Below are 57671 nucleotides of genomic sequence, written 5' to 3' on the forward strand. Positions count from 1 at the left end.
CTGTCAAGTGCTTTCCTTGACAACCTATCCTACATCTAAGATAATACCGGTGGCAAACAAGGAAATGATAGAATCCTATGGGCACTGGTAACCTGTTTTTTCAACATTAAACAGCGAAGAGCCTTTATTTTATTTATTGTGAGTGATTATAATGCACATTATCTTGATAATATGCTCTATATTTCTGATCAGTTTAATGAATTTATTGATCTTGTTGAGATGGAAAGCATTGAAGTTCAAATTATTCAAGTCAAAACAGACTTTCCAAAAGAATTAAAATAATAAACATATATTAGAAGATATAGCAAAATGTGAGCAAAGAATTGAAATAGGGGATTATTCAGGTGCACTAACTTCTGCGAGGTCATTAATAGAAGGGGTGTTTAAAGAAATAATAAAGATCTTCAAAAACCATTAAGAGAAGTAATAAGCGGTCTCATTAAGGTTGTTCATGGATTAAATGAAATAAGAAATATAAGTGGTGATATGCATGCAAGAAAAATTTCACCAAGTTTACACCATGCTTTACTTGTAGTAAATTCGGCAAAAACAGTAGCAAACTTTTTATTTCATACTTATGAGTACCAAAGAAAGTTAGGTAAAATTAAAATATCAACTTAAGCATTTAAAATTTTGGATACGTTTGTAAGTAACAGTACTTAATATTAATAGATTTGTAAGCTCAATATTTAGTGAGTATGAACGTTTAATGTTAATTATCAATAAGTATTTATGTGAAATTGGAGGATGTGTTTTTAAATGAGTATTTTTTTAAAATCATATAATCTTGTAAGTGACGCACCAAAACCTATTTCCTGGGAGGATTATGAAAGAAAAGTATTAGAAGATTATAATATACTACTCGAAAAGAAACGAGATGATGAAAAAATTTTTCAAGATTTTTTTGAAAAGAATCCAGCAATGCTACCAGGAGCATTCGGTTTTTTTGGAGAATCTGGTCACGCTCCATATAACAACGCATTAATTACACAGCCAGTTTTACAAGGATTAACTACAAAGATCCCTGATTTTTTATGGTTTGCTTCTGATAGTCTGAACATATATCCAGTTTTTATTGAAATTGAAGCTCCGGGTAAAAAATGGTTTAATAAAGATGGTACTCAAACTGCTAAGTTTACTCAAGCTCAAAATCAAATACAAGAGTGGAAAATATGGTTTTCAAACCCTACACATCAATCTCTCTTTTTTGAATACTATGATATTGATAAGTATCTTATAGAGGGTAAATCAATTAAACCTTTCTATGTTTTAATATATGGTTTGAGGGAGGAATTTGAAGATAATCCTTACTTAAATCAAAAAAGAGCTCAATTAAATAAACATGATGAGATATATATGACTTTTAATCGTCTCAAACCTAATATAAAAGGGAGAGATATAATTACCTGTCATGTGAAAAATCGTAATTATTATGCAAAGTATGTTTCACCTACTTTCAGACTTGGACCAGTATTTGCGGAGCAACTAAGTAGAATTAAGAAAAAAGAATACGCTATTTTAAATACTGATTTAACAGATGAGAGGAAGGAATTTCTGATCTCCAGACTGAAATATTGGGAGGATTTCGGTAAGAAGGAGAGAAAAGGATTAATCAATACAGGTGACTGGGAATAAGTTGATTTTATTTAATTAAGTAAATTCTAATGAGTTATCTCGAAAAGCTCTTATAGAAATCAAAAATGCTGATTTGAAGAAATTATAAATTTTTTCTTTTAAAAAACATTATAATATAAATACTCTGTAAACACAAACGAACTTTTATACTAATATTATTTTTTACACATATTTTACACAAGGTCATTTTAAAACCTTGTAAATTCAATTGTTTATTCCCATATCCCCACGTCCTCCTGGAACGTCACTTTGTAAATAGAATATAAACTATGCCAAACACGTCAAATCTCTATATTAAGCGTTTTGACGTGTTTTTCATTCTTGGTATTTAGAATAATGTAAAAGTCAGCATGGCATGATTTAATTACTTTTTTACATTATAAATACTTATGACTGTTAAGAAGTGGGCATTCCACTCCCGATGTCCTTATCAAAACCAATGTTTAGTATTTATATATTCCAAAGTCATTTACTAGAAAAATGTAAAAAAATCAATTTTTGAGCGTCAAACTCTGAAGTTTCGCGTTTAAATAGCTATTTCGATCAAAAAAATTCATATGATCATCAATTTTTGGCTGTTTTACAATTTAAAAAACAGAGGATATTCTTTTTGTAAAAAGTAAGAGGGGAATGTAAGATGAGTATACGTTGCAGAGTTTGTCGTGTTGAATTAAAAGATGAAGATATTGTTGTGCTAGATGATTTTAATATTTTAAGGCACAAACGCTGTTATGACTTTGAATATTACGACCATTTAGTTGATTCGGTAGGGAGACTTGAAGATTTACAGGGAAAATTACCTAGATTTATGTTAGAGGTTTATAAAGAAGTATTAGCTATTGGTGACCCTAAGAATAGGTTACCAGAAGAAATCCCTGACGAAGAAGTATATGCTTCTTTGGCGTTTTTGGGAAATTAGATCATGCATCAACAGTTGTTTTATGGACTATATAAACAGCAGCCTTGGACGAGTAAAACGTCCCGGACTGCTGTTTTGAGATGGAAAAAGAAAAGTTATATTTTATTTGGGTTGATATGAACAGTCCATGCAACAACATTGAAGGAAAAAAGTCTCTCGCAGTTGAGAGACTTCGTTTATTTTTTCTTCCGAACGGGTAGCCAAATTTCACTATAGGCATCATCTTTTTTATTTTTATCCATGGTCGTAAATGAAAATCTTGGCGCTTGGATAACTTCGTAATCTGAGGCAGGAAGCCATTCTGCATATGTTTTTGCCCAAGTTTCTTGTAATGTTGATGGAAAGGGTCCTTCATTTGGAAAGATGGCCCATGTGCCTGCTTCTACCCGTACTTTATCTAATTGATCACTGATTTCCTCGTTTCTCGTTAAAACACCGATCATATGGGTTAAATAGCCTTCTTCTTTTAAGAAATTTTCGTCAGCATCATAAGAAGCATTCACGATTTGTTTTGGTTCGATATTTTGTAGCGCATGCATTGCTTTTCTTTGTTCTTCCGTTATGCTTTGGGCAAGCTTTACAATTTCGTTGTTAACACCTTCAAATTGTATCGGTACACGTTTACTTACACCAACAATATAAAAAGCTGGCATTTCTTTCATTCTCACTTCCATAGCCGTTCCTCCTTTTACAGTAATGATGAATGAAAGTTTTGGAAAGGATTTACTTATTCGTTTTTTAATTACGTCCGATGGTAAATAGCCACTCCATTTCTTAAATGCCCGTGTAAAGCCGTCTACGGATTGATAACCATATTTGAAAGCGACGTCGGTTACCTTTTCTCCATTCAATAAATCTTTATTGGCTTCCGATAGCTTTCTGTTTTTTACATACTCACTCAGTGTCATTCCAGAAAGATGAAAAAATACGGTTCTAAAGTGATAATCAGAAACACCGGCATAATCTGCAATGCTTTCAAGAGACAGATCATCGGTTAAATGGGCTTCAATATATTCGATTACTTGATTTAACTCTTTTAACAATGTATCCCTCCTTTCATGAATTCATCATAACAAAGCCAATTGACCAATACTCGACATTCTAATAGAAAAAATATCGTATGAATATCCTATAGTATCGCCCAAACGTGTAAATCATTACACGCTCATGTGTGGAGTGCATAGGAATACTGTAATAAAGCGGAATTGGAAGAGGATAGAAAATATACAGACTGTATCGTATAAGGAAATGATATTTTGATTGAAAATAATGGAAAAGTCATGTTATAGTTTTGTCAAAAATATTCGGAATATAATTATTTATAATAATTGTTAAAAATGTAGTTGCTTGGAAACCGATAAACTGCAAGATTCGTAGGTTTGCGGCTTTTTGCTGGCTAGAGAGGGCGCTTGGTTTCGTCATATTCTCATCCTGTTTATGTTCTACATATTGTCGGCCTTGTGCTCTCATTAGCTTTTACATAGGTGAATCAAATGAATCCGAAGGAGAGGATAACGATAATGTCACGCTTTGAACGCTATTTCTTAATGAATAAAGATGATGTAATCGAATATGTAAAAGAAAAGACGAATCTCTTTTCCAAAGATAGTGTGTTAACATGTGAAGAAATTGGTGATGGTAATCTGAACTATGTTTATAGGGTATCAGAGGCGAAAACCAATACATCCATAATTGTAAAGCATGCCGGAGATGTGGCCCGTATTTCAGATGATATTGTGGTCTCTACGAATCGCATCAACATTGAAGCGAACATTCTTCAACTACAGGCTCAATATGCACCTTCACTGGTACCAAAAGTATATGTACACGATGACATCATGAACTGTTTTATCATGGAAGATCTATCGGATCATGAAATTATGCGGGATGCCCTGTTATCCTATAAGATTTTCCCTAAATTTGCTGATGATATCACGACGTTTTTAGTCAATACATTACTTCCGACCACTGATGTTGTGATGGATCATAAAGAAAAGAAAAAACTGCTAAAGAAATATATTAATCCTGATTTGTGTGAGATTACTGAAGATCTAGTATACACAGAACCCTACAATGATATAAATAATCGAAATATTTTATTTGAACCGAATAAAGAATGGATTATTAAAGAGATTTACAATGATGACAAATTAAGATTAGAAGTGGCGAAGCTAAAATTTGATTTCATGACCCATGCACAAGCATTAATCCATGGTGATCTCCACACGGGTTCTATTTTTATTAAAGAAGATTCAACAAAAGTCATTGACGCAGAATTCGCCTTCTACGGTCCGATCGGTTACGATGTGGGGAATGTCATCGCCAATCTCGTTTTTGCATATGTCAATGGCGTCACATTCCACAAAACTGAATTTGTCAACTGGTTGGAACAAACCATTAAAGATGTTCTGGATCTGTTTATTGAAAAATTTAGCAAATCTTGGGATGAATATGTCACTGACATAATGGCAAAGGAACCTGGTTTTAAACAATGGTATATTGATCAAATTTTAGAAAGTACTGCTGGTGTCACAGGACTTGAATTGACACGTCGAATTATCGGATTAGCCAAAGTAAAAGATATTACTTCAATATCCGATCCGAATGATAGAGTAAGAGCGGAAAGAATCTGTCTAACATTAGCCAAAAAACTGATAAAAAATAGAGATACGTTTAAGAAGGGTGAGCATTATTTAGAAGAGTTGTTCCATGCATTAAATGCACAAACTTATAAGGGGTGACCTTTACTATGGAGACAGAACTGAAACCAATAGAATGGAAAAATCATAAATTAGTATTATTAGATCAGACGCGCTTACCGAATGAAATGGTTTATGAAGAGTTTGAAACAGCAGAATCCATTTGGGATGCGATTAAAGTCATGAAAGTAAGAGGAGCACCGGCAATCGGGGTTACGGCCGCATATGGATTATATTTGGGGATTCGTGATGCTACTGAAAACTCCTTTGAAGATTTTTGGAAAGAATTAAAGAAAGTTTCTGATTTTCTAGCAAGCTCACGACCAACTGCCGTAAATTTATTTTGGGCATTAGAAAGAATGGAAAAAACGGCAATCGCTAACAATCATTTAGACGTGTCTGAACTCAAAAATGTGTTGTTAAAAGAAGCTATAAAGATTCATAAAGAAGACGAAATAACGAATCGAAAAATAGGGGAAAATGCATTGACGTTATTACACGACGGGATAGGCATTCTAACCCATTGTAACGCTGGAGCTCTTGCTACGACAAAATATGGTACCGCAACAGCACCTATGTATCTAGCCAAAGAAAAGGGATGGAATTTTAAAGTATATGCAGATGAAACACGTCCGAGATTACAAGGTTCAGCTTTAACAGCACTAGAACTACAGTTAGCAGGGATTGATGTAACGATTATAACTGATAATATGGCGGCGACAGTTATGTCACAGAGGAAAGTAAATGCTGTTATTGTTGGAGCCGACCGAATCGCTGCCAATGGTGATGTAGCCAACAAGATCGGGACCTTGGGTCTATCCATTCTAGCAAACTATTATAATATTCCATTTTATGTAGCAGCTCCTACATCAACCATTGATATGAAGACCAAAACGGGAAAAGATATTCCAATTGAAGAAAGGGACCCGGAGGAAGTCATAAATCGATTTGGTCAATACACGGCTTTAAAGAATAGTAAAGTATATAACCCAGCATTTGATGTTACACCACATGAAAATGTGACAGCCATTATAACGGAAAAAGGGATTATAAGAGAGCCTTATGAGAAAAACTTAAAGGATTTATTTGAGGAAAGTAAGATCGGTTAGAGTTCAAATGTTAAATATTAAGTCGAAATGCAACAATTATGAAATGACAAGTTAGAAGACAAAAAAGTTGAACTTTACTAGAATTCACGAAAGAAAAAGGTGAGGAACTTTGCTGTTAGAAAAAGAGAGAAAAGAAGTAGTTCGTTATTGTCAAAAAATGGTGACAAATGGTTTGACAAAAGGCACGGGTGGAAATATTAGTATCTTTAATCGCAAACAGGGATTAGTTGCTATCAGTCCTAGTGGATTAGATTATGATCGTATGCAACCAGAGGATGTGGTTGTTTTAGATTTAAAACATAATTTGGTAGAGGGCACACGAAAGCCATCAACGGAATTGGCCATGCATACGATTTTTTATAAAAATAGAGAAGATATAAATGCAGTCATTCACACCCATTCCACATTTGCTAAAACCCTTTCCGCGCTAAGAATGGATTTACCAGCGGTTTCCTATTTAGTCGCTTGTGCAGGATATGATGTGAAATGTGCTGAATATGCAAGTTTTGGAACAGAAGAACTTGCATTCAATGCCTATCAAGCTATGAAGTATAGAAAGGCTGTGTTATTGGCAAACCATGGTTTGTTAGCTGGCGCTAAAGATATTAAGAATGCGTACAATATTGCAGAACAAATTGAATTATGTTGTGAAATATACTATCGAGCAAAATCCATTGGAGAACCCGTATTACTAGATCAACAAGAAATGGAACGAATGATGGAAAAATTTGAGACCTATGGTAAACAATAAAACTGTTTGCCATCACTTGAACCCCGTCAGATCCTGTTTGTTTAAAATGCATCTTGTTTAAGTGATTTCAGATGACTTTAGTGACGTCTGAAAGATTCATTTGAAACGGGTAGATAGCCGATAAAGGACAAAAAACACGTTAAAACGCGAATATGGCTAGCGCTTTGACGTGTTTTTTTGTAGAGAAAATTCGAAGATTTAACCTATTCACTTTTTGTCGGGTGCGAGACCTTTCATCAACATTTCGGTCCATTCTTCTGTGTAGGGGGCTATTTTTTCGTATATTTGTGGGTTCGACATTCCTTCCACAATGGTCCGAAAATACAGCATTAAAAATTCATCGGAATATTTTAAATCGACTTTTCCTTCTTTTTTTCCTCGATGGAATAAGTCCAATAAAATGCTTTGATTTTCTATGGAAAGTTTTTTTGCCATTAAAGAAAGACCGTCATCTTCTTTTTCTGTAATATACTTCATCATCCCGACATAGATCGTGTACCCCATATCATGAAAATATTTGATTTTATTTTGACTCAGTTCGATTAATGTTTCTTCAAAAGGTTTGTTTTTTGCCAAGATGGCTTTTGCCGATTCAATCATTTCCTCGAAAAAGCTTTGATAGACTTCACGAATTAAGTTGTCTTTATTGCCAAAATATTTAAAAATTGTCGTTTTGGCAACGTTGGCCTGTTTGGCAATTTCCTCCATGGTGATATTTTTTTCGTCCCCTTTGGCTTTCAACAGTTGGAGCGTGGCTTGTATGATTTGCTTTTTCTTTGCTTCTGTTCTTTTTTGGAATCCGTTCAAATGAAATCACTACCTCCAAAATAAATTTCCGACTAATTTCGTGTTTTTTTACTATTATATATAAACTTTTGCATACTATCCAAGTGAGAAAAGTTTATTTTTTCAATTGACAGTTCGAATGATATCCGATATTATGAACTAAAATTATATTTTTGGTTTTTAATTTTATAACATAATAATAAATGTGTACTAAAAATTGTTTGTTAGTTTATTGTTTAAGTTGAATGGAAAATTTATTCCATAAGGGAGTGTATGATGGATGGAAAAAGTGATTGAATTAAAGGGGTTGCAAAAAAGGTTTGGTAAGTTCCAAGCGCTTCACAATGTGTCGTTTTCCGTTCATGCAGGTGAAGTTGTCGGTTTTATCGGCCCGAATGGTGCAGGTAAATCTACAACAATACGAATCTTATTAGGAATTATTAAACGAGATGCCGGCATTGCTAGAATTTTTGGAAAAGATGTTTGGAAAGAAAGCTTTGACATTCACAAACGAATTTCCTATGTACCTGGGGATGTCTCTTTATGGGGGAATTTAACAGGTGGAGAAATTATTGACTTGTTTTTGAAACTACATGGGGGTGGAAGTCAACAAAAGCGGGATTCCTTAATCCAGCGGTTTGAGCTAGACCCTAAGAAAAAAGCGAAAACGTACTCGAAAGGAAATCGTCAAAAGGTCGCCTTAATTGCTGCTTTATCAGTGGATTCGGACTTATACATTTTTGATGAACCGACATCGGGATTAGATCCATTGATGGAAGCCATTTTCCAAGAAGAAGTTGAAAAACTGAAGAAAGAGGGAAAAGCGATATTATTATCCTCCCACATTTTAAGTGAAGTGGAACGACTAGCGGATAAGGTTGTAATCATTCGTCAAGGGAAAGTGGTTGAATCTGGAACGCTTGAGGAATTGCGCCATTTAACACGTACAACGGTAACCATCGAAACGGAAAAAGACATTGCGGAATTGAAAAATGTTGTCGGCATCTTTGATTTTCAACAAAAGAATCATCAAGCGACCTTCTCTATAGATACACGATACTTGAATGAGATTTTACTAGCTGCAACTAAATTAGGTGTGAAAAAGTTTGAAGCCGTGCCACCGACGTTAGAAGATTTGTTTATGCGTCATTATGAAAACTAAGGAGAAACGGAGGAAGGGATGATGAAGGAAAAATTTGCCCGCTGGGAAATCCTCTTTGCCCAATATATTAAACGAGATTGGAAGAAAATCCTCTTTTGGGTTTTCGGTGTTGGCTTATTTTCAGCAGGCTTTGTTCCGGCATTTGAAGAAATAGCAAAAGGGCAAGGGGCAGCAGGGTTATATGAGACATTAAAAAATCCGGCCATGATTGCCATTGTAGGTCCAACCCCGATTGATTCCGCAACGGAGTATACGTTAGGTGCAATGTACACACATGAAATGTTGTTGTTTTGTGGTTTACTTGCCATGGTTGTGTCTGTTTTGCATGTGATCAGTCATACTCGAAAAGAAGAGGATCTTGGTTTGACCGAACTTGTCCGTTCGTTTCATATTGGTCGCCAAGCAAACGCTGCGGCGACAATGGTTGAAACCATCTTAATTCATATCATTCTAGCTCTTTTTACTAGTGGCGTATTAATGAGTTTTGAAGCTGAGACGATTACGGTTGAAGGTTCCTTACTGTTTGGCGCTTCGATCGGTGTTGCAGGAATTATCGGGGCAGGACTGGCATTATTTTTTGCTCAAATTATGCCAACGTCGACAAGTGCAACTGGTTCAACTTTAGGCTTAATAGGCGTACTATATATCATTCGTGCAGGAACCGATACGTCCAATGTTGATTTATCGATGTTCAATCCGTTAGGTTGGTTTTATTTAACGTATCCCTATACGAATAATGATTGGGTTCCATTGTTATTTGCTTTCCTTTTTGTCGTCATAATTACCATAGTCGCTTTCATCCTTGAAGGCTTACGCGATATGGGGGCAGGTTATCTTCCTGAGCGAAAGGGAAGAGCCTATGCCAAAAAGTCATTATTATCCGTCCGCGGTTTATTATTTAAGTTGAATAAAGGTGTCGTGATTGGCTGGATGATGACGTTTATATTTATCGGTGCTTCCTATGGTGCAATCTATGGAGATATGCAGACGTTTATCGAAAGTAATGAAATTATGAAACAAATGTTTAGCCATGCAAGCATTTCCATTGAAGAGTCCTTTACCGGAACGATTATGCTCGTAATGATCGTGTTAATTTCAATTGTACCGATTCTTATTGTGAATAAACTGTTTGCGGAAGAAAGACGAATGCGCTTGAGTCAGCTATTTTCGACGAAGGTGACGCGCAGCCAACTTTATTGGCATTGTATGGGAATTGCGATATTTACTAGTGTCGTAGGAATATTCATCTCTGCAAGTACTCTTGGTGGAACAGCGCTTTCGGTCATGGAGACACCAACCACAATGGAGTTTAATGATTTCCTTGCTGCTGGTTTTAATTACTTACCATCGGTTTTATTTATCATTGGCTTAGCCGCACTAGCCCTCGGATGGATGCCAAATTTAGGGAAAGTCGTTTATATTTATTTAGCGTACTGTTTTACGGTCAACTACTTTGGTGCCATCGTTGATATACCGGAATGGGTTTCGAATATAGCGGTTCTAAGTTGGCTTCCGCAGTTACCGTTGGAAGAATTTGATGCATTAACATTTCTTACCATCACTGTTATCAGTATCATGTTAATGGTACTCGGATATGTTGGATACAGAAAACGTGATATGATGGAAGGGGTTTAATGGTTTGGATCCGATTGTTAGGTGGGCATTATTGCCCACCTTTTTTATATTATAAGAAAACGGACGTTAGAAAAGTAATTGACAAGTTTTTTACGAATAAATTGAACTCCTCAGGCATCAATGGCAGGGAAAAAGTCAATCCGCTTTATGGTAAATAATCATCCGCGAAAAGTAACACAATTTATAAATCATGAATGAAAAATAAAAAGTGAGAAATAATAGGACGTGTGTAAAATATGGAAAATCAGCAAAAGGAGATTGAAAAAATGGCCAATGTTAAACTAGCTGTTATTTTTTACAGTATGAGTGGGACGAATTTTCAATTAGCGAAATGGGCGGAAGAAGGAGCAAAAGAAATGGGCGCTGAGGTGAAGGTATTAAAAGTAGAGGAATTAGCGCCTGAATCGGTCATCCAGGGAAATGAAGCATGGAAAGCAACGGTGGAAAAAACAAAAGATGTCCCAGTTGCAACATCGGATGACATTGAATGGGCTGATGCTATTATCTTTAGTGTTCCAACTCGATTTGGGAATATGCCATCACAGATGAAACAATTTCTTGATATTCAAGGTGGACTCTGGGCCAATGGGAAAACCGTAAACAAAGTAGTCAGTGCAATGACTTCTGCACAAAATCCGCATGGTGGTCAGGAAGCAACACTTTTATCATTATATACTTCTATGATGCATTGGGGTGCCATCATTGTACCGCCTGGTTATACAGATCCCGTTATCTTTGGTGCAGGGGGCAACCCTTATGGGACAAGTGTAACCGTAGATCAAAATGGAAAAATGATCGGAGATGTAGAAGCCGCGGTCAAACATCAGGCCAAACGTACAGTGACCGTTGCAGAATGGGTCAAGAAGGGGAAACAATAATAAAAAAAGAGGCTAATCGATCTTGTCGATTAGCCTTTTTGCTATATTGATTGGACTAATTGAATGACTTCTTTTTTCTTGGATATCCAACAAGAATAGCACAAATACCGCTAATTCCAATAAGGATTGGATAGAAAGCGTATTGTAGGATGCTGACTGGCGATATTCCGGCAATGCTTGCTGCAACAAGTAATTGGGCGCCATATGGAAGCAGGCCTTGAATGGAACAGGAAAAAATGTCTAATAGGCTTGCTGTTTTCCTTGGTTCTATGCCATATTGTTCGGCAATCTTTTTTGCCAGTGGACCGGTAATTAAAATCGCAATCGTATTATTTGCCGTTGATAAATCGGTTACGCCAACAAGACCGGCAATACTAAATTCGACACCCTTTTTCGACTTAATTTTTCTTGTGGCCAGTTGAAGGAGAAAGTCGATGCCTCCATTAAATTTAATAACTTCCACCATTCCAGCAATTAGTATTGCGAGGAAGGCCATTTCATACATTCCTGCCATTCCTTCGCCAATCGTTTCTATAAGATTCATGATATGGTAACTACCATCTGCTAGGCCAACAGCTCCAGCGAGAACAATCCCTAATGCTAAAACTAAGAAAACATTGATTCCAATTAACGCTAAAACAATAACTAAAATATAAGGAACAATTTTGATCCAACTATAGCTTAAATGTTCCACTTGTGCGGTTTCACCTAGTGTAATCCATCCCAAAATTATACTCGTGACAATAGCTGCCGGCAGCACGATCCAAAAATTGACCTTAAATTTATCTTTCATTTCGGCACCCTGTGATCGTACAGCAGTTATTGTTGTATCTGAAATAAAGGATAAATTATCGCCAAACATGGCCCCGCCAATAATCGCTCCCATCACTAAAGCTACAGCAAAATCGGTTTGCTCACTTATCCCAACTCCAATGGGCGCCAGTGCAACAATCGTACCTACCGATGTTCCCATGGATAAAGAGATAAAACAAGCAATGATGAACAAGCCTACAATCAACAAGTTTTGCGGAACAAACGATAAAGCTAGGTTAACAGCAGAGTCTACGGCTCCCATGCCTTTTGCTACCGATGAAAAGGCTCCGGCCAATAGAAAAATGACCACCATCAACATGACATTTGAATTTCCTGCTCCTTGGCAAAAAATTTCTACCTTTTTTGCAAAAGGTTCTTTTCGATTCATTGCTATGGCCACAGCGCTTGAAATGGCGATGGCTACAATAACAGGGAAAATGTAAAAATCACCTGTAATAACCCCAGCACCAATAAATAAAACTAAAAACACAACAAATGGGATTAACGCCCAAGGATTTCCTTTTTTCATCGTACAACCTCCACAATTCAAATGGGGCACTTCGCCCATAATTACAAAAAGACCTCTTCTTGAAACAACAAGAAGAGGCCTTATATTTGTATCTATAAAACACCCTTCTTATCTTTCAAGTACAACTTGCTGGATTTGGCACAGCAACTTAGTTCCTAAGTTCCGCTGCCGAGATTTCATAGGGCCAGTCCCTCCATCTCTCTTGATAAGAAGAAAAAACTTTATTTTTTTATCACAATAAATAATAGATTACATGATTTTTATTTCTTTATCAATAATCGATGAATGGAAATTTTTTCTTTTGATGTCGAAGGTTGTTTATAAAGCTTGTAAATCATATGAAAAATGCAATGATTACTTTCTGGAAATCATAATACAGCTCCACAAAAGCGTTGATCTGTATTAGGTTAACATCACTTATTGATTCGATCTTCCTCACTTAAACCACTTACTTTGAAAACCTTCTGTTTGTTATCATATTTAGCAAGGAAGTTAAGATTTCGAGCGCTTTACAGATTTAGGAAATCTAGCCATGAATAATGTTTCAATAAAGCACCTTTTAATACATGTCGGAATTGGAAAGGTAGGCATAAAAAAAGTACCGTTCGCCATGATTCAAATCCACCTAAATAAAAATGTAACCTACAAAAGCAATATAGGTTACATTTTTATAATGACAGAAAGGTTCCTGAGCGTTATAACGGCTTTTTAAAAACATAACTAACTTTATCGTAGTTCATTTTCTTTTCATAAAAGCGATGGGCGTCTGCTCGTTGTAATCCTGATGAAAGAGCGACGGTGTCATAGCCATTTTCCTTTGACCAATGGTGTACATAATTTAAAAGTATTTTCCCATATCCTTTTGAACGACTGTTTGCATCGGTAACTAAATCACATACCCATATGAATCTTCCATAATATAAAGTAATCATTGGCATAAAACCTGTTACGGCTACCATTTTTTCGTTATCATATAAGGCTACTAGTCTATAATTCTCCTTTTCTGTTGCTTCTTGAACTAAAGTTAAATATTCCTCCTCACTTAAATGGGTCCGTAATTGTTTCATTATTGGATAGGCTTTTTTCCAATCTTGCTCGCTTGTAAGCTCTTGAATATCAATCGATTTTTCATTTGTCATTTCCTTTCATCCCCTTCTTTTTGACTTACACACCATTATAATTGAATCAGAACGAAATTTAATATAAATTTATAATTTTTTAAAAATATTAATAGAAATGCTAGTACAAAAGGAAAAAGGTTGGAAAATCCACCTTTCACCTTTGGATTGTTCCACATAGTCCCATATTGTTCGAAAAGGAAATATGTGTTAAAATAAAAACGTCCAATTTGATAAATAAATGTATAATTGTATACCATGTCCCGGTAGCTCAGCTGGATAGAGCACGCTCGAGTAAGCATCTTCGAATCAACAACAGCGTACCAATCGAACGGCATCTTGAATAAGCTTACTGAGATTGGGACGACCCAAAAAATATTGGATTAGAGTAGTAAAACAAATGAATAATTGTAATACCATGTCCCGGTAGCTCAGCTGGATAGAGCACGCTCGAGTAAGCATCTTCGAATCAACATCAGCGTACCAATCGAACGGCATCTTGAATAAGCTTACTGAGATTGGGACGACCAAAAAATTGAATTAGAGTAGTGAATAAATGTATAATTGTAATACCATGTCCCGGTAGCTCAGCTGGATAGAGCGACAGCCTCCTAAGCTGTAGGTCATGAGTTCGAATCTCGTCCGGGACGCTAGAACCCCCCTTATCCTTGTATAAGGGGCTTTTTATTTTGTTGAGTGGGGTAGATCCAACGGCGTGAATCCCAAATTCTTTTGAATTTCCACGATATCCATGTTAAACTGTCCAAAGAAAATATAGCAAAGCGTGGGATTTTTATGGAAAAAGATCCGAAAGCAAATGATAACGTCATTCCTTTTCCCCAATTAGAACTACGTTTACTTAATAAAGGACGACTTTGCCTTGAAGAAGGTAATGTGAAAGAAGCCATCGAATATTTAGAAGAAGCGAAACGGATCGATGACGAAAACCCTGAAATTTTATTTACTTTAACAATCGCTTATGTGCAACAAGGGAATTTTTCGAATGCCAAACTGATTTTAGAAGAAATGATGCGTTTTGGCATCGGGGACTACTTTGAAGTTGTCGAACTCTATGTCACTGTACTTTTTCAATTACATGAGTATAAAAAAATCAACACATTGTTAACAATGCTATTAGATGAAGAGCAAATCCCAGAACATAAACTTGATCAATATAGAGAACTACTGCAGTTAAGTCAAAAATTAGCGGATGAACAGAAGAAAAAAACGAATCGAGATCCAAAAGAGCTATTTAAAGGTGATTTTCAAAAGGTACTTCAAAATATTTTGGAGCTTGATTTAGAAGATGTTCACACATTTATCCATGAAATCGAAAGTTTTCTACGAGATGATTCAAAGGATGCCTTTGTTAAAACAATGATCATCAACGCATTAAAGGAAAAGGGATTTGAACGGAAAATACAAGTTCGGAAATTTAATAAATCGATCACATTAAATCCGTCTTCTTACTTTTCTGTTCAAGATGTACCGTTTTCCCGTGAAGTTAAACAGTATATTGAAAAAGCACTTCGTGATGATAATCCAAGTTTATTGGAAAATGCACTGACTTTATGTGAAAATTTCTTTTTTGCAATTTATCCGCTTGAAAAGGAAATGACCAACCCACTTCAATGGGCAATCGCAATTCTTGCTATAACAGCCTCTTATTTTGACCAAAATTTGGAAGAAATGGCGTTTATCAAGACGAATGCTGCGCATATTTCTGAAGCGGAAGTTGAAGAAGCGAAAGCCTTTGTGTTGCATGTTGAAGAACACTTTATGAAATAATCTGTAACTAGAATATAATGAAAAAATAATGTATGTTATAAATGTTTGGATATAGGATTTTCACTTAGATGTGTTGAAACATCTTAAACCTATGATATAATGATAGGGTTAGAATTTCTGTTCTTTTTTACATGCCTTGTGACCATTTTTTATGTACGATAGTTCTGTTTACTATTTTTTTGGACTTATTCTTACATATCGTCGCACAAGGTGTCATTACAAGAACAATATATAATATTGATAAATAGATGTTGGAGGGAAAACAGGTATGTCTGCAAAATTTGAAAAACTAGAAGGCAACCAAGGGAAATTAACTGTCGAAGTTGATGCAGAGACATTTAACAAAGCCCTTGATCAAGCTTTCAAAAAAGTAGTAAAACAAGTAAATGTTCCAGGATTCCGAAAAGGGAGAGTTCCACGTCCAATTTTCGAACAACGTTTTGGTGTTGAAGCATTATACCAAGATGCTTTAGACATCGTTTTACCTGAAGCATATACAAAAGCTGTTGAAGAAACTTCCATCGAACCAGTTTCACAACCTGAAATTGATATTGAACAAATTGGTAAAAATGAAGCTTTAATCTTTACAGCTGAAGTAACACTTAAACCTGAAGTGAAACTTGGCGAATATAAAGGTTTAGAAGTTGAAAAAGTAGACACAGAAGTAACAGATGAAGACGTTGAAAATGAACTTAAAGAACTTCAAAAACGTCATGCAGAATTAGTTGTTAAAGAAGATGAAGCAGCAGCTGAAGGCGATACAGTTGTAATCGACTTTGAAGGTTTCGTTGATGGCGAAGCGTTCGAAGGTGGAAAAGCTGAAAACCACTCCCTTGAATTAGGCTCTGGTTCATTCATTCCTGGATTTGAAGAACAACTAATTGGTGTTAAAGCTGGTGAAGAAAAAGAAGTTAACGTAACGTTCCCAGAAGAATACCATGCTGAAGAATTAGCTGGCAAAGATGCTGTTTTCAAAGTAAAAGTTCATGAAGTAAAAAGTTTAGAATTACCTGAACTTGATGACGAATTCGCAGTAGACGTTGATGATGAAGTAGAAACATTAGATGCTCTTCGTGAAAAAATTAAAAATCGTCTAAAAGAATCAAAAGAACACGAAGCAAAACATACAATTGAAAATGCGGTAATCGAACAAGCTGCTGAAAATGCAGAAATTGATGTACCAGAAGTTATGATTGAAAATGAAATTGATCGCATGATGAAAGAATTTGAACAAAGATTACAAGCACAAGGTCTAAACCTTGATCTTTACAAACAGTTCTCTGGTCAAGACGAAAGTGAACTAAAAGAACAAATGAAAGCAGATGCTGAAAAACGTGTTCGAGTAAGTCTAACTTTAGAAGCGATTGCGAAAGCTGAAAATATCGAAGTTACTGATGAAGAAGTTGAAAAAGAATTAGAAAAAATGTCTGAAACTTACAATCTTCCAGTAGATCAAATTAAACAAATTCTAGGTTCTACAGATTCAATTAAGGAAGACTTAAAATTAAACAAAGCAGTTGAATTACTTGTCGAAAACAGAAAAGAAGTAGAACCTAAAGAAGAAGTAACGGAAGAAGCTTAATAATAAACGTAAACGCAATTCAAACTTCGTTTTATGAACATGACAAACAAGGCGCGACATTTTTAGTTTCGTGCCTTGTTTTATCACATTAAGCACAATTTAAAATGTTGATTGATGTCCCTTTTAATATTTGACGAGCAAGTTGAATAGAATGAATTGCCACACAACTCACTTTCACATATAATAGTCATTAATTTAACTGTTTCATCGTTCACCTAGTTTTTACCTAATATGATTAAGAATCGTTTGTACAAACTATACATAATCAATCATAATCATTTTGTTTCCTATTTTTGAAAACAATATGATACAATCCATATACATATAATTGATTAAAGAATACCGAAGAAGAACGTATTGAATGAGCTTGCGTTTTATGAATAGTTTAAAGGGGTGAGCTGTATGTTTAAGTTCAATGAAGAAAAAGATTCATTAAAGTGTTCCTTTTGTGGGAAAACACAAGATCAAGTGCGGAAATTAGTTGCTGGTCCAGGCGTTTATATATGTGATGAATGTATTGAACTTTGTACAGAAATTGTGGAAGAAGAGCTTGGTAATGAAGAAGAAGTGGAATTTAAAGATGTTCCAAAACCAATTGAAATTCGTAAAATTTTAGATGAATATGTTATTGGTCAAGATGATGCAAAGAAAACATTAGCGGTAGCGGTTTATAACCATTACAAACGAATCAATACGAAAAGCAAAGTTGATGATGTTGAATTACAAAAAAGTAATATCAGTTTAATCGGTCCAACAGGTAGCGGTAAAACGTTACTTGCTCAAACATTAGCTCGTATTTTAAACGTTCCTTTTGCTATTGCTGATGCCACTTCATTAACAGAAGCGGGATATGTCGGTGAAGACGTTGAAAATATTTTGCTTAAATTAATTCAAGCAGCTGACTATGATGTAGAACGTGCTGAAAAAGGGATTATTTATATTGATGAGATTGACAAAATTGCACGTAAATCCGAGAATCCTTCCATTACAAGGGATGTTAGCGGTGAAGGTGTGCAACAAGCATTATTGAAAATTTTAGAAGGTACTGTAGCAAGTGTACCACCTCAAGGTGGCCGTAAGCACCCACATCAAGAATTTATCCAAATTGATACAACGAATATTTTATTTATTGTGGGTGGAGCCTTCGACGGTATTGAACAAATCATTAAACGTCGTCTTGGTAAAAAAGTGATTGGTTTTGGTTCTGAATCATCTGTCGTCGATGAAAAAGAAGACTTGTTATCAAAGGTATTGCCTGAAGACTTATTATCCTTCGGGTTAATTCCAGAATTTATCGGACGTATTCCGGTAATTGCGACATTAGAAAAATTAGATGAAGAAGCATTGATTCAAATTTTAACAAAACCAAAAAATGCCCTTGTGAAACAATATCAAAAATTATTACAATTAGATGATGTTGAGCTTGAATTTGAAGAGGAAGCTTTAAGAGAAATTGCGAAAAAGGCCATCGAGAGAAAAACAGGTGCACGTGGTTTACGTTCCATTGTCGAATCCATTATGTTAGAAGTTATGTTTGAATTGCCTTCTCGTGAAGATGTTGTAAAATGTATTATTACGAAAGAATCGGTTACTGAAAACAAACGTCCAGTATTAATATTAAAAGACGGATCCGTTGCAAAAGAGGAGAAAACCTCGGCTTAATATTTGAATATAGGAGCAAACAGTGTAACGCTGTTTGCTTTTTTACTGTGCTGTAATTTTACAGGCTGATGGATAAAAGTTGGGTTAAAGAGCTAGAAATTTCTTTGATACGCATTTTCGTGGACAAAATAAAGTAAAATGAAGCAAAAAGTTCGAGAGCATAACCAACAAAATGACGCGAATTTACCATCAAAAAACATACAGAAATTCTCTCCATAATTTCTTGTTTATTCCAATCCCGAAAAGGAGATACTATTGGCAAATAGATAAGAGGCTTTGGAGGGAATTTCATGAACATTACTGGTATTGTATTACTTGTTCAGTTGTTTTTCGGCGTCATCATCGGACTTTACTTCATGAACTTGCTGAAAGGACAACGAACACAAAAGGTTTCTATAGATCGAGAATCGAAAAAAGAAATGGAACAATTGCAAAAACTACGTTCCATAAGACTGACAGAACCATTAGCGGAAAAGGTCCGACCATCGAGTTTTGCGGATATCATTGGTCAAGAAGATGGAATAAAAGCGTTGAAGGCAGGTTTGTGTGGTCCTAATCCACAACATGTCATTATATATGGACCACCAGGTGTCGGGAAAACGGCAGCAGCTCGACTTGTTTTAGAAGAAGCGAAAAAAATGGAGAAGTCTCCCTTTTCCAAAGATGCCAAATTTGTTGAGCTGGATGCAACAACAGCAAGATTTGATGAACGAGGAATTGCCGATCCTTTAATTGGATCGGTACATGATCCGATTTATCAAGGTGCTGGTGCAATGGGGCAAGCTGGTATTCCCCAGCCAAAACAAGGGGCAGTAACGAACGCCCATGGTGGAGTCCTGTTTATCGATGAAATTGGTGAACTTCATCCAATTCAAATGAATAAATTACTAAAAGTATTAGAAGACCGGAAAGTGTTTCTTGAAAGCGCCTATTACAGTGAAGAAAATATGCAAATTCCGAACCATATTCATGATATTTTTAAAAATGGTTTACCGGCTGACTTTCGTTTAATCGGTGCTACGACGAGAACGCCTGAAGAAATTCCGCCGGCCATTCGATCCCGTTGTTTAGAAATCTTCTTTAGGGAATTAAACCAGGACGAAGTCATTCAGATTGCCAAACGTTCCTGTGAAAAAGTAAAGATGAAAATTAGTGACTACGGGTTAGAAAAAATATCGACATATGCTAAAAATGGGCGTGAAGCGGTAAATATGGTGCAAATTGCTGCAGGACTTGCCATCACGGATCATCGGGATTTCATTAAAGATGAAGATATAGAATGGGTCATCCATTCAAGTCAACTTTCACCACGTATGGAGTACAAAATTCATTCGGAACCAGAGGTCGGTCTTGTCAATGGCATGGCCGTTTATGGCCCGAATAGCGGTGCACTTTTAGAAATTGAAGTTAGTGCAATCCCAGCAACCGACAAAGGTTCCATTAATATTACTGGGATTGTGGAAGAAGAAAGTATCGGTGGCCAAGGTAAATCCATTCGGAGAAAAAGTATGGCTAAAGGGTCGATTGAAAATGTGATCACGATCCTACGTTCCTTTGGAGTACCTGCTGATGAATACGATATCCATGTGAATTTCCCAGGAGGAATTCCAGTCGATGGACCATCTGCCGGTATTGCGATGGCAACTGGGATTTATTCGGCAATATATAAAGTACCGGTCAAAAATACGGTAGCAATGACAGGGGAAATCAGCATTCATGGTCGAGTTAAACCGGTCGGTGGAGTATATACGAAGATCAAGGCCGCCCAAAGAGCAGGAGTAACGAAAGTTATTATTCCAAAAGATAATATGGAATCGATTTTAAAAGAAATCGAAGGGGTCGAAATTGTCCCAGTTACAACATTAAAAGAAGTATTTCAACATGCGATCGTCCAATTCCCAGTAAACAATAAAGAAAACTTACAAGACAACAAGTTAGAAATAGAAAAATCGGCATTGTCTTTACAAGCAGAACGAAAAGAAAGTATTTAAAGCCTCTTTTAAAAAGGATTAAAATCCCATTTCAAAGTATACATATATCGTGAGTTTGTTTCGGTTTGTCTTGTACAAACCGGATTTTTTTGCATCATAAATGTTGCTTCCGTTCACTCATAAATCTTCAAGTAATAGGAAGATTAAAACAAACGGGCATTCACCGGAACAAATTATGATGGGCATTGAAAAATGGAACGAAATTATTCATAATACAGTTGACTTCTTTATTCCTAAATTTCTTAGCTTATGTTGATTTTTCCATCTTTCAATTAGACAGTTTAGTCTAAATAGGTTAAAATTTTTACAATAGCTTTCTTCACATTTGGTAAATATTGGTATAATACATACGTTCAAATCGACTTATTGGACTTGCTTTATAAACCCATACATAATGAATAGTACACATGTTACATCATAAACATTTTTGTTTAAATAATTGGAGGTATCACAATGGTAGAACAACAAAAGAGAATCGTTCCCCTCCTGCCACTTCGCGGACTGGTCGTTTTTCCTACGACAGTCATGCATCTAGATGTTGGTCGAGATAAATCGGTGCAAGCCCTTGAAAGAGCAATGATGAATGAAAATTACATCTTTTTATCTGCTCAAAAAGAAGTTTCAATTGATGAGCCGACAGAGGAAGAAATTTATAAAATGGGAACGTTAGCCCACGTGAAGCAAATGTTGAAGCTTCCAAACGGAACAATCCGTGTTTTAGTGGAAGGACTACATCGTGGGAAGATTGAACAATTCATAGATAATGACGAATATTATGAAGTGGAAATTCAAGTTTTTGGCGCTGAAGAGCAAAAGGATGCTGAAGTTGAAGCGTTAGAACGCATGGTTTTAGACTTATTTGAACAATACATAAAAATTTCGAAAAAGATTTCCGCTGAAACGTTTGCTACGGTGCAAGATGTTGAAGAACCTAGCAGGTTAGCTGATATTATTGCATCCCATTTACCGTTAAAATTGAAGCAAAAACAAGAAGTGTTAGAAGCTGTTGATATTAAAGAACGTTTGAATATGATCGTGACCATTTTAAACAATGAAAAAGAAGTGATCCAACTTGAAAAGAAAATTGGTCAACGGGTTAAACGTTCCATGGAACGGACGCAAAAGGAATATTATTTGCGTGAACAAATGAAAGCCATTCAAAAAGAATTGGGGGATAAAGAAGGCAAAACCGGCGAAGTTGAGATGCTTCGTAAAAAAATTGAAAAGGCAGGAATGCCAGAACACGTATACAATGCGGCGATTCGTGAGTTAGACCGCTATGAAAAGGTGCCAAATACATCTGCTGAAAGTTCGGTCATTCGTACGTATCTCGATTGGCTAATCGCACTGCCATGGAAAAAGGCGACAGTGGACGATATTAATATGAAAAAGGCAGAAAAGATCTTAAATGAAGATCATTATGGATTAGAGAAAGTGAAGGAACGTGTTTTAGAATATTTAGCTGTACAAAAACTAACCAACTCAATTAAAGGACCGATTCTTTGTCTTGTCGGCCCTCCTGGAGTTGGTAAAACGAGTTTAGCGAAGTCTGTCGCTCGAACTTTAGGAAGACAGTTTGTTCGAATTTCCTTAGGCGGTGTTCGCGATGAATCTGAAATTCGTGGTCATCGACGGACATATGTCGGTGCCATGCCAGGCCGTATTATTCAAGGGATGAAAAAGGCAGGAACAATTAATCCCGTTTTTCTTCTTGATGAAATTGATAAAATGTCAAATGATTTTCGTGGTGATCCGTCTGCGGCAATGTTAGAAGTGTTAGACCCTGAACAAAATAAAAGCTTTAGCGATCACTATATTGAAGAGACTTATGATCTTTCGAAAGTCATGTTTATTGCTACCGCAAATGATTTAAGTACGATCCCTGGACCTTTACGTGACCGAATGGAAATCATTTCAATTGCAGGTTATACCGAATTAGAGAAGATACATATAGCCAAAGATTACTTAATTCCGAAACAAATTAAAGAAAATGGTCTAACAAAAAGCCAATTACAAATCCGTGATGAGGCCATTATTTCCATGATTCGTTACTATACAAGGGAAGCAGGGGTTCGCGGTCTAGAGCGAACAATCGCGAAAGTTTGTCGAAAAACCGCTAAAATCATTACATCTGAAGCGAAAAAACGGGTCATTGTTACAGAAAAGAATATTGAGGAATTTTTAGGTAAAAAAATCTTCCGTTTTGGTATGGCAGAACAAGAAGATTTAGTAGGGGTTGCAAATGGTTTAGCATATACTGCGGTTGGGGGAGACACATTGCAAATTGAAGTTGCATTGGCCCCTGGAAGTGGAAAGCTAGTCTTAACAGGGAAATTAGGCGATGTGATGAAAGAATCTGCACAAGCAGCCTTTAGTTATGTTCGCTCCAATGCAGAAAAGCTTGGAATTGACTCTGATTTCCATAAGAAGTTTGATATTCATATTCACGTTCCTGAAGGTGCCGTACCGAAAGATGGTCCGTCAGCAGGAATTACGATTACAACCGCTTTAGTATCGGCATTGACAGGAAAACCTGTCAGTCGTGAAGTCGGGATGACAGGCGAAGTGACATTACGTGGTCGAGTTCTGCCGATTGGGGGATTAAAAGAAAAATCGTTAGGTGCTCACCGGGCAGGATTGAAACGGATCATTATCCCAAAAGATAATGAAAAAGATCTCGATGATGTACCAGAAACAGTGAAGAAAGAACTGACATATATACCGGTTACACATGTTGAAGAAGTACTAAATGAAGCAATAGTAGGTGGAATCAGTGAAAGTTAAAAGTGCAGAAATCGTCATTAGTGCTGTTAAAAAAGCTCAATATCCAGAAGGCGACCTGCCAGAAATTGCTCTAGCAGGTCGTTCCAATGTAGGAAAATCCTCATTTATTAATAAAATGTTAAACCGAAAAAATTTAGCCCGAACTTCATCAAAACCGGGAAAAACCCAAACCTTAAATTTTTATCTGATCAATGAAGAATTTTATTTTGTCGATGTGCCAGGTTACGGCTATGCAAAGGTATCCAAAAAAGAGCGAGAAAAATGGGGACAAATGATTGAAACTTATTTTACTGAGCGCCCACAGTTAAAATGTGTCGTGTCGATTGTAGATGTCAGACATAAACCAACAGCAGATGATATCATGATGTATGATTTCTTGAAGTATTATAAAATACCGACTATCATCATTGCGACAAAAGCCGATAAAGTTCCAAAGGGAAAATGGCAAAAACATCTGAAAATCGTGAAAGACACGTTAAATATTGAAAAGGGAGATCACCTTATTCTTTTTTCCTCTGAAACAGGGCAAGGGAAAGAAGAGGCATGGAACGTCATCAGTCAGTATGTATATGGTGAACAGACAGAAAAAGATCAAAATGAATAACCGAACCGATAAGAAAAGGAGTAGCATTGGAATATGATGCTACTCCTTCTCTTTTGTTATTAGAGTTACCACTGGATATAACTTGAGCTTCAAAAAGACTTCATTAATGTCTTTAAATGATAGATTAACGTTTCCATCATATTTTCATATGTAAATATATCGGGATAAAGTAAGTGATGGCTTCCCAATCCATCAACAAGGGAATGGAGACGATGAATTTCCATTTGAAAATGGATTTCCTCTCGTAATAATCCTGCTTTTTTTAGTTTGTTTAAAAGCCTTTCAAACCCGTCATGCATGCTAAAGTAGTTTTTTTCACTCAATGTTTTTAATCTTGGATCTACCAGTGTTTTTGCAGAAAAAACGAACCACACCTCCATTTCCACCCGGCGATCCTCATCAACTGGTAAAAGTTCACTAATAATCGCAGTGATCACTTCCAGTGGCGATCCGTCATATTTTTTCGAGGCGATCCGTTTTTGCACGCGCTCGGATACGAGTTCCATTGAAAAAGCGAATAACTCCGATTGGGAAGGGAAATAATGTCGCAGTGCACCGACGGAAAGATTCGCAGTTTGTGCAATTTTTCGCACGGTTGCATTTTCCAACCCTTCCTCGACGATCACTTTCCATGTAGCTTCAGCAATTTTAATTTTTCTTTTTTCATGATCAACAATTTTTGGCATATATTTATTTTAACACACTTGTATTAAAAACAAAAATATGTTATTTTTTAATACAGACGTATTAAAAAAGGGAGAGGTCTTATGATGAGTTGGATCGGATGGTTAATCATTGCATGTGAAATTGGATTTTGGGTTTTTGTCCTTGCCGGGCTTGTGACGAGATATATTTTTAAGAAAAAGAAATTGAGTATGATACTGTTCATCTGCACACCACTTATTGATCTTGTTCTGCTATTTGCAACATACATTGATTTGGTAAATGGAGCTGTTGCTGAGTTTGTTCACGGATTAGCTGCGATTTACATTGGCATCAGTGTTGTCTATGGGAAACAAATGATTGCCTGGGCGGATAAACAGTTCGCTTATCGCTTTTCTGGGGGAGAACGACCGGTAAAAAAGAAACTTTACGGAATGGAATATGCGAGAGAAGAAAGAAAAGGTTGGTATCGCCATTTTTTCGCCTATATAATCGGAGCCAGTATTTTAGGGATGATCCTACTTTCCATCGGTTTTTCGGAGCAAACAGCTGAATTAATAAGACCTTTAAACGTTTGGACTGTCGTCATTGTTATCGATTTCCTTATCAGTTTTAGTTACACGGTATTTCCAAAACGAGCAAATGATTGAATTGACCTTAATCAGAATAGGGCTGTCCAATAAGTCATAAAAACGGATTTGAAGGGAGAGTTGGCGATGCGAATCCAGTGGGAACAGCAATCGTTTTTGTGCTAAAAAGGTAAGCGCCAGGCACGCGAGCTGAAGACCCGTAAAGGCGAAGTTGATGTCGCCGTGCCACCGGACGCGCGTTCGCCACCGTACCATCCATCAATCTAAGAATCAGACTTTCTGGACTGTCCCTTTTACTTTCTCTTGAAAAAGAATAAGTACGCTCCTGCGATGACTAAAATGATCGGCCATAATGAAGTGAATTGTAAACGTTTATCTTCAATGATTCCGATCCATTGGATATATTTGTCATAAAATAGTTGAATCAGAGCCAGAATAAGAAAAAGCCAAAAATAAAATAAGCCATTTCTTGTTTTTTGGTACCGTAAAAAGTATCCGAGAGCAATGAATAAAATAATGCCACCGATGTGGTCTAATTGAATATGTACATTTTGTATTAAATGGAAATGGACGCCTAATCCTAAAAACAAAATACCGGGTACAATCATTTCAAAATCATTTCCCGAATAGGCTTGTATTAAAAAGGCGAGGCCAACAATGAGCAGAATGGTCGGCCACGTAAAGAATTGAGAACTGATTTGGATATTCGTCTGCTGCAGGAAAAAATACAGGCCAAATCCAATTAATACGATACTTGGAAATAGATTTTGTTTTCTCATTTGTACAAATCACCTTCATATTACTTGAACAATTTTGCTCGGTTTGATAGCCTAAAAATAAAGTAATTTATAATAATTATAAAGTAGTAATACTTATAAATGGGAATGAAATTTATGATTCAAGGATGAACTTATCGTAACATAAATTTCAGTTTCTGTTCACATTTATGACTAAATTTGTCACTGTTACATGTTACAATTTTTATATGAGTCAGTTTCTTTGGAGGGAAAGAAATGCATCTACTAGTGGTCGGGTTAAACAATAAAACAGCTCCAGTGGAAATTCGTGAACGCCTGTCTTTTCCAGAGTCACAATTAGGTGATGCCATGGAATTGTTAAAGAAAAGAAAAAGTATTCTCGAAAATGTAATTGTTTCAACTTGTAATCGTACGGAAGTTTATGCGGTGGTTGACCAATTACACACTGGTAAATATTATATTAAACAATTTTTAGCTGAATGGTTTGCAATCGATCGGTCTGAATTCGAAAAACATTTATTTATATATGAGAACAATCAAGTTGTTCAGCATTTATTTAAAGTTGCTTGTGGATTAGATTCAATGATTATCGGGGAAACCCAAATTTTAGGACAAGTTCGGTCTAGTTTTTTACTAGCGCAAAAGCGTGAAGCAATTGGTACGATCTTTAACCGATTATTTAAAGAAGCGGTCACGGTTGCAAAAAAGGCTCACACCGAAACAGATATTGGGGCAAATGCAGTATCGGTAAGTTATGCCGCGGTTGAACTTGCGAAAAAGATTTTCGGGGATCTGAAAGGGAAACAAGTGGCAATTATCGGCGCGGGAAAAATGGGAAAGCTTGCCATCCAAAATTTACAAGGTAGCGGTGTTGAAAAAATTGCTGTTGTAAATCGCACCTTTGAAAAAGCCCAAACAATGGCTGATGAATTTAATGGTACAGCTTATTCCTTTGAAAATATGACAGATGTATTATGTCAATCTGATATTGTGATTTCATCAACGGGTGCAAGTCAATATGTTATTACGAAATCCATGATGAAAACGGTAGAAAAAGAACGGAACGGAAAACCGATTTTCCTAGTGGATATTGCTGTGCCTAGAGATATTGATCCATCAATTCATGAACTAGATGGTATGTTCTTATACGATATTGACGATCTAGAAGGCGTTGTTGAAGCCAATATGCAAGAACGTCAAAAAGCAGCAGAAACGATTCAACAATATATTCATGAAGCGGAAGCAGATTTTCAAGAGTGGTTAAATACGCTAGGAGTTATCCCGCTAATTTCTTCATTACGTGAAAAGGCATTGAATATTCAAGCCGATGTCATGACTAGTCTTGAAAGAAAATTACCAGATTTGTCAGAACGAGAGAGAAAAGTGATTCGTAAACATATGAAATCCATCATTAATCAAATGTTAAAAGACCCTATCCTACAAATAAAAGAATTAGCTGCGGAACCGAATGGCCATGAGGCATTACATTATTTTGAACAAATCTTTAATTTAGCAGATCAAGAAAATGGAAAGAAAGCTGAAAAAACTGAATCTGTTACACGCAATGAGCCAAAGCCATCGCCAACGTTGCAAATGAATTAGGAAATGGATACTTGTGAAAGAGGTTTTCGCCTATGACAGAATATTTATTGGCGAGAATGCAAGAGGGAATGGTTCTTCTTTACGCATTTTCTCTCATCTTTTTTTATATGGATTTTCTGTTGAATAACCGGAAGGCAAAGAAAGCTGCCTTCTGGTTGCTTTATGTAATATGGCTTGTGCAAACCATTTTAGTTGTAGACTTTTATATACGTACAGCGCGCTTACCTTTATTAAGTCTAGAACAAGGTCTATATTTTTATAGTTGGCTTTTGATCACGTTTTCGATTTTAATTAACCGATATTGGAAAGTTGAGTTTATTGCTTTCTTTACGAACCTTTTAGGGTTTATTATTGTCGTGATTTATACGTTCGCCCCGTTTCAGTGGGAGGAAAGTGCGGTGAGTGCACGATTAATTTCTGAACTCTTAATCATCCATATCGTTATAACAATATTTGCCTACGTAATTTTTTCATTGTCTTGTATTTTTTCTCTCTTATATCTTCTTCAATATCAATTATTGAAGAAGAAAAGGTGGGGAAAGCGGTTGATTCGAATTAACGATTTATCAAAATTAGAACAATATGCCTATTTATTAAATAGTATCGGATTGCCCACTTTTTCGGTCGGTATTATATTAGGGTTACAATGGGCATTTATAAAAATTCCGACGTTGCATATCTTTGATGCGAAAATCATCGGTTCATTTTTCATTGTTTTTATATACAGTATGCTCGTTTATTTTAGATTAAGGAAAAATATGGCTGGAAAAAGATTGGCTTTCTATAATATTTCCGCTTTTTTGGTCGTTTTAATAAACTTTTTCTTGTCTGGAAACTTTTCCACATTTCATTTTTGATGGCTTAGAGGAATGGATTTTTAATAAAATTTGGAGATTTAACTGGAGGTTATTATGCGAAAAATTGTTGTCGGTTCAAGACGTAGTAAGTTGGCAATGACACAAACAAAATGGGTTATTGAACAATTGAAGAAGTTAGGAGCGCCCTTTGAATTTGAAGTGAAAGAAATTGTGACAAAAGGTGATCAAATTTTAGATGTGACGTTATCTAAAGTAGGTGGAAAAGGTTTATTTGTAAAAGAAATTGAACATGAGATGCTGACGAAAAAAATTGATATGGCTGTACATAGTATGAAGGATATGCCTGGTATTTTACCGGAAGGGTTAACGATTGGGTGTATTCCTGAGCGAGAAGATCCAAGAGATGTGCTCATTTCAAAAAGCCATAAAGGACTAGATGAATTGCCAAAAGGGGCCATTGTTGGAACGAGTAGTTTAAGGAGAAAGGCGCAAATTCTAAAAAGACGACCTGACCTACAAGTCAAATGGATCCGGGGAAATATTGATACACGACTAAGAAAATTACAAACGGAAGATTATGATGCGATTATTTTAGCGGCTGCCGGACTATCACGTATGGGATGGTCACAAGAGATTGTGACAGAATTTTTAGATCCGAATGTTTGTATCCCTGCTGTAGGTCAAGGTGCCCTGGCAATTGAGTGTCGTGAAGATGATGCCGAGTTACTTGAATGGCTGGAAAAGTTAACGGATCAAAAGACAGCCCTTGCTGTGCGAGCTGAACGTGCCTTTTTAAATAAAATGGAAGGTAGTTGTAAGGTTCCAGTCGGTGGTTATGCAACCGTAAAAGATGGCGAAAAAGTTGAATTAACCGCCTTTGTAGCATCAACTGACGGTAAAGAAATATTAAAAGAAACGATAGCTGGCGCAAACCCTGAAGAAGTTGGTAACACTGCAGGAGATCAGTTAATTGAACGCGGTGCTAAAGATATAATTGAAGAGATCTTAAAAGAGTTAGAAGAAGAAGGGCATCATTAAAATTTTACCACGTGTGTGATAATGGGAGATGAAAAGATGCGAGAAAGTACCCTTGCTCTTTCGGGAAAAAAATGTTTAATCATGCGTCAAGCTGATGAGTCCCATCCACTGGTAACAGGTGTGAAAAAATTAGGCGGGATCCCAACAGTCGTTCCGTTAATTGCTTTTCGAAAACAAGAGTTGAGCAATGAGGAAGTTGAAGCGATTAAAACAATACATACATTTCATTGGATTGTTTTTACGAGTCAAAATGGTGTACATTTTTTTATGAAAGCTTTACAAGAAATGGCTATTCCCTTCCCGCGTACGTTGAAAGTAGCTGCTGTTGGCAAAAAAACGAAACGTAAATTGGATGAATGTAACATTACAGTTGATTTTACTCCACATAAATTTACGGGTGATCATTTGGCTGAAGCCTTGCGTGAACGTGTTTCACAGGATGAACGAATTTTAATTGTAAAAGGGAATTTGGCCCGAGATGCTGTTGGACAAGCTTTGCAGTCACTTGGTTGCGACGTTGATGAAGTGATCATTTATGAAACGTATTTTCCTGAGGAAAGTCACTCGCGGCTTGTTCAAGTCATGGAAAAGGAAAATGTCGATGTACTCATTTTTACAAGTCCATCGACAGTCGAAAATTTTGTGCACATTGCTGGTCAACATTTGCCGCGATACATTGAAGGAAAGGTCTTAGCTTCCATTGGGCCCGTAACGGAAAAGGCAATGCGAAAATATGGAATGCCAATCCATGTTTGTCCTGAAATTTATACAATGGATGAACTGTTAAACGAATTGGCGCTTTATTTTAAATGAACGATTTTGGAGGGAAAAAGATGAAGGATTTACAATTTAAAAGACATCGTAGATTGCGTCAGTCTGCATTTATGCGTGACCTTGTTCGTGAATACCATGTGTCAACCGATGATTTAATTTATCCGTTATTTATTGTTGAAGGTGCAGAAAAACTTCGTAACCCAATCTCTTCAATGCCAGGTGTCGAACAAATTTCACTCGATTTATTACCGGCTGAAATCGATGAACTGTTACAGTTAGGCATTAAAGCGGTGCTATTGTTCGGTGTACCAAATGAAAAGGATGCCGTCGGTTCAGGCGCGTACCATACCCATGGCATTATTCAAGAAGCAACTAGAGTAATTAAACAATATGCTCCAGAAATGTTAGTGATAGCCGACACTTGCCTTTGTGAATACACCGATCATGGTCACTGTGGCGTCATTTCTAATGGTGATGTATTAAATGATGAATCATTAGAATTGCTTGTGAAAACCGCTGTTCGTCAGGCTGAAGCAGGTGCAGATATTATCGCCCCTTCTAATATGATGGATGGCTTTGTCACAGCCATTCGCCATGGTTTAGATGAAGCTGGTTTTCATCATGTACCGATTATGTCTTATGCAGTAAAATATGCTTCTGCCTTTTATGGACCGTTCCGTGAAGCTGCCGATAGTGCACCTCAGTTCGGTGATCGGAAAACGTATCAAATGGACCCGGCAAATCGACGTGAAGCTTTACGCGAAGCAGCATCCGATATCGAAGAAGGTGCAGACTTTTTAATTGTTAAACCAAGCATGGTTTATCTTGATGTGTTAAGCGATGTTCGCAGAGAATTTAATGTTCCCGTTGTTGCTTATCATGTCAGCGGTGAGTTTTCTATGGTAAAAGCAGCTGCTCAAAATGGTTGGATAGATGAAAAACAAATTGTTTTGGAAACCCATACGGCTTTTAAACGAGCAGGTGCTGATTTAATCATTACTTATTTTGCGAAAGATATTGCAAGATGGTTGCGTGGTTAATTTTTAAAAAATAACAAAGAGAGGTTGTCGGAAATGCGTTCTTTTGAAAAATCAAAACAGGCCTATACTGAAGCAGTTGAACTGATGCCAGGGGGCGTGAACAGCCCGGTTCGTGCCTTTAAATCTGTCGGCATGAATCCCATTTTTATGGACCATGGGAAAGGATCAAAAATTTATGATATCGATGGCAATGAATATATCGATTACGTTTTATCATGGGGTCCACTTATTTTAGGTCATGCCCATGATGGCGTTGTCGAAGCGTTGAAAAAAGTAACAGAACTCGGAACAAGTTTCGGTGCACCGACATTGATTGAAAATAAATTAGCCGAGTTAGTTATGGAGCGTGTACCATCCATAGAGATGATTCGGATGGTGAACTCTGGTACGGAAGCAACTATGGCAGCACTTCGCCTTGCTCGTGGCTATACAGGTCGTGAGATTATTGTGAAGTTTGAGGGTTGCTATCATGGTCACGGAGATTCCTTATTAATCAAAGCAGGTTCCGGTGTTGCAACATTAGGACTGCCGGATAGTCCTGGTGTACCAGAGGGGATTGCCAAAAATACGATTACTGTGCCTTATAATGATTTAGAAAGTATCAAAACGGCCTTCGAAAATTTTGGCGATAACATTGCAGGAGTGATCGTGGAACCAATTGCAGGAAATATGGGCGTCGTCCCACCACAACCGGGATTTTTAGAAGGACTGCGTGAAATTACAGAACAATATGGTGCCCTCCTTATTTTTGATGAAGTGATGACTGGTTTCCGTGCGCATTACAATTGTGCCCAAGGGCTACTTAATGTGAAGCCTGATCTTACTACTTTAGGAAAAGTCATTGGCGGCGGTCTACCTGTTGGTGCTTACGGTGGTAAACGTGAAATCATGGAAAAAATTGCTCCGGCTGGTCCAGTTTATCAAGCAGGTACATTATCAGGGAATCCACTCGCAATGACAGCAGGCTATGAAACTTTGCGTCGCTTAACACCAGAGGATTATGACGAATTTAACCGAAAAGCGGATATGTTAGAAAAAGGGTTCAAAGAAGCTGCAGCCAAATACGATATTCCATTAACGGTCAATCGTTGTGGTTCGATGTTTGGATTCTTCTTTACAAATGAACATGTAGTGGATTATGAATCAGTGCAAACGAGTGATCTCGATATGTTTGCCAAATATTATCGAGAAATGGTTGAACAAGGTATATTTCTCCCTCCTTCTCAATTTGAAGGAACATTCCTATCAACCGCTCATAGTGATGAAGACATTCAAAAAACAATCGAAGCGGTTGAAAAAGCTTTTGCTAAAATTAAAGGTTAATTTGATTGAGTTTTGTCTGCCTAGGCAATCTGTAGCTTAGGCAGATTTTTTTGTTAAGTTATGAATGTTGAAAGAATGGCACTGATAAGAAGAAAATTTTAAAATAAATGACACTCCCCACCAATTCTGCAAAAGCTACATCACCAAGTTACACTTAAGTAGCATAATTCCTTTATTTTTCTCATACATATTATTGATACGTATAGACAAATTGTCTGTTAAAGGTTTAAGAGAGGAGGAAGGAGTATTGAGTGAACACAATCAGCCATCGGCAATAAAGTTTTCACTAGAAGAAACAGTTTGGTTTCGTAAGGGAGAAGAAATTGAAGAACTCGTTAGTTTATCATTAGAACCAGATGTGACCATTCATGATTTAGATCAGTTTATATCCGTTCGCGGCTCCTTAAAAATGTATGGTGAATATAAAAAGAATAAAGGTGTGCAACGGGAAGAAGATTCGTTTTCATATTCCGGTAAAAAATTTGTTACGGTTGTTGAATCAAGAGAAGAAGGGATTTCAGAATTTCATTATGATTTCCCTGTTGATATAACCGTTCCTAAATCTCGAGTAAAAAATATCGAAGAATTGGATGTCATCATCGACATGTTTGATTATGATACGAAAGATCATAATTGTTTAACGGTCACAACTGATGTATCCATTATCGGTGTCGAATCAGACGAAGCTACGATATATAATCGGGAAAATCTGATAGAGCGTGAAGGTGAGGAGAAAGGACATGACGATGTAAAAACACCTGAGATAAACAATCAACTTTTTGCCTACAATGAAGTCCCGACACTTGATTTGGATGATGAAGAGGAAGAAGAAGACACCTTTGTTGTCGAAGCGAAGAAAGAACGCACTGAGGAGGACAAGAATACACCTATCCCAATTCAATATATGCCCCCTACGAACCATAATATGTTTAGCGAGTATACCACATCAAATGAAGATAACCAATCCGAGGCGAATAATCGAAACGTGAATGAAACAGCGGACGAAAAAAGTAAAGCACACGATGAAGAGTTACAATTAGTTGAATATGTCCAATCAGATTCTACTGATGACCATGAGTCCGTACGTGGGAATGTTCAAGAAAAAGAAGTTTCAGAGAAAAAGCAAGACGATCAGAAAGTAACCTATTTAAAAATTGATAAACACAAAGATGAACAAGAGGTACACAGAGTTTCAAGTGAGCATGAAGAAACGGATTCCAATGATCAACCCATTGAAATCGTCAATCTACAAACATCAGATGATGAACAACGACTGTCTGAAGAAGAATCTGAGGATAAAAATATAAAACTTCATTCTCATACAGAAAGAGAGGAAAAGGAATCCATATCGCTGACACAATTTTTTGCTAGAAAAGATGAAAACTCAGTCGCAAAAATGAAGATTTATATCGTTCAGGAAGACGATACGTTAGAAGATATCGCTGAACGCTATGAAGTGTCCGTTTCACAAATTTTACGATTTAATAGTTTAGAACCACATCAAGATGCTTATGAAGGTCAAATTTTATATATACCTGAAACACAAAAATCGCATCATTAAGAGGTCCAAAATGAAATATAGCTACGATTGGAAACGGGTTTTTTACCCGTTTTTTGTCTTATATTGAAAAAATGAGTCAGGCATTTTGGGAGGTGAATGAATGGAGCAAAGGAAAATCGAAGAGCTACACTCTGTTTTACGAGAATATAATGTCATTCCTGATCATATTGAACCTTATGGCAAAGCATATCGAGTCTACCATGGAGATAAGAGTTATGCGTTAAAGGAAATGGATGCTCGAAACAGTATCAATTTTTACAATACCTTTCAAATCCTTTTTACGAAAGGGTTCCAACGCTTTGTGCCGTTATATCCGACTAAACATTATCAATATGGGGTCATGCGCCAACATAAATTGTATTATCTTGCACCATGGATTGAAAGTAATCAAGAGGAAAAAATCGAAAATGAAAAAAAGATGTTTCGCGAATTAGCGAGGCTACACCATATGACAGCACAAGAAATGAAAGTAGAAAAAGAAGTCATTGAAGAGCATTTTGAACGAACAAATCTACAGTGGCAAAAGGAACGTGAAGTACTCGATCTTTGGATTGAGCAGGCCGAACAAAAGTGGTATATGTCCCCATTTGAATGGGAATTTGTCCAATATTACAATGAATTCCGAAAGGCATATGAGTATGCCTTAAGAAAATTAGAAGATTGGAAACAGAAAATGTTAGAAGAAAAAAAGATGCGTTCTGTCCTTGTTCATGGAAAGTTACAACCGGATCATTATATTGTGGATCATAACGGTTATGGGTATTTTATTAACTTTGAAAATAGTCATATCGGTTCTTCCTTTCAAGATCTGTTGCCATATTTATCAAGAACATTAAATACGTATCCGAAACAATGTGACGAATGTATTGACTGGATTTACACTTACATGAGGAATAATCCATTACATGAAACTGAAAAGCTGTTATTAAAAAGTTATTTGGCTCATCCCGGTTTTATTTTTCATTTATTACAAAAATACACGACGCGAACGGCCGCAAATCATGAATTAAAAATGACAAAACGGATTCAAAAAAGTTACTGGCGATTGAAAAATATCGAATATGTCATCAGCAGGATGGAACAATTGGATCAACAACAAAAGCAAGCAAGTGAGCAAACACAAGGTGAGCATTAATTGTATAAAAACATGCGGAGGAAATGGGTGTTCCTCCGCCATCATATTATATCCATATAATAAGCTGCACAGATGAGTAGAAATACAAGTAATAGAATAACATCAAAGGTTGTAGGTAAAATTAAAGTCCGAATTCCTTGGAAAATTGTAAACGGGATAATGAGTTGTCTTCCAATTTCACGTATCGTTTTTAACCAAGGTGGCAATAAATATGGGTTATACTTTTTCCTCATGATCCTCCCCCTCTTAATGCCTAGCTTTGTAGTTATAAAAGAGCTAATTTATATTATTGTATGTAAAAAGATTGGGAAGTTGTTTATTTTTCCTAAATGTTGTCTATTAGTCAAACAGGAACGTTCACCCCATGAAAGAAAAATTAGGTATATTTTATTAAATTTAGGCCGATAATGATTGACGAAACATGAATTTTATATATAAAATAAGATATAAATTATATAAGCAGATGCCATGATTGGGAGGAGTACAATAGCTCGCTATTTCTAGAGAGGGAAACAGTTTGGTGGAAGTTTCCTAAATAGCACTATTGGAAGGTCGCCCATGAGCAGTTATTGTGAAGTTTCTAGTAGCAATGAACCGGGAAAACCGTTATCCAATTGAGAGCCAGATGCAGCTTCTCTATATTTCATATTGAGAAGATGTCGTTTTTTGCATCTGTGAATAAAGGTGGTACCGCGAACAACTCCATTCGTCCTTTAACGAGTGGGGTTTTTTTATTTTTAACGAACATCTTTAAACGGAAACAATCATTTGCAACTGTATAATAAATTAGGAGGTTTTTTAATGAGTGAAGAACAAATATCGATGCCGACAAAATATGATCCGAAGTCGGTTGAACAAGGTCGTTATGATTGGTGGGTGAATGGTAAGTTTTTCGAAGCGAAAGATGACGAATCAAAACAACCATATTCCATCGTGATCCCACCACCAAACGTTACAGGAAAACTTCATCTTGGTCATGCGTGGGATACAACGTTGCAAGATATTATTACACGTATGAAACGAATGCAAGGCTATGACGTATTGTGGCTACCAGGTATGGACCATGCCGGAATTGCAACACAAGCGAAAGTGGAACAAAAACTTCGTGAAGAAGGGAAATCTCGCCATGATTTAGGTCGAGAAAAATTCCTTGAAGAAGCATGGAAGTGGAAGGAAGAATATGCAGATCACATCCGAAAACAGTGGGCAAAACTTGGTCTTGCGCTGGATTACAGCCGCGAACGTTTTACGTTAGATGAAGGATTATCTAAAGCGGTGCGTAAAGTATTCGTTTCTCTTTATGAAAAAGGTTTAATTTACCGCGGTAAATATATTATTAACTGGGATCCGGTAGCAAAAACGGCTTTGTCTGACATTGAAGTTATTTATAAAGAGATTCCTGGCGCTTTTTATCATATGCGCTATCCGTTAAAAGATGGTTCTGGCTATATTCAAATTGCGACAACACGTCCAGAAACAATGCTTGGTGATACAGCGGTTGCTGTTCATCCAAAAGATGAACGTTATCAACACTTGATTGGTAAAACGGTTATATTACCAATTGTTAACCGAGAAATTCCAATTATTGCTGATGAATATGTGGATATGGAATTTGGAACAGGAGCGGTGAAAATTACACCTGCCCATGATCCAAACGACTTTGAAGTAGGGAATCGTCATAACTTAGAGCAAATTGTCGTGATGAATGAAGATGCGACAATGAATGAAAATGCGGGTAAATATCAAGGTATGGATCGTTTCGAATGTCGGAAGCAACTTGTAAAAGACTTGCAAGAAGCGGGCGTCCTCGTTGAGATTGAAGAAATGGTTCACTCTGTCGGCCACTCCGAACGTACCGATGCCATTGTCGAACCTTATTTATCGACTCAATGGTTTGTCAAAATGGAACCATTAGCGAAAGCAGCCCTTGATATTCAAAAATCTGAAGACACAAAGGTACATTTTGTACCAAGTCGTTTTGAAAAAGAATATATTAACTGGATGGAAGGTTTACATGACTGGTGTATTTCCCGTCAACTATGGTGGGGACATCAAATTCCAGCTTGGTATCATAAAGAAACAGGTGAAATTTATGTTGGTGTCGAAGCACCAAAAGATATTGAAAACTGGGAACAAGATGAAGATGTACTTGATACGTGGTTCTCATCTGCATTATGGCCATTTTCAACAATGGGTTGGCCAGAAGAAACCGCTGATTTAAAACGTTACTATCCAACCAACACATTAGTAACAGGTTATGACATTATTAAGTTCTGGGTTTCTCGGATGATTTTCCAAGGTGTGGAGTTTACCGGAACACGACCATTCAAAGATGTTTTAATCCACGGTTTAGTTCGTGATGCACAAGGACGGAAGATGAGTAAATCCCTAGGTAACGGGGTAGACCCAATGGATGTCATCGATCAATACGGAGCAGATTCCTTACGTTACTTCTTAGCAACCGGTTCAGCTCCAGGTCAAGATTTACGTTACAGCACAGAAAAAGTTGAAAGTGTATGGAACTTCATTAATAAAATTTGGAACGCATCACGTTTTGCATTAATGAACATGAATGGCTTGAAATATGAGGAAATTGATTTATCTGGTGAAAAATCGGTTGCCGACAAATGGATTTTAACACGTTTAAACGAAACGATTGAAACGGTGACCAAACTAGCAGAGAAATATGAATTTGGTGAAGTTGGTCGTGCGCTATATAACTTTATTTGGGATGACTTCTGTGACTGGTACATTGAAATGGCGAAACTTCCATTATACGGTGATGATGAACAGGCGAAATTAACGACTCGCTCCATTTTAGCCTACGTGTTAGACAACACCATGCGCTTGTTACATCCATTTATGCCTTTTGTGACAGAAGAAATTTGGCAAAATCTTCCTCATGAAGGGGAGTCCATTACAACGGCACCATGGCCAACAGTAAACGAGGCATATACCGATAAAGAAGCTTCTGCACAAATGAAATTGCTCGTTGAAATTATTCGTTCCGTACGAAATATTCGTGCAGAAGTAAATACGCCTTTAAGTAAGAAAATTAAAATGATCATTAGTGCTCATGATGACAATACTTTACAAACATTAAAAATGAATCAGTCGTACATTGAGCGCTTCTGTAATCCAGAAACACTTCAAATCGCATTAAATGTGGATTCACCTGAAAAAGCAATGACTGCGGTTGTATCGGGTGCGGAAATTTATTTACCGCTCGAAGGGTTAATTGATATTGAAGAAGAAATCGCACGTTTAGAAAAAGAACTGGAAAAGCTGAATAAAGAAGTGGAGCGTGTTGAGAAAAAATTAAGCAATGAAAACTTTGTTTCGAAAGCACCAAAAGCGGTTGTCGAAGCAGAGCGTGAAAAACAAAAAGACTACTTAGAAAAACGCTCCATTGTTCAAACAAGACTTGAAGAAATAAAAGCATTATAATAAAAAGGAATGTTTAGACATTCCACCTTCTAAATAGTAGCTAAGTTTTGGTGGCGGATCACTTTTTGCGAGGTGGCTTGAGCTTCCTTAACGTTCAAGCACGTTTACGTAGATCGACCATAGATTTGTGCTGAAAGCCGCCGCCTCTACTTTCATTTCCATTGGCGATCACTCACATCGCCTTCTTTTTTAGTTTTTATAGTTCTTTTGATAAAGGAATACAAAATATACAACAAAAGGGGATGCACCACATGTTTCAAACGAGTGAAGATGTAATAAAATGGGTCCATGATCGAAAAAAATTTGGGATTAAACCTGGTTTGGAACGCATGGAATGGATGATGGAGAAATTAGATCACCCAGAACGTCGGCTAAGGGCTGTACATATTGGTGGAACGAATGGAAAAGGTTCGACCATTGCCTTTCTACGTTCAATTTTACAAGAAGGCGGTTCTGAAGTCGGTACGTTTACTTCACCGTACGTTGAATCTTTTCATGAACGGATTAGTGTGGATGGTGTACCAATTTCAGATGAAGACTTAATAAAAGTAGCAGAAGTGATTAAACCGTTAGCGGAACAATTGGAAACCACAGATTTAGGTGCGCCAACCGAATTTGAAATTATGACAGCAATGGCCTTTTATTATTTCGCACGGATTCACCCTGTCGATATATTGCTTGTGGAAGTTGGACTAGGTGGTCGACTCGATTCAACCAATATCATCCATCCATTTGTTTCTGTTATTACATCGATCGGCTATGATCATATGAATATTTTAGGTGACAATTTAATGGATATCGCGATGGAGAAGGCGGGGATTTTTAAAAGCGGTCAACCAGTTATTACCGGTGTTCGTAACAAAGAGATTCTTGAAAAATATGAAGAGATTGTCAAAGAAAACCGGACAGCCCTTTATAAGCTAGGTGAAGAGTTTACATATGAAGACTTAGGACCGACAGAAGACGGTGGCGAAGCGTTTACTGTAAAAACGCTTTATAAAACGTATGAAAACCTAGAAATATCCATGACAGGTCGCCATCAAATTGAAAATGCAACATTGGCTGTCATGATTGCAGAATATTTGCGACAATTTTATGCGATTTATCTTGAAGAAGAACATATTCGTGAAGGATTAAAAAAGGCATACTGGCCAGCTCGTTTTGAAGTTGTGTCACAAAAACCAACAATCATTTTAGATAGTGCCCATAATAAAGAAGGCATTGATAGTTTAGTAGAAACTGTAAACCGTCATTATCCAGATAAAAAAGGTACGATTCTTTTTACGGCATTAAAGGATAAGCCGTTTTCTAACATGATTCAAGCCCTTGAAAAACTAGGTTATCCCATCTACTTTACCGAAATTGATGATGCGCGAGCGGCCACAGCGGAAGCACTATTCGAAACAGCTCGTACCGATCAAAAAGAAATTGTTACGGATTGGAAAGGCTTTTTATCTAAAAAAATATCAAGCCAACCTGAGGATGAACTGATCATTGTTTGCGGCTCCATCTACTTTGTTTCTGAAGTTAAATCCGTTCTTAAGCAATTATTGCACTAGAAAAAAGAGGCGAAAAATCGCCTCTTTTTTCCTCTTTGAATGTCAAAGTCTTGAGTATCCCTATACTTAAATCATAGATTGAGAGACTGATTGTTATTCTTTATACATGTTATAATTTTCAACAAAACACACTATTCTATTTTTCGCTCAATAATCCTAGGATGAATATTAATAATAACAGGTTGTAATCCCATTAAATGTTTATACTTATCAAGAAATTTTGATCATAGGCTATTTTCAAATGTGATTGATTTGAAATATTTTTATAGCCGTTTAAAATAGTAATTATGAAGATAGAAATTGCTGATCAAGTGATGATACAAATTCTAAAAACAAGGGAGAAACAACAGAATCTCCTCTGTCTGATGTTGCAGAAAGTCTGCCAATGAATGTTAATTAATGACCGTTAATTTAAAGGTTGTCTCACCGAATTTTGAGCAATTTGAACGATTTTTACATGAAGTTGAAAAGTTGGAACGAATAACAAGAATTGATACATTGTCTTTTCGTCAGCCTGGTGAGGAAGAATTATTGAACATAGATAATGAAGATAACACGATTACAACGGACATTCAAATAACGACGTTTTATTATGATGAAAATGAAACCAGTACCGAAGAATAGAAAAGGGAATGATTTATGGATGTAGTTCATCTCATGTTATTTTTTTTGTTAGGTTTAATTTTCGGGTCATTTTTTAATGTTGTCGGTTTGCGAATCCCGAAAAAAGAGTCAATCGTATATCCGAATTCCCATTGTCCAAGCTGTCAACATGAGCTATCTTGGTTTGAAAATATCCCTGTATTATCATATATCATTTTAAAAGGGAAATGTCGTCATTGTAAAACGCACATTTCCCCCATTTATCCTGTCGTGGAACTTGTGACCGGTTTCCTGTACGCTTTTACATTTTATAAACTTGGTTTTCAAATGGAATTAGCAATTGGTTTATTACTTGCCTCTCTTCTAGTTATAATTACGGTTTCCGACTGGGTATATATGCTTATTCCTAACAGAGTTCTCTTGTTTTTCCTTGTGTTTATCGTCGGATTGCGCATAGTTGAACCGTTGGATCCTTGGTGGGACATATTGCTCGGTGCTGCCGTCGGATTCGGTATATTATACTTGTTGGCAGTTGTAAGTAAAGGCGGCATGGGCGGTGGTGATATCAAGCTCTTTTTCGTTCTTGGACTTTTCTTAGGAACCAAAGCCACAGTCATGACATTGTTTCTCGCTTCTATAATTGGGGCGATCTTTGGCTTCATTCAAATTATATTGAAAGGATACGAGAAACGCAGACCGATTCCCTTCGGACCATTTATAGCGATCGGGGCAATTCTTGCGTATTTTTATACAGATGAGATGATTAATTGGTATATTGAAATGTTCATATATTAAATTTATAGGCTATTCTTTAACAAGATAATGACTTGTTACGAATAGCCTTTTTTATGTATATTGAGTTCTCTAAAACACTTAAAACTTCTTTTAGTTTTATTTTATTTGTATAACATATTTGCGGCCTTTATTTTTTCCAATGGCTTGGTAATCGGCTTTCTTCAGTAAATAAAACATGGTATGTTCTGAACGGATGTTTAAAAAGTCACGAGCTTGTTGGTTTGTTATTTCTTTAGAAACTAAGTAATAATAATCATTTAAACTTTGCAAATAGTTATTTTCACCAACATAATGACAATTTTTACAAATCCATTTTTTCCCATCTTTCTGCATCGGGATGGCTGAACAGACGGGGCAATGAATCCCTTTCATTAGATCGTTATATTGAACATGATATTTTTTCTCAATGTCAATTTCATAAGGAGTATGGGAATCTTTTAAAAGAGTAGCAAGAAGTTTTACATCACTAGATTTTAGAATTCGTTTAGTTGAGGAATTTGATAATTCAAAAATCTTTGGAACAAGATTAGATCCTGAAATGATTTTGTTATAAATATTCGGATCAGGAGAATCAGTTTTAATTAAAGTGGTTGGGGAACTGAATACAACGTAGGAATATATCGGAATATTAGAATAATGATGTTCAAAAAGCCAATTTTGAAGTAATAATTGCTGCCTTTCCACCTGATTAATCGGATTTTGTAATACTTCTTCTTGATTTTCGGTTTTAATGAGCTGTAGTTGATTGAATTTATTAAAGTACACTTTTCCAACATAATTTTTCACTTCTATTATCAAGATAAATTTTACCGATAATAAAATATAATCGATTTGAAAAAAGCCTGTTGTATCTTTTATCCGTATATTATATAAAATATAGTATTGCCCTTGTGGAAGTTGTTTTAATAAGTAATACACTTCTTTTTCTCCATATAAACCCGCCATTGATAAATTGTAGTCCTTCAAAATCCTCGGTTTAAATTTGTGAGATGATTTAACCCGTCGATTTAAAGCAATCAGTTGATTTGCATCAAAAGGGGTCGTAAATGGTTTTATAAACATAAAAAACCTCCTCTTTTTTAGTATAGTCTAATATATTTTATAGGTAAATTCTACTATTTTTCATGTGATATTTTGATAGTATGTAGGATTTAAGGAATATCCGTAGTAAAACGCGTGAAATCCGTAGTATCCCACGTTAAATCCGCAGCACCTCGTCCCAAATCGTTTTTTGTCGAACACCTTTTCATTTCAACGACAAATCTCACGGTATTTTTCATTTTGAATGTGATAGCATGAAAAAAACGTGCATAGAATGAAATATAGAAGTACAAGCCTTGCTAAGTTTTGTCGCATACGAGCCGTTACATATCGTTGTAATAGATAAGCAGTATACAGGGGGAATGAAAATGGGTACGGAACGAAACAATAAAATCAAAATAAAGATAAATGGGGATGAAAAAGCGTTACAAGAGAAAAAAGATATCGTTGTTCATGATTGGAAAGCAAAGCGTGAAGTGGCAGCAGCGGAGGAAAAGACAGCGAATATACGGACTTCATTTGATATTCTTAAGAAGAAACCTAAGAGAAAATCAGTCATTCGTAAAAGTAGAACGAAAATCTTTGCCAATTCAAAAGGGGAAAAGTACTCACTCTTGATTCTAACCATTTCAACCATCTCAGCCATCATTATCGGTGTGTTGATTGGAATCATTATTTTAAACTTAATGGTAAAAGATAGCGACGGGGACAATACGAGTTCCTCCATCTCAGCAAATGGAGAAGTTGTAACGGGGAACGAGAGTGTGTTATTGCCGTCTTCTGACCTATATATCCTCCAACAAGGCGTATATCAAAACGAAGATTCTGTCTTGCAACTCGAAGCTGAGTTTAAGGATAAAGGGTTACCCTTTGCCTATGTAAAGGATGGAGAGAAATACAGAGTTTTTGTAGCGGTGACCGATGGAACGGAATCGGGAAAACAGTTGAAGGAATCGGCCTTTTTTAAAGAAAATTTTTCTGAGGTGTATCCGACGGCGGTAAAAGTCCAAGAAAAGAGCATCGCAAATTTAACTGAAGATGAGAAAAAATTGCTAGAATTAGCTTACCCATTATATGAAAAACTAGTAAAAGAAAGTAGTTCAGCGGTAATACAAGGTGATGGCTATTCTGTGCCGAAAGATTTTGTACAGGCAGAAATGGAGAAAATGAAAGGTTTGAAGGATATTCAACAAAAACCGATTCAGGATTTACAGCAATCCTTATTGCACGCCTATGATGAGTTAATAGGCTTTTTTCAATCGAAGAAAAATGACCAATGGATAAGCGTGCAAAATCATCTCTTATCCTTTGTCGCCAACTATTTTATGATGTAAAATGAAAAAAGTTTATTTTTTATCAAAATTTAATTTTTGAAGACAAAAACGTCAAATTCGCGCGTTTTTTTACAAAAAATGAGTCGAAAATTGAAAAAAATGTAATCGAAAAGTAAATTTTATGTCGTTGTGTGGTAGTAGTTGGAATGATAGTATATATGTGTGTATCTCCCCTGATACATAAAGACAGGCAGGTGAAAAAAATGGCACGCCTCATTTTAGCTTCATCATCACCACGAAGGAAAGAAATCCTCAAACAAGTCCAGCCACAATTTGACATCATTACGAGGGAAGTAGATGAGACGGTGGAAGCGTTACTTGCACCTGAGGAACAAGTTATGACATTAGCGATACGGAAGGCAGAAGCTGTTGCCAAAGACAATGTGGATGCGTATGTCATTGGCGCAGATACCCTCGTTTTTTATCAAGACGAAGCTTTAGGTAAACCGAAAAGTTATGATGAAGCGAAGCAAATGTTAACCTTGCTTTCGGGGAATACCCATTTCGTTTATACGGGAACATGCATTTTTCATGAAAATAAAAAACAAGTTTTTTATGAAAAGACAAAAGTCACATTTTGGGAATTGACAGAAAAAGAAATCGAGGATTATATTCGTACAGGGGAGCCGTTTGATAAAGCTGGTAGCTATGGCATTCAAGGCTATGGGGCAACTTTAGTAAAAGAAATCCATGGTGATTATTTTTCCGTTGTCGGTCTACCCATTGCGAAACTTTATCGAACACTTACACAAATGGGATTTACCTTTGCAATCAATAAGTAAGAGCTACCTGTAAAAAATGAGATAAATATAAAAAGAAAACCAGGTCGAAAGTCTCCAATCATTTGGCACAGGTGCTCGAAGTTAGAAGTTGATAAAATAATGACCATCTGAAAAAGGGTTAAAAACATGTAACCAATAATAGAAAGAGTTAGTCCAAATATCAGGGAGGAAACAAATGCTCTAGCAGCCGAATTTTTAGTTTCAATTTACGGCTCTTCCTTGTAAAATAGAGGGAGGAGATTGAATCGACTAAGCATTTGTTACTAAAAGATTTCCCAAAGGACGAACGACCAAGGGAACGATTTATTAAATTAGGTCCGCAAAACCTGTCTAATCAAGAACTCATAGCCATTATCCTCAGAACAGGTACGAAGGCCGAATCGGTCATCCAACTTGCTCAAAGGTTAATAAAAGAGTTTGAAGGGTTGCGGATGCTAAAGGATGCAACGTTAGAAGAATTAACGAAAATAAAAGGGATCGGCAAAGCGAAAGCAATTCAATTATTGGCTGCTGTTGAATTGGGAAGAAGAATCAATAGCCTTACGAATGAGGAACGCTATGCAATTCGTTCACCAGAAGACGGAGCCAATTATGTCATGGACGAGATGCGTTTCCTAAATCAAGAACATTTTGTCTGCCTTTACCTTAACACAAAAAATCAAGTCATTCATAAACAAACGATTTTTATTGGGAGTTTGAATGCATCGATTGTCCATCCGCGTGAAGTCTTTCGTGAAGCCTTTCGCAGATCTGCAGCATCCATTATTTGCTTACACAATCACCCATCGGGGGATCCAACGCCGAGTAGGGAAGATATTGAAGTTACGAGAAGATTAAAAGAATGTGGAAGAATGATAGGAATTGAAATTCTTGATCATATCATCATCGGTGATAAAAAATATGTAAGTTTAAAAGAAAAAGGTTACTTATAATACTATTATTTTTTTGCATTATGAGCTATAATAATACGTATGATTTTTTATGATTTTGGTTTAATATTGAATTCAACCGTAAGATTAAAATGAAAAACAAAAAATAGTCAATAAAATGACTACATTTGACAAACGATAAAAACGTGCTAATAAACTACACGATTTGAATTTTATAGATTGTATCAGAAAGGGAGATACTTACCATGTTTGGATTTGGTTCAAAAGACTTAGGAATTGACTTAGGAACAGCGAATACACTTGTTTACATCCGCGGAAAAGGTGTTGTTTTAAGAGAACCTTCCGTGGTCGCTTATCAAACAGATACAAAACAAATTGTTGCGGTCGGTAATGATGCGAAAAATATGATTGGTCGTACACCTGGTAATGTTGTTGCCATGCGTCCAATGAAAGACGGTGTTATTGCAGATTATGATACGACAGCAAAAATGATGAAATATTTCATTAATCAAGCAGCAAAAGTGAAAGGTAGCAGTTTTGGCCGTAAACCTTATGTAATGGTTTGTGTACCTTCGGGAATTACTGCTGTTGAAGAGCGAGCAGTAATTGATGCAACACGTCAAGCTGGTGCTCGTGATGCATATACAATTGAGGAGCCTTTTGCGGCTGCAATCGGTGCTGATTTACCTGTTTGGGAACCAACAGGTAGTATGGTCGTAGATGTTGGTGGAGGTACGACAGAAGTTGCGATTATTTCTCTAGGAGGAATTGTAACAAGTCAGTCGATCCGTGTTGCTGGTGATGATATGGATGATGCGATCATTACGTATATTCGTAAAAATTATAACTTAATGATCGGGGACCGTACAGCAGAAGCGATCAAGGTGGAAATTGGTTCTGCCGGTATGCCTGAAGGCATTGACAATATGGAAATCCGAGGCAGAGATTTATTAACTGGACTTCCAAAAACAATTGAAATTACACCTGAAGAAATTTCCAATGCATTGAAAGATACGGTAGAATCTATTGTAGATGCCGTTAAAAATACGTTAGAAAAAACACCACCTGAACTTGCTGCCGATATTATGGACCGTGGAATCGTTTTAACAGGTGGAGGTGCCTTGTTAAGAAATCTAGACCGTGTAATTGCTGAAGAAACCAATATGCCAGTTTTAATCGCAGAAAATCCTCTAGATTGTGTGGCGATTGGAACAGGAAAAGCGTTAGACCATATCGATTTATTTAAAAAGGTGAACGGTAAGTAACGAGAGGTGTAAATCATGCCACAATTTTTAAGAAATAAGCGGTTAATTATTTTACTTGCTGGTATTATCATTCTCGTGGCATTGATTGGCTTTTCATTAAGAGATCGGGAAGAGTTATCATGGCCGGAACAATTTGTTAAAGATACGGTAGGCTTCGTTCAAAATATTTTCGCAAAGCCCGCACATTATGTGGCGGGTTTTGTTGAGAATATCCATGATTTGCTAAATACATATGAAGAAAACAAGATTTTAAAAGAGCATTTGGATTCCTATGCCAAATTAAAAGTGGAAGCAGACCGGTTAGAACAAGAAAATAAAGAGTTACGAGCGGTGCTTGATAAGGATGAAACGTTAGCCTCTTATCATGTTCGCCATGCATCTGTTATTTCACGAAACCCAGATCGTTGGAATGAATCGCTAATCATTGATAAAGGAGAAGTCCATGACATTAAAAAGGATATGGCCGTTATTACCGCCGATGGAATGATTGGAAAAATTAAAAGTGTCGGTAAAACGACTTCTTCTGTACAGTTACTTTCTACCATTGACCGAACAAACCGTGTCCATGTTGCCATCCAAGGCGATGAAAATGCATACGGTTTAGTGGAAGGGATTGATGAGGAAAGTCAACTTCTTCTAGTGAATGAAATCCCTGCAGAAATAAAAATAAAAAAAGGAATGAATGTTATTACTTCAGGATTTTCTGGCACTTTTCCAGAAGGTTTGTTTATCGGTACGGTTGAAAAAGTTGAGCCGAGCCAATACGGTTTAACCCAAACCGCTTATGTGAAGCCGGCGGCAAACTTTTATAACATCAAACACGTGATGGTTATAGAAAGAACCATGCCAACAGATAAGGATTATGAGTCAGGCGATGCCACTGGAGAAGGGGAAGAAAAGGCAGCTTCAGGTGATAAATCATGAGAAAAAAGTATTGGGTCCCCATAATCATGCTTATATTATTTAGTTTAGAAAGTATTATAATGAATTATGTGCCTAGTTATTTTTTTAATAATCATTGGCTTGTTATTCCCCGTTTCCTTTTTATATTTCTTCTTTTTATAACGATCTTTTATGATAAAAAATTAGGTGTTACTTATGCTTTCGTTTTTGGCCTTCTAATGGATATTGTATTTACTGAAATTTATGGTATTTATTTATTTGTTTATCCAGCTGTCGTTTATATCATGTACTGGCTAGTCAAAAATTGGATTACGAATCTCTTTACGATGTTTTTTTATAGTGCTTTTGGATTAATCGCTTTAGAGATAGTACTTTTTCTACTTTATTATATGATTAATTTATCAGATATTAGTTTTAAATACTTTGCTTTTCATCGTTTATTGCCAACAATGCTTATGAATATGATTTTTTATGTTGCCATTTGTTTTCCACTAAAAAAATATCTATCAGCCTTAAAAAAATTAAAGGAAGAGGAAGAGGGCATGTTCCAGTCGTAATAAATTGGTTTTCAAAAATTTCTTGAAAACGAAAGGAAAATGCCCGACTTTTGTTGAATTTTATTTAGTTGAGGTGAATTTCAAACATGGGGAACTCGCAGAATGTCACGATAAAAGGCACAAAAGACGGGTTATTATTGCGCCTGGATGACACATGTTCTTTCTCTACACTATTAAAAGAAATAAAGGAAACCTTTACAAGCCACGCACACATGTATGACGCTAAACATGAAGTACATATTCATGTCCATTCGGGAAATCGCTTTTTAACGGAGGAACAAATTGCACAAATTCAAGCTGTCATTGATCCAAATCGAAATTTAATTGTTGATTCTGTTGATTCTAATGTTATATTAAAAGAAGAAGCAGAACGAATGATACAAGAAAATAGGATGACACTAATACATAATGTCGTACGGTCGGGACAACTCATCAATATATCTGGTGATTTGTTATTAATTGGAGATGTAAACCCAGGTGGCATGGTAATGGCCAGTGGGAATGTTTTTATATTAGGGAAATTAAAGGGGATTGCCCATGCTGGGTGTTTAGGAGATACAAGTGCAGTCATTTGTGCCTCGCAAATGACACCGACACAACTAAGAATTGGTGATTTATATCGCAGATCACCCGATCGAGATGAGTTACCGACAGAAGCAGAATGTGCATACATAGATGAAAAACATGACTTAATCATTGATAAGCTATCCGTTTTAAAAAAAATTCGTCCGAATTTAAATCGTTTTGCGGAAGGAGGCATTTTACATGGGTGAAGCCATTGTAATTACTTCGGGAAAAGGTGGAGTTGGGAAAACGACCTCAAGTGCAAATATCGGAACTGCTTTAGCATTACAAGGAAAAAAAGTTTGTCTAGTAGATACAGATATTGGTCTACGAAACTTAGATGTTATCATGGGATTGGAAAACCGGATTATTTATGATTTAGTGGATGTTGCTTTGGGAAAATGTAAACTACATCAAGCGCTAGTAAAAGATAAACGATTTGAAGATAAATTATTTTTGCTTCCTGCAGCACAAACAAGTGATAAAAATTCTGTTAATCCGGAACAAATGAAAACGATTATAGAAGAATTAAAGAAAGATTTTGACTATATTATTATCGATTGCCCAGCAGGTATTGAACAAGGTTTTCAAAATGCCATTGCCGGTGCCGACCAAGCAATCGTAATTACAACTCCTGAAGTCTCTGCAGTCCGTGATGCCGATCGAATTATTGGATTGCTAGAAAAAGCGCCGATAGATGCTCCAAGACTTGTCATTAACCGCATTCGTTCTAATCTCGTGAAAGACGGAGATATGTTGGATGTCGATGAAATCACAAATATTTTGGCTATCGAACTGATCGGTATTGTAGCCGATGATGATGAGGTTATTAAAGCGTCTAATCATGGTGAACCTATTGTTATGAATCCAAACAATAAAGCAAGTATCGCTTATCGAAATATTGCAAGAAGAATTTTAGGGGATTCTATACCACTTCAACATTTAGACGAAGAATCAGAAGGGATATTTTCGAAGATTAAGAGATTTTTTAGCATTCGTTCCTAATTGTAAAACGATTAATGATTCATGATGTGGAAGAATTAAAGGCGTTGTCATAGAAAACAGCGCTTTTAATTTTGCGAACTTTTGAACGATGTTGTTTTTTATTGATATGAGTTCTGCCAAAAAAAAGGACCATAGGTGGCCCTTTTTTACGGATGATGTTCTCGTTCAATGGGTAACGTACAACAGCGAAAGGATCCTCCGGATTTAATAATTTCCGATATATCTACTTCAATAATGTCAAATCCACGCTTGCTTAGTTCCTCATTTACTTTTTTATTATTTGGAAGAGAAATAATTTTTTTATTGCCAATGGAAAGTACATTTGTTCCTAATGTAAACTGTTCTTCCTCAGATATTTCAATGATTTCATAACGGTCATAGATTTTTTTCATATCTTCTTTATTTATTGCTTTCGGATAAACTAAGGCAACCTCTTTTGATACGATATTAAATACACAGTCTAAATGTAAATATTGATCTTCAAAATCAATGTGAATAACGTCGAATCGGTTATATAATAAATTTTGTAAATGCTGAATGGCTGCCTGATTCGTCCGGTCGCTCATTCCGATATAGACTCGGTCTTGGTCAATGAGAACATCTCCACCTTCGATCCGATGCCTTTTTATATTGTAATAGGAAATTTCTTCATCCTCGAGCCAACGCTGTAAAACTAATTCCTCTCCTTCACGTACTTCACTTGCCATATCAGCAACAAAAATTGTTTCACCGATGACAAAACCAATATCCCTTGTAAAAACTTGCTCAGGAAATTTTCGATGATAGGGAAGTAAGAATACTTCAATATGATGTTCTTTTAATATGTTTACAAAATTATTATGTTGTTCTATCGCTTTCTCATTGTTGATTCCTTCATCAATAAAATGTTTTTGTGTTTCATTGATTACATTTCGAATGGACATATATTGAGGTTGGCAGAGAATGACTTTTTTCAAGACATCGTATTCACTGTAACAACGGATACGATACGGTTCTAATTGAATATCCGGCATCAAATCACTCCTTAAAGAATAGGGATTCTCAAGCAAACTCAGTGACATGAGAAATCCCCAGAAATTTATTCATCTGCCGTTTTATCGGTTTGTTTTTTTATATTTCTTTTATTCCCTTTACTATTATCGCCACTTATCGGTGTTTTTCCATGTAATTCAGGAGCATTTTGATTTGCACTTCCCCGATTAAATTTTTTTGTCAATTTCTTCACTCCTTTCCTCATTCATACATACATTTTGTCCCAGTTCAACTAAACTTATGAGGTTGTTTTGTTGCGACTTTTTTGAACTTAAATTCAAAATTTAATCTAGTTGTCATACTCGAGATGGACAAGTCATACATTGGAATACAAAGAGAAGTCATTAAAAGGACTGATGTTATGTCGAATAGAAGAAGAAAGGAAATCCTTAAACGCATTCAAAAGCGAAAGAAAACGGGGCAACGGCTATCTGAATCTGGAATGAAAACAAATCTCAGCAAACATCAAGTCGTTTATCCAGATTACGAGGAAAGTCATGATTTTACTTGGGTTTCTTCACCAAATGGAATGAAAAATGGTCACCATCCTTTATTTAATCGGGACATTTTTCTATTTAAATTCTTGTTTTCTGCCATCCTCGTCTTAGTCGTCGCGATTTCCTTTAAAATGCCTTCGCCTCAATTTGAACCCGTTCGTCAGGCAGTTCATACGGTCATGAATACAGAATTTCAATTCGCAGCAATTTCCGATTGGTATGAAAAAACGTTTGGTCAACCTTTAGCATTGTTTCCGCTGAAAAATGAAGATGCGAATACAGATATGGTAGAAGAATACGCAGTGCCGGCAACAGGTGTAATATTAGAAAGCTTTGATACGGAAAACAATGGTGTAGTCATTCAAACGGTGCAAGGGGCAGGCGTTGATTCAATTCAAGACGGTACCGTTATTTTTGCTGGTGTGAAAGAAGATTATGGTCATACAGTGATTATTCAGCATGCAGATAACACGGAAACGTGGTATGGAAAATTAGGCGAAATCGAAGTAAAAGTATATGACAAAGTAAAGGCAGGGGAGAGGATCGGTACAGTCCGAACTTCAGAAGATGAACATAGTGGTGAATTTTACTTTGCCATTAAACAAGGAGAAAAATTTATTGACCCAGTACAGGTGATTAAATTTGAATAGGTGGTTGCAACTTTTCACACGGATTCATATTCATCCGGTATTTTGGATTGTCATCGCAGCAGCAATTATGACGGCACGCTTTTATGAATTACTCTTCTTATTTATCATTGTATTTTTTCATGAATTAGGTCATGCCGTAGCAGCAATGTATTACAATTGGCGAATAAAACAAATTTTTCTTTTACCCTTTGGTGGAGCGTTGGAACTAGATGAATATGGGAATCGGCCGATGAAAGAAGAATTTATAGTGACTATCGCTGGTCCCTTACAACATATTTGGATGGTGGCGCTCGCCTTTTTTTTGTATCAAATCAATATTCTTTCCTTCAAAGATTATTCTCTTTTTCTTGAGTACAATTTTATGATTTTGATATTTAATGGGTTGCCCATTTTACCCCTTGATGGCGGAAAACTAATGTCATTAGCTTTATCTTATTTTTATCCATTCCAACAGGCCTTTAAAAAAGGGATTCTATTTTCGAGCTTCTTTTTATGTGTTTATAGTTTAGCTATTTTATTGCTTTCCCCTTTTCATATAAGTGGTTGGGTCATCATTGTTTTTTTAATCCATTCGCTTTATTATGATTGGAAAAATCGAACCTTTCTATTTATGCGTTTTTTAATTGAAAAATCAACACATGATAAATATACATATAAAAAGGTGAAAACATTACGTGTACAAGCTAAGGAATCCATCCAACAAGTTGTTAGCCGTTTTTATCGAGGCATGTATCATACGATTATCGTTTTTGATAATGGGAAAGAAATCGGAACTATACCGGAGACACAAATTCTGAAACGTTATTTTGAAAATCAAAGTCATACCACCGGGATTAAAGATTTGATATATTATAGGTAAATACAATGATGAAAGAGATTGAAGATACCAATGACAAAAATGATAATCAATGCTAGAGAATCAGAGAAAAGAATCATAATGGAAAAAGCAGGTTCGATCCAGCACGTATATATTGAGCAACCTGAAGGCAAATCCCTTGTTGGAAACATCTATCTTGGCATCGTGGAACGGGTCGTTCCTAGTCTGAATGCTGCTTTTGTGAACTTTGGAAAAGGCAAGAAAGGATATTTACATGTTACACAAGTACCAGCCTATCTTTTCCAAGAAAATAAGCAAAAGGATGTTTCCATTCGCGAGGTTATTCGTCAAGGTGAAAAAATGATTGTTCAAGTGCAAAAGGATGAATCGGATAAAAAATATTATCGCATCACCGGGAATATTGAAATTGCAAGTCCAACCCTTGTTTATATGCCTTTTGGAAACTATGTTGCCGTATCTAAAAAATTACCTCAAAAGGAGCGAACAAGGTTAAAAGAATGGGGATATAGATATAAACAAGGTTCCGAAGGGTTCATTATCCGGACAAATGCCAGTGATTGTCATGAGAACGAGTTGTTAGATCAATATATTCAACTAAAAGAAAAATGGAATGCAATAAAAGGTTTAGCACAAAAGCAAAAAGCACCATCAGCGTTATTGGTTCATGATTCACTCCTCGATGAAATTCAGTCCTTTTTACAACTTGAAAAGGTAGATGAAATCATTTGTGATGATATGACAATCGTGCAGCATGTAAAGAAAGAATTAAAGAACTCCATTCCAGTGAGATACTATAAAGAAAAAGAAAATATTGTAACCCATTATTTGTTACAAAAAGAATTGGAATCGTTAACGAAAAAAATGGTTTGGCTAAAAAATGGGGCCAATATCGTGATCGAACAATCAGAAGCCTTTACCATTATTGATGTGAATACAGCAAAATTTACCGGAAGTCTTGAAAAAGAGATGGCAGTTATGGAAACAAACCGGCTTGCAGCAATCGAAATTGCTAGACAAATTCGCTTGCGTAATATTGGAGGCAATATCTTTATTGATTTTATTAATGTAAAAGAGGAGAACGATCGTGTCGCATTAATCCAATTATTAAAAAAGGAATTTGAAAAAGATCAAGAACGAACGATTATTTATGGATTCACAGCTCTCGGTATACTAGAAATATCAAGAAAAAGGGCGAAACCGAGCCTTCAAGACAAACTTTTAAATCAATGTCCAACTTGTTACGGTACAGGGTTCGTAACATCACCTGCAACCGTTGCTTTTCAATTGGAAAGGGAGTTGTGGGAATATAAGGATGGAGATTATTCAGAAGTTATTATTGAAGCGACAGAAGACGTTGTGGCATATTTTTCAGGAGAACATAAGGAGCATCTAAAACGATTAGAAGAAACGTTATTGTTCAAGATTACATTCCAACCCATTTTATTTTCCCGACCGCATTATCACATAAAAAGATTTGAGGCTTAATTTAATGATATTTCCTAACAAAGTAAATCGATCAAAGATCTCCATATTAACAAAGCAGGCTGAAATCAAAAAGTATGATTGACATGACCATGGTAAATATGGTATATTCTTTGTGTTATTGTTTGTAGCACCCGTGCTACAACCGCTCGTATTAGGTTTTAAGATTTTGGCATTGCCAAAACACCGAATTACGGCGAGTCTTAGATTATGAGGAGGTGCAGAGATGTACGCAATTATCGAAACTGGTGGTAAACAACTAAAAGTTGAAGAAGGCCAAACAATTTACGTTGAAAAATTAGACGTTGCTGATGGCGAAACTGTTACTTTTGATAAAGTATTGTTCGTTGGTGGCGATAACGTAAAAGTAGGTGCTCCTTACGTAGAAGGTGCAACTGTTACGGGTAAAGTTGAAAAACATGGTAAACAAAAGAAAATCATTGTTTACAAATACAAACCTAAAAAGAACTACCACAAAAAACAAGGTCATCGCCAGCCATATACAAAAGTAGTTATTGAAAAAATCCAAGGCTAAGGCGATTAACGATGATAAACGTAACAATCGTTAGAAAAGACGATGGACAAATTAGCTCCTTCACTGTTGAAGGACATGCTAATTTTGATATGTACGGTTCTGATATTGTTTGTGCAGGTGTTTCAGCAGTTACTTTTGGTGCAATCAATGCCGTTGAAGCTCTTACCAGTTGTATTCCGACTGTGGAACAAGGTGGAGAGGGCGGATATTTATATTGTGAAGTACCAAAAGATTTACCTGCTGAAGAGGAAGAAAAAGTTCAGCTTCTTCTTTCCGGAATGATTGTATCTCTTCAAACTATTGAAGAAAGTTACAGTGATTATATTAAAATAACCTTCAAATAATAGGAGGTGGAACGAATGTTAAGACTAGATCTTCAGTTCTTCGCGTCTAAAAAAGGGGTAGGTTCTACAAAGAACGGTCGTGACTCTATTGCGAAACGTCTTGGTGCAAAACGTGCAGACGGTCAATTCGTAACTAGCGGTTCTATTTTATACCGTCAACGTGGAACAAAAATCTACCCAGGTGAAAACGTAAAACGTGGTGGCGATGATACATTATTTGCTACTACAGACGGTATCGTACGTTTCGAGCGTTATGGACGTGACCGTAAAAAAGTTAGTGTTTACCCAGTAGCACAAGAAGCGTAAAAATTAGTTTCTTCTGCATAAAAAACTCTAGCCAACTTTGGTTAGAGTTTTTTTCGTCTTACAATCATATTTTGTTCCAAGTCTTATCAAAGGTTAGTAAAAAGTGTCAAGTTTCCTGTCGATATATGTTATACTATACCCGTGAAATGTGTGTAAATGGGGAGTAGGATATGAGGAAATGGGAGCCAATCGAACTTTTACGTCATGTTCGTCATGACTGGTTAAATCGTTTACAATTAATCAAAGGATATCAAGCCTTGGGGAAAACGGAAAAAGTAAAAGAAATTATTGATCATATTATTCTTTCAACCGATCAAGAAAGCAAACTTTCTTCCATTAATCTGCCAAAATTAGCTTTACTATTGATTACATATAATTGGGAAAGTCCTTCTTTTGTTTTAAATTATGAAGTTATTGGCGAAGGTGAATTAAAAAATATAAATGACCATTTCATTACACAATGGTTTGATACATTTTTCAAATTATTGAATGAATATGCGTTCGATGAAGAAGAAAACGAATTAAATATCACAATCAACATATATGAAGAAAAGGTAAGTTTCATTATTGAATTTTATGGCATACTAAAAGAAAAAAAGCAGATTTTATGTTATTTACAAGAGAAAAACAACTTGTGTCAAATCAATAATATTCATGTAAATGATGAAGCTTTTTCCTTTGAATTAAAGCCTAGAATATAAATGGGGCATATATCATTTAGGAAAATTTTATTCCTAAAATAACGGAAGGAGAAAGACAGAATGTTTGTCGATCAAGTCAAAGTTTATGTAAAAGGTGGCGATGGTGGCAATGGGATGGTCGCTTTTCGCCGAGAAAAGTACGTTGCAAAAGGTGGACCTGCCGGTGGTGACGGTGGAAAAGGGGCCGATGTTGTTTTCGAAGTCGATGAAGGTCTTCGCACATTAATGGACTTCCGTTATCAACGTCACTTTAAAGCACCGCGAGGAGAGAATGGAAAACCGAAAAGTCAACATGGACGTGGTGCGAAGGATTTAGTTGTAAAAGTTCCGCCTGGTACGGTTGTACGCGATGAGGATACAGGTGAGATTATTGCTGATCTTACAAGACATGGTGAACGTGCGATCATTGCCAAAGGAGGACGCGGTGGTCGCGGAAACATCAGGTTTGCAACTCCTAGAAATCCAGCTCCGGAAATTGCAGAAAATGGTGAACCTGGTCAAGAACGTTATATTGTGATGGAGTTAAAATTATTAGCCGATGTTGGGCTAGTCGGATTTCCAAGTGTTGGAAAGTCTACCCTTTTATCAGTCGTAACGAGTGCCAAACCAAAAATTGCCGATTATCATTTTACAACGATTGTACCGAATCTAGGAGTTGTTGAAACTGATGATGGCCGAAGTTTTGTTATGGCCGATTTACCAGGTTTAATTGAAGGAGCACATCAAGGAGCAGGACTAGGACTTCAATTTTTACGACATATTGAACGGACGAGAGTAATCATTCATGTCATTGA

The 57671-nt window shown here is 36.4% G+C and carries 55 protein-coding genes, 1 tRNA gene, 1 pseudogene, 1 riboswitch and 2 other annotated features (1 of these 60 running past the window's edge); of the genes and pseudogenes, 46 read left to right on the forward strand and 11 right to left on the reverse strand.

Annotated features, from left to right (window positions below; all coding sequences use genetic code 11):
- Positions 1-405 precede the first annotated feature (405 nt).
- From OEV82_RS16115 to OEV82_RS00010, 3 genes and pseudogenes are all read left to right on the forward strand, one after another.
- Positions 406-621 (forward strand): annotated as a pseudogene (locus tag OEV82_RS16115) (abortive infection family protein); the annotation flags it as partial.
- Between the two features lie 138 nt (positions 622-759).
- The gene (locus OEV82_RS00005; protein WP_263060599.1) at positions 760-1635 is read left to right on the forward strand and encodes a DUF4263 domain-containing protein; all 876 of its coding nucleotides are present in this window, start codon (positions 760-762) and stop codon (positions 1633-1635) included.
- A 637-nt stretch (positions 1636-2272) separates the two neighbouring features.
- Positions 2273-2554, forward strand: coding sequence for a hypothetical protein (locus tag OEV82_RS00010; protein ID WP_263060600.1), 282 nt, complete (start codon positions 2273-2275; stop codon positions 2552-2554).
- A 176-nt stretch (positions 2555-2730) separates the two neighbouring features.
- Here the strand turns inward: OEV82_RS00010 and OEV82_RS00015 are convergent, their stop codons facing one another.
- Together OEV82_RS00015 and OEV82_RS00020 are read right to left on the reverse strand one after the other, a co-directional pair.
- Complete coding sequence (locus OEV82_RS00015; protein WP_263060601.1) at positions 2731-3597, reverse strand: AraC family transcriptional regulator; 867 nt, start codon at positions 3595-3597, stop codon at positions 2731-2733.
- 235 nt (positions 3598-3832) lie between these two features.
- The gene (locus tag OEV82_RS00020; protein ID WP_263060602.1) at positions 3833-3976 is read right to left on the reverse strand and encodes a hypothetical protein; all 144 of its coding nucleotides are present in this window, start codon (positions 3974-3976) and stop codon (positions 3833-3835) included.
- A gap of 98 nt (positions 3977-4074) precedes the next feature.
- On the opposite strand from OEV82_RS00020, the gene mtnK reads away from it, so the two are divergent.
- The 3 genes from mtnK to OEV82_RS00035 all read left to right on the forward strand — a co-directional run bounded on the left by mtnK (position 4075) and on the right by OEV82_RS00035 (position 7113).
- Positions 4075-5295, forward strand: a complete 1221-nt coding sequence (gene mtnK / locus OEV82_RS00025; RefSeq protein WP_263060603.1) for an S-methyl-5-thioribose kinase — start codon at positions 4075-4077, stop codon at positions 5293-5295.
- An 8-nt stretch (positions 5296-5303) separates the two neighbouring features.
- On the forward strand, positions 5304-6362 hold the full coding sequence (gene mtnA, locus OEV82_RS00030; protein ID WP_263060604.1) for an S-methyl-5-thioribose-1-phosphate isomerase: 1059 nt from the start codon (positions 5304-5306) through the stop codon (positions 6360-6362).
- 109 nt (positions 6363-6471) lie between these two features.
- A complete protein-coding gene (locus tag OEV82_RS00035) occupies positions 6472-7113 on the forward strand; it encodes an L-fuculose-phosphate aldolase (RefSeq protein ID WP_263060605.1) in 642 nt (213 codons plus the stop codon).
- 207 nt (positions 7114-7320) lie between these two features.
- On the opposite strand, the gene OEV82_RS00040 is transcribed toward OEV82_RS00035, so the two are convergent.
- Positions 7321-7920 (reverse strand): TetR/AcrR family transcriptional regulator, encoded by a 600-nt coding sequence (locus tag OEV82_RS00040; RefSeq protein ID WP_263060606.1) that lies wholly within the window; start codon positions 7918-7920, stop codon positions 7321-7323.
- Between the two features lie 259 nt (positions 7921-8179).
- Between OEV82_RS00040 and OEV82_RS00045 the strand changes: the two genes are divergently transcribed.
- From OEV82_RS00045 to wrbA, 4 genes are all read left to right on the forward strand, one after another.
- Complete coding sequence (locus tag OEV82_RS00045; protein ID WP_263060607.1) at positions 8180-9061, forward strand: ABC transporter ATP-binding protein; 882 nt, start codon at positions 8180-8182, stop codon at positions 9059-9061.
- 21 nt (positions 9062-9082) lie between these two features.
- Positions 9083-10696: an ABC transporter permease gene (locus OEV82_RS00050; RefSeq protein WP_263060608.1), complete on the forward strand. Its 1614-nt coding sequence runs from the start codon at positions 9083-9085 to the stop codon at positions 10694-10696.
- Positions 10696-10854, forward strand: a complete 159-nt coding sequence (locus OEV82_RS00055; protein ID WP_263060609.1) for a hypothetical protein — start codon at positions 10696-10698, stop codon at positions 10852-10854. Before OEV82_RS00050 ends, OEV82_RS00055 begins: the two co-directional genes overlap by 1 nt.
- Positions 10855-10962: 108 nt before the next feature.
- Entirely contained in the window at positions 10963-11574 is a 612-nt protein-coding gene (wrbA, locus tag OEV82_RS00060) for an NAD(P)H:quinone oxidoreductase (RefSeq protein ID WP_263060708.1), read from the forward strand.
- Positions 11575-11629: 55 nt separating this feature from the next.
- On the opposite strand, the gene OEV82_RS00065 is transcribed toward wrbA, so the two are convergent.
- Both OEV82_RS00065 and OEV82_RS00070 read right to left on the reverse strand, forming a co-directional pair.
- Complete coding sequence (locus OEV82_RS00065) at positions 11630-12916, reverse strand: Na+/H+ antiporter NhaC family protein (RefSeq protein WP_263060610.1); 1287 nt, start codon at positions 12914-12916, stop codon at positions 11630-11632.
- 105 nt (positions 12917-13021) lie between these two features.
- Positions 13022-13128: riboswitch (SAM riboswitch) on the reverse strand.
- A 483-nt stretch (positions 13129-13611) separates the two neighbouring features.
- Positions 13612-14055, reverse strand: coding sequence for a GNAT family N-acetyltransferase (locus tag OEV82_RS00070; RefSeq protein ID WP_263060611.1), 444 nt, complete (start codon positions 14053-14055; stop codon positions 13612-13614).
- Positions 14056-14610: 555 nt separating this feature from the next.
- Here OEV82_RS00070 and OEV82_RS00075 point away from each other — a divergent pair.
- The 7 genes from OEV82_RS00075 to yihA all read left to right on the forward strand — a co-directional run bounded on the left by OEV82_RS00075 (position 14611) and on the right by yihA (position 24445).
- Positions 14611-14684 (forward strand) — tRNA-Arg (locus OEV82_RS00075).
- Positions 14685-14829: 145 nt separating this feature from the next.
- On the forward strand, positions 14830-15822 hold the full coding sequence (locus OEV82_RS00080; protein WP_263060613.1) for a tetratricopeptide repeat protein: 993 nt from the start codon (positions 14830-14832) through the stop codon (positions 15820-15822).
- Positions 15823-16090: 268 nt separating this feature from the next.
- Positions 16091-17404, forward strand: coding sequence for a trigger factor (gene tig / locus OEV82_RS00085; RefSeq protein ID WP_263060614.1), 1314 nt, complete (start codon positions 16091-16093; stop codon positions 17402-17404).
- Between the two features lie 402 nt (positions 17405-17806).
- Positions 17807-19066, forward strand: coding sequence for an ATP-dependent protease ATP-binding subunit ClpX (gene clpX / locus OEV82_RS00090; protein WP_173659661.1), 1260 nt, complete (start codon positions 17807-17809; stop codon positions 19064-19066).
- A 290-nt stretch (positions 19067-19356) separates the two neighbouring features.
- Positions 19357-21057, forward strand: a complete 1701-nt coding sequence (lonB, locus tag OEV82_RS00095) for an ATP-dependent protease LonB (protein ID WP_263060616.1) — start codon at positions 19357-19359, stop codon at positions 21055-21057.
- A 453-nt stretch (positions 21058-21510) separates the two neighbouring features.
- Positions 21511-23841 carry an endopeptidase La gene (lon, locus tag OEV82_RS00100; protein WP_173659657.1) on the forward strand — a complete coding sequence of 777 codons (2331 nt, stop codon included), beginning with the start codon at positions 21511-21513 and terminating at the stop codon, positions 23839-23841.
- The gene (gene yihA / locus OEV82_RS00105) at positions 23831-24445 is read left to right on the forward strand and encodes a ribosome biogenesis GTP-binding protein YihA/YsxC (RefSeq protein WP_173659655.1); all 615 of its coding nucleotides are present in this window, start codon (positions 23831-23833) and stop codon (positions 24443-24445) included. The genes lon and yihA overlap by 11 nt, the downstream gene beginning before the upstream one ends.
- 89 nt (positions 24446-24534) lie before the next feature.
- Here the strand turns inward: yihA and OEV82_RS00110 are convergent, their stop codons facing one another.
- Positions 24535-25131, reverse strand: coding sequence for a TetR/AcrR family transcriptional regulator (locus tag OEV82_RS00110; RefSeq protein ID WP_173659653.1), 597 nt, complete (start codon positions 25129-25131; stop codon positions 24535-24537).
- An 81-nt stretch (positions 25132-25212) separates the two neighbouring features.
- Here OEV82_RS00110 and OEV82_RS00115 point away from each other — a divergent pair, with 81 nt between their 5' ends.
- Positions 25213-25758 carry a vWA domain-containing protein gene (locus OEV82_RS00115; RefSeq protein WP_173659649.1) on the forward strand — a complete coding sequence of 182 codons (546 nt, stop codon included), beginning with the start codon at positions 25213-25215 and terminating at the stop codon, positions 25756-25758.
- 233 nt (positions 25759-25991) lie between these two features.
- On the opposite strand, the gene OEV82_RS00120 is transcribed toward OEV82_RS00115, so the two are convergent.
- Positions 25992-26477, reverse strand: a complete 486-nt coding sequence (locus OEV82_RS00120) for a LiaI-LiaF-like domain-containing protein (protein ID WP_173658030.1) — start codon at positions 26475-26477, stop codon at positions 25992-25994.
- 234 nt (positions 26478-26711) lie between these two features.
- Between OEV82_RS00120 and hemA the strand changes: the two genes are divergently transcribed.
- From hemA to ysxE, 8 genes are all read left to right on the forward strand, one after another.
- Entirely contained in the window at positions 26712-28058 is a 1347-nt protein-coding gene (gene hemA, locus OEV82_RS00125) for a glutamyl-tRNA reductase (RefSeq protein ID WP_263060619.1), read from the forward strand.
- A 32-nt stretch (positions 28059-28090) separates the two neighbouring features.
- Positions 28091-28915 carry a cytochrome c biogenesis protein CcsA gene (ccsA, locus tag OEV82_RS00130; RefSeq protein WP_173658028.1) on the forward strand — a complete coding sequence of 275 codons (825 nt, stop codon included), beginning with the start codon at positions 28091-28093 and terminating at the stop codon, positions 28913-28915.
- 54 nt (positions 28916-28969) lie between these two features.
- Positions 28970-29914 (forward strand): hydroxymethylbilane synthase, encoded by a 945-nt coding sequence (gene hemC / locus OEV82_RS00135; RefSeq protein ID WP_263060620.1) that lies wholly within the window; start codon positions 28970-28972, stop codon positions 29912-29914.
- Positions 29915-29950: 36 nt separating this feature from the next.
- Complete coding sequence (locus OEV82_RS00140; RefSeq protein ID WP_263060621.1) at positions 29951-30727, forward strand: uroporphyrinogen-III synthase; 777 nt, start codon at positions 29951-29953, stop codon at positions 30725-30727.
- A gap of 20 nt (positions 30728-30747) precedes the next feature.
- A complete protein-coding gene (gene hemB / locus OEV82_RS00145) occupies positions 30748-31728 on the forward strand; it encodes a porphobilinogen synthase (protein WP_263060622.1) in 981 nt (326 codons plus the stop codon).
- A gap of 33 nt (positions 31729-31761) precedes the next feature.
- Complete coding sequence (gene hemL, locus OEV82_RS00150; protein WP_173658024.1) at positions 31762-33051, forward strand: glutamate-1-semialdehyde 2,1-aminomutase; 1290 nt, start codon at positions 31762-31764, stop codon at positions 33049-33051.
- Positions 33052-33298: 247 nt separating this feature from the next.
- Positions 33299-34612, forward strand: a complete 1314-nt coding sequence (locus OEV82_RS00155) for a LysM peptidoglycan-binding domain-containing protein (RefSeq protein ID WP_263060623.1) — start codon at positions 33299-33301, stop codon at positions 34610-34612.
- 100 nt (positions 34613-34712) lie between these two features.
- A complete protein-coding gene (gene ysxE, locus OEV82_RS00160; RefSeq protein WP_173658022.1) occupies positions 34713-35747 on the forward strand; it encodes a spore coat protein YsxE in 1035 nt (344 codons plus the stop codon).
- A 41-nt stretch (positions 35748-35788) separates the two neighbouring features.
- Here ysxE and OEV82_RS00165 read toward each other — a convergent pair whose 3' ends face one another.
- Complete coding sequence (locus OEV82_RS00165; protein WP_173658021.1) at positions 35789-35980, reverse strand: hypothetical protein; 192 nt, start codon at positions 35978-35980, stop codon at positions 35789-35791.
- Positions 35981-36206: 226 nt separating this feature from the next.
- Positions 36207-36464 (forward strand) — a binding site (T-box leader).
- An 84-nt stretch (positions 36465-36548) separates the two neighbouring features.
- On the opposite strand from OEV82_RS00165, the gene OEV82_RS00170 reads away from it, so the two are divergent.
- The 4 genes from OEV82_RS00170 (at position 36549) to OEV82_RS00185 (ending at position 42151) form a co-directional block, all read left to right on the forward strand.
- A complete protein-coding gene (locus OEV82_RS00170; RefSeq protein ID WP_263060625.1) occupies positions 36549-39194 on the forward strand; it encodes a valine--tRNA ligase in 2646 nt (881 codons plus the stop codon).
- A 251-nt stretch (positions 39195-39445) separates the two neighbouring features.
- Positions 39446-40753: a bifunctional folylpolyglutamate synthase/dihydrofolate synthase gene (locus OEV82_RS00175; RefSeq protein ID WP_263060626.1), complete on the forward strand. Its 1308-nt coding sequence runs from the start codon at positions 39446-39448 to the stop codon at positions 40751-40753.
- A gap of 399 nt (positions 40754-41152) precedes the next feature.
- The gene (pilO, locus tag OEV82_RS00180) at positions 41153-41377 is read left to right on the forward strand and encodes a type 4a pilus biogenesis protein PilO (RefSeq protein WP_263060627.1); all 225 of its coding nucleotides are present in this window, start codon (positions 41153-41155) and stop codon (positions 41375-41377) included.
- Between the two features lie 15 nt (positions 41378-41392).
- Complete coding sequence (locus OEV82_RS00185) at positions 41393-42151, forward strand: prepilin peptidase (protein ID WP_263060628.1); 759 nt, start codon at positions 41393-41395, stop codon at positions 42149-42151.
- Positions 42152-42247: 96 nt separating this feature from the next.
- Here the strand turns inward: OEV82_RS00185 and OEV82_RS00190 are convergent, their stop codons facing one another.
- Complete coding sequence (locus tag OEV82_RS00190) at positions 42248-43213, reverse strand: NERD domain-containing protein (RefSeq protein ID WP_173661626.1); 966 nt, start codon at positions 43211-43213, stop codon at positions 42248-42250.
- Positions 43214-43560: 347 nt separating this feature from the next.
- On the opposite strand from OEV82_RS00190, the gene OEV82_RS00195 reads away from it, so the two are divergent.
- From OEV82_RS00195 to minD, 8 genes are all read left to right on the forward strand, one after another.
- On the forward strand, positions 43561-44526 hold the full coding sequence (locus OEV82_RS00195; protein WP_263060629.1) for an SPOR domain-containing protein: 966 nt from the start codon (positions 43561-43563) through the stop codon (positions 44524-44526).
- A gap of 203 nt (positions 44527-44729) precedes the next feature.
- Positions 44730-45308 carry a Maf family protein gene (locus OEV82_RS00200; protein ID WP_173658530.1) on the forward strand — a complete coding sequence of 193 codons (579 nt, stop codon included), beginning with the start codon at positions 44730-44732 and terminating at the stop codon, positions 45306-45308.
- Between the two features lie 257 nt (positions 45309-45565).
- Positions 45566-46240 (forward strand): RadC family protein, encoded by a 675-nt coding sequence (gene radC / locus OEV82_RS00205; RefSeq protein ID WP_263060630.1) that lies wholly within the window; start codon positions 45566-45568, stop codon positions 46238-46240.
- 203 nt (positions 46241-46443) lie between these two features.
- Positions 46444-47463: a rod shape-determining protein gene (locus OEV82_RS00210; RefSeq protein WP_173658529.1), complete on the forward strand. Its 1020-nt coding sequence runs from the start codon at positions 46444-46446 to the stop codon at positions 47461-47463.
- Between the two features lie 15 nt (positions 47464-47478).
- The gene (mreC, locus tag OEV82_RS00215) at positions 47479-48387 is read left to right on the forward strand and encodes a rod shape-determining protein MreC (protein ID WP_173658528.1); all 909 of its coding nucleotides are present in this window, start codon (positions 47479-47481) and stop codon (positions 48385-48387) included.
- Entirely contained in the window at positions 48384-48923 is a 540-nt protein-coding gene (mreD, locus tag OEV82_RS00220) for a rod shape-determining protein MreD (RefSeq protein WP_263060631.1), read from the forward strand. The genes mreC and mreD overlap by 4 nt, the downstream gene beginning before the upstream one ends.
- An 86-nt stretch (positions 48924-49009) precedes the next feature.
- The gene (gene minC / locus OEV82_RS00225; protein ID WP_173658526.1) at positions 49010-49696 is read left to right on the forward strand and encodes a septum site-determining protein MinC; all 687 of its coding nucleotides are present in this window, start codon (positions 49010-49012) and stop codon (positions 49694-49696) included.
- Positions 49689-50492, forward strand: coding sequence for a septum site-determining protein MinD (minD, locus tag OEV82_RS00230; RefSeq protein ID WP_173658525.1), 804 nt, complete (start codon positions 49689-49691; stop codon positions 50490-50492). Before minC ends, minD begins: the two co-directional genes overlap by 8 nt.
- Positions 50493-50638: 146 nt before the next feature.
- On the opposite strand, the gene OEV82_RS00235 is transcribed toward minD, so the two are convergent.
- A complete protein-coding gene (locus tag OEV82_RS00235) occupies positions 50639-51505 on the reverse strand; it encodes a dimethylarginine dimethylaminohydrolase family protein (RefSeq protein ID WP_173658524.1) in 867 nt (288 codons plus the stop codon).
- 65 nt (positions 51506-51570) lie between these two features.
- On the reverse strand, positions 51571-51708 hold the full coding sequence (locus tag OEV82_RS00240) for a hypothetical protein (RefSeq protein ID WP_263060633.1): 138 nt from the start codon (positions 51706-51708) through the stop codon (positions 51571-51573).
- Positions 51709-51885: 177 nt separating this feature from the next.
- On the opposite strand from OEV82_RS00240, the gene OEV82_RS00245 reads away from it, so the two are divergent.
- From OEV82_RS00245 to obgE, 8 genes are all read left to right on the forward strand, one after another.
- Complete coding sequence (locus OEV82_RS00245; protein ID WP_263060634.1) at positions 51886-52671, forward strand: M23 family metallopeptidase; 786 nt, start codon at positions 51886-51888, stop codon at positions 52669-52671.
- Positions 52664-53530: a M50 family metallopeptidase gene (locus tag OEV82_RS00250; RefSeq protein ID WP_173658521.1), complete on the forward strand. Its 867-nt coding sequence runs from the start codon at positions 52664-52666 to the stop codon at positions 53528-53530. Before OEV82_RS00245 ends, OEV82_RS00250 begins: the two co-directional genes overlap by 8 nt.
- 30 nt (positions 53531-53560) lie before the next feature.
- Positions 53561-54994 (forward strand): Rne/Rng family ribonuclease, encoded by a 1434-nt coding sequence (locus OEV82_RS00255; RefSeq protein WP_263060635.1) that lies wholly within the window; start codon positions 53561-53563, stop codon positions 54992-54994.
- Positions 54995-55124: 130 nt separating this feature from the next.
- Positions 55125-55205, forward strand: a sequence feature (ribosomal protein L21 leader region).
- 12 nt (positions 55206-55217) lie between these two features.
- Positions 55218-55526 carry a 50S ribosomal protein L21 gene (gene rplU, locus OEV82_RS00260; protein ID WP_173658519.1) on the forward strand — a complete coding sequence of 103 codons (309 nt, stop codon included), beginning with the start codon at positions 55218-55220 and terminating at the stop codon, positions 55524-55526.
- Positions 55527-55537: 11 nt separating this feature from the next.
- A complete protein-coding gene (locus OEV82_RS00265; RefSeq protein WP_173658518.1) occupies positions 55538-55870 on the forward strand; it encodes a ribosomal-processing cysteine protease Prp in 333 nt (110 codons plus the stop codon).
- Between the two features lie 15 nt (positions 55871-55885).
- Positions 55886-56176: a 50S ribosomal protein L27 gene (rpmA, locus tag OEV82_RS00270; protein WP_173658517.1), complete on the forward strand. Its 291-nt coding sequence runs from the start codon at positions 55886-55888 to the stop codon at positions 56174-56176.
- A 170-nt stretch (positions 56177-56346) separates the two neighbouring features.
- A complete protein-coding gene (locus tag OEV82_RS00275) occupies positions 56347-56877 on the forward strand; it encodes a sporulation initiation phosphotransferase B (RefSeq protein ID WP_263060636.1) in 531 nt (176 codons plus the stop codon).
- Positions 56878-56937: 60 nt separating this feature from the next.
- A protein-coding gene (gene obgE, locus OEV82_RS00280) for a GTPase ObgE (protein ID WP_263060637.1) crosses the window boundary here: on the forward strand, positions 56938-57671 show its 5' portion. It continues 556 nt past the right edge of the window; 734 of the gene's 1290 nt are visible here — the first part of the coding sequence; its start codon is at positions 56938-56940; the stop codon falls past the right edge of the window.

Source organism: Pallidibacillus thermolactis (assembly GCF_025660415.1).
In the GTDB taxonomy this organism is placed as follows: domain Bacteria; phylum Bacillota; class Bacilli; order Bacillales; family Caldibacillaceae; genus Pallidibacillus; species Pallidibacillus thermolactis.

Bases quoted from the DNA above. Each gene is read 5' to 3' on its own strand.
- OEV82_RS00005 (WP_263060599.1), top strand. From the start codon at position 760: ATGAGTATTTTTTTAAAATCATATAATCTTGTAAGTGACGCACCAAAA.
- OEV82_RS00010 (WP_263060600.1), top strand. From the start codon at position 2,273: ATGAGTATACGTTGCAGAGTTTGTCGTGTTGAATTAAAAGATGAAGAT.
- OEV82_RS00020 (WP_263060602.1), bottom strand. From the start codon at position 3,976: ATGACGAAACCAAGCGCCCTCTCTAGCCAGCAAAAAGCCGCAAACCTA.
- mtnK (WP_263060603.1), top strand. From the start codon at position 4,075: ATGTCACGCTTTGAACGCTATTTCTTAATGAATAAAGATGATGTAATC.
- mtnA (WP_263060604.1), top strand. From the start codon at position 5,304: ATGGAGACAGAACTGAAACCAATAGAATGGAAAAATCATAAATTAGTA.
- OEV82_RS00045 (WP_263060607.1), top strand. From the start codon at position 8,180: ATGGAAAAAGTGATTGAATTAAAGGGGTTGCAAAAAAGGTTTGGTAAG.
- OEV82_RS00050 (WP_263060608.1), top strand. From the start codon at position 9,083: ATGAAGGAAAAATTTGCCCGCTGGGAAATCCTCTTTGCCCAATATATT.
- OEV82_RS00055 (WP_263060609.1), top strand. From the start codon at position 10,696: ATGGTTTGGATCCGATTGTTAGGTGGGCATTATTGCCCACCTTTTTTA.
- wrbA (WP_263060708.1), top strand. From the start codon at position 10,963: ATGGCCAATGTTAAACTAGCTGTTATTTTTTACAGTATGAGTGGGACG.
- OEV82_RS00065 (WP_263060610.1), bottom strand. From the start codon at position 12,916: ATGAAAAAAGGAAATCCTTGGGCGTTAATCCCATTTGTTGTGTTTTTA.
- OEV82_RS00070 (WP_263060611.1), bottom strand. From the start codon at position 14,055: ATGACAAATGAAAAATCGATTGATATTCAAGAGCTTACAAGCGAGCAA.
- OEV82_RS00080 (WP_263060613.1), top strand. From the start codon at position 14,830: ATGGAAAAAGATCCGAAAGCAAATGATAACGTCATTCCTTTTCCCCAA.
- tig (WP_263060614.1), top strand. From the start codon at position 16,091: ATGTCTGCAAAATTTGAAAAACTAGAAGGCAACCAAGGGAAATTAACT.
- clpX (WP_173659661.1), top strand. From the start codon at position 17,807: ATGTTTAAGTTCAATGAAGAAAAAGATTCATTAAAGTGTTCCTTTTGT.
- lonB (WP_263060616.1), top strand. From the start codon at position 19,357: ATGAACATTACTGGTATTGTATTACTTGTTCAGTTGTTTTTCGGCGTC.
- lon (WP_173659657.1), top strand. From the start codon at position 21,511: ATGGTAGAACAACAAAAGAGAATCGTTCCCCTCCTGCCACTTCGCGGA.
- OEV82_RS00110 (WP_173659653.1), bottom strand. From the start codon at position 25,131: ATGCCAAAAATTGTTGATCATGAAAAAAGAAAAATTAAAATTGCTGAA.
- OEV82_RS00115 (WP_173659649.1), top strand. From the start codon at position 25,213: ATGATGAGTTGGATCGGATGGTTAATCATTGCATGTGAAATTGGATTT.
- OEV82_RS00120 (WP_173658030.1), bottom strand. From the start codon at position 26,477: ATGAGAAAACAAAATCTATTTCCAAGTATCGTATTAATTGGATTTGGC.
- hemA (WP_263060619.1), top strand. From the start codon at position 26,712: ATGCATCTACTAGTGGTCGGGTTAAACAATAAAACAGCTCCAGTGGAA.
- ccsA (WP_173658028.1), top strand. From the start codon at position 28,091: ATGACAGAATATTTATTGGCGAGAATGCAAGAGGGAATGGTTCTTCTT.
- hemC (WP_263060620.1), top strand. From the start codon at position 28,970: ATGCGAAAAATTGTTGTCGGTTCAAGACGTAGTAAGTTGGCAATGACA.
- OEV82_RS00140 (WP_263060621.1), top strand. From the start codon at position 29,951: ATGCGAGAAAGTACCCTTGCTCTTTCGGGAAAAAAATGTTTAATCATG.
- hemB (WP_263060622.1), top strand. From the start codon at position 30,748: ATGAAGGATTTACAATTTAAAAGACATCGTAGATTGCGTCAGTCTGCA.
- hemL (WP_173658024.1), top strand. From the start codon at position 31,762: ATGCGTTCTTTTGAAAAATCAAAACAGGCCTATACTGAAGCAGTTGAA.
- ysxE (WP_173658022.1), top strand. From the start codon at position 34,713: ATGGAGCAAAGGAAAATCGAAGAGCTACACTCTGTTTTACGAGAATAT.
- OEV82_RS00165 (WP_173658021.1), bottom strand. From the start codon at position 35,980: ATGAGGAAAAAGTATAACCCATATTTATTGCCACCTTGGTTAAAAACG.
- OEV82_RS00170 (WP_263060625.1), top strand. From the start codon at position 36,549: ATGAGTGAAGAACAAATATCGATGCCGACAAAATATGATCCGAAGTCG.
- OEV82_RS00175 (WP_263060626.1), top strand. From the start codon at position 39,446: ATGTTTCAAACGAGTGAAGATGTAATAAAATGGGTCCATGATCGAAAA.
- pilO (WP_263060627.1), top strand. From the start codon at position 41,153: ATGACCGTTAATTTAAAGGTTGTCTCACCGAATTTTGAGCAATTTGAA.
- OEV82_RS00185 (WP_263060628.1), top strand. From the start codon at position 41,393: ATGGATGTAGTTCATCTCATGTTATTTTTTTTGTTAGGTTTAATTTTC.
- OEV82_RS00190 (WP_173661626.1), bottom strand. From the start codon at position 43,213: ATGTTTATAAAACCATTTACGACCCCTTTTGATGCAAATCAACTGATT.
- OEV82_RS00195 (WP_263060629.1), top strand. From the start codon at position 43,561: ATGGGTACGGAACGAAACAATAAAATCAAAATAAAGATAAATGGGGAT.
- OEV82_RS00200 (WP_173658530.1), top strand. From the start codon at position 44,730: ATGGCACGCCTCATTTTAGCTTCATCATCACCACGAAGGAAAGAAATC.
- OEV82_RS00210 (WP_173658529.1), top strand. From the start codon at position 46,444: ATGTTTGGATTTGGTTCAAAAGACTTAGGAATTGACTTAGGAACAGCG.
- mreC (WP_173658528.1), top strand. From the start codon at position 47,479: ATGCCACAATTTTTAAGAAATAAGCGGTTAATTATTTTACTTGCTGGT.
- mreD (WP_263060631.1), top strand. From the start codon at position 48,384: ATGAGAAAAAAGTATTGGGTCCCCATAATCATGCTTATATTATTTAGT.
- minC (WP_173658526.1), top strand. From the start codon at position 49,010: ATGGGGAACTCGCAGAATGTCACGATAAAAGGCACAAAAGACGGGTTA.
- minD (WP_173658525.1), top strand. From the start codon at position 49,689: ATGGGTGAAGCCATTGTAATTACTTCGGGAAAAGGTGGAGTTGGGAAA.
- OEV82_RS00235 (WP_173658524.1), bottom strand. From the start codon at position 51,505: ATGCCGGATATTCAATTAGAACCGTATCGTATCCGTTGTTACAGTGAA.
- OEV82_RS00245 (WP_263060634.1), top strand. From the start codon at position 51,886: ATGTCGAATAGAAGAAGAAAGGAAATCCTTAAACGCATTCAAAAGCGA.
- OEV82_RS00255 (WP_263060635.1), top strand. From the start codon at position 53,561: ATGACAAAAATGATAATCAATGCTAGAGAATCAGAGAAAAGAATCATA.
- rplU (WP_173658519.1), top strand. From the start codon at position 55,218: ATGTACGCAATTATCGAAACTGGTGGTAAACAACTAAAAGTTGAAGAA.
- OEV82_RS00265 (WP_173658518.1), top strand. From the start codon at position 55,538: ATGATAAACGTAACAATCGTTAGAAAAGACGATGGACAAATTAGCTCC.
- rpmA (WP_173658517.1), top strand. From the start codon at position 55,886: ATGTTAAGACTAGATCTTCAGTTCTTCGCGTCTAAAAAAGGGGTAGGT.
- OEV82_RS00275 (WP_263060636.1), top strand. From the start codon at position 56,347: ATGAGGAAATGGGAGCCAATCGAACTTTTACGTCATGTTCGTCATGAC.